The 57,671-nt window shown below is 46.4% G+C and carries 51 protein-coding genes, 1 tRNA gene, 4 rRNA genes, 1 other RNA gene and 1 other annotated feature (2 of these 58 cut by a window edge); of the genes, 29 read left to right on the forward strand and 28 right to left on the reverse strand.

Going from position 1 to position 57,671, the window contains the following annotated elements; translation table 11 throughout:
* The 8 genes from SB24_RS09590 to tadA all read right to left on the reverse strand — a co-directional run.
* Positions 1-1,447 (reverse strand): 16S ribosomal RNA (locus SB24_RS09590); it reaches 103 nt to the left of the window's first position.
* A 249-nt stretch (positions 1,448-1,696) separates the two neighbouring features.
* Positions 1,697-1,960 carry a pro-sigmaK processing inhibitor BofA family protein gene (locus SB24_RS09595; protein ID WP_003150686.1) on the reverse strand — a complete coding sequence of 88 codons (264 nt, stop codon included), beginning with the start codon at positions 1,958-1,960 and terminating at the stop codon, positions 1,697-1,699.
* Positions 1,961-2,020: 60 nt separating this feature from the next.
* Positions 2,021-2,245 (reverse strand): YaaL family protein, encoded by a 225-nt coding sequence (locus tag SB24_RS09600; RefSeq protein WP_007408755.1) that lies wholly within the window; start codon positions 2,243-2,245, stop codon positions 2,021-2,023.
* An 18-nt stretch (positions 2,246-2,263) separates the two neighbouring features.
* Positions 2,264-2,860: a recombination protein RecR gene (gene recR, locus SB24_RS09605; protein WP_007615147.1), complete on the reverse strand. Its 597-nt coding sequence runs from the start codon at positions 2,858-2,860 to the stop codon at positions 2,264-2,266.
* Positions 2,861-2,874: 14 nt separating this feature from the next.
* Complete coding sequence (locus SB24_RS09610) at positions 2,875-3,198, reverse strand: YbaB/EbfC family nucleoid-associated protein (protein ID WP_007408754.1); 324 nt, start codon at positions 3,196-3,198, stop codon at positions 2,875-2,877.
* A 24-nt stretch (positions 3,199-3,222) separates the two neighbouring features.
* Complete coding sequence (gene dnaX / locus SB24_RS09615) at positions 3,223-4,914, reverse strand: DNA polymerase III subunit gamma/tau (protein ID WP_011996162.1); 1,692 nt, start codon at positions 4,912-4,914, stop codon at positions 3,223-3,225.
* Between the two features lie 133 nt (positions 4,915-5,047).
* An RNA gene (gene ffs / locus SB24_RS19560) (signal recognition particle sRNA large type) lies at positions 5,048-5,312 on the reverse strand.
* A gap of 84 nt (positions 5,313-5,396) precedes the next feature.
* A complete protein-coding gene (gene tadA, locus SB24_RS09620; RefSeq protein WP_015416644.1) occupies positions 5,397-5,879 on the reverse strand; it encodes a tRNA adenosine(34) deaminase TadA in 483 nt (160 codons plus the stop codon).
* 121 nt (positions 5,880-6,000) lie between these two features.
* Between tadA and SB24_RS09625 the strand changes: the two genes are divergently transcribed.
* The 4 genes from SB24_RS09625 to dck all read left to right on the forward strand — a co-directional run bounded on the left by SB24_RS09625 (position 6,001) and on the right by dck (position 9,238).
* Complete coding sequence (locus tag SB24_RS09625; RefSeq protein WP_050515851.1) at positions 6,001-6,513, forward strand: cysteine hydrolase family protein; 513 nt, start codon at positions 6,001-6,003, stop codon at positions 6,511-6,513.
* A gap of 71 nt (positions 6,514-6,584) precedes the next feature.
* The gene (locus SB24_RS09630; protein ID WP_032863190.1) at positions 6,585-7,868 is read left to right on the forward strand and encodes a glycoside hydrolase family 18 protein; all 1,284 of its coding nucleotides are present in this window, start codon (positions 6,585-6,587) and stop codon (positions 7,866-7,868) included.
* 96 nt (positions 7,869-7,964) lie between these two features.
* The gene (locus SB24_RS09635; protein ID WP_039253063.1) at positions 7,965-8,588 is read left to right on the forward strand and encodes a deoxynucleoside kinase; all 624 of its coding nucleotides are present in this window, start codon (positions 7,965-7,967) and stop codon (positions 8,586-8,588) included.
* Positions 8,585-9,238, forward strand: a complete 654-nt coding sequence (dck, locus tag SB24_RS09640; RefSeq protein WP_039253065.1) for a deoxyadenosine/deoxycytidine kinase — start codon at positions 8,585-8,587, stop codon at positions 9,236-9,238. The genes SB24_RS09635 and dck overlap by 4 nt, the downstream gene beginning before the upstream one ends.
* 130 nt (positions 9,239-9,368) lie before the next feature.
* On the opposite strand, the gene SB24_RS09645 is transcribed toward dck, so the two are convergent.
* A tRNA-Ser gene (locus SB24_RS09645) sits at positions 9,369-9,461 on the reverse strand.
* A 215-nt stretch (positions 9,462-9,676) separates the two neighbouring features.
* Here SB24_RS09645 and SB24_RS09650 point away from each other — a divergent pair.
* On the forward strand, positions 9,677-10,822 hold the full coding sequence (locus SB24_RS09650) for a glycerate kinase (RefSeq protein WP_039253068.1): 1,146 nt from the start codon (positions 9,677-9,679) through the stop codon (positions 10,820-10,822).
* A 10-nt stretch (positions 10,823-10,832) separates the two neighbouring features.
* On the opposite strand, the gene serS is transcribed toward SB24_RS09650, so the two are convergent.
* The 5 genes from serS to guaB all read right to left on the reverse strand — a co-directional run bounded on the left by serS (position 10,833) and on the right by guaB (position 17,074).
* A complete protein-coding gene (gene serS, locus SB24_RS09655; protein ID WP_007408744.1) occupies positions 10,833-12,110 on the reverse strand; it encodes a serine--tRNA ligase in 1,278 nt (425 codons plus the stop codon).
* A 54-nt stretch (positions 12,111-12,164) separates the two neighbouring features.
* Positions 12,165-12,377 (reverse strand) — a binding site (T-box leader).
* Between the two features lie 52 nt (positions 12,378-12,429).
* Entirely contained in the window at positions 12,430-13,020 is a 591-nt protein-coding gene (gene pdxT, locus SB24_RS09660) for a pyridoxal 5'-phosphate synthase glutaminase subunit PdxT (protein WP_007615126.1), read from the reverse strand.
* 21 nt (positions 13,021-13,041) lie between these two features.
* Positions 13,042-13,926, reverse strand: coding sequence for a pyridoxal 5'-phosphate synthase lyase subunit PdxS (gene pdxS, locus SB24_RS09665; protein WP_003150714.1), 885 nt, complete (start codon positions 13,924-13,926; stop codon positions 13,042-13,044).
* Between the two features lie 197 nt (positions 13,927-14,123).
* Positions 14,124-15,455, reverse strand: coding sequence for a D-alanyl-D-alanine carboxypeptidase (gene dacA, locus SB24_RS09670; protein ID WP_039253075.1), 1,332 nt, complete (start codon positions 15,453-15,455; stop codon positions 14,124-14,126).
* A 152-nt stretch (positions 15,456-15,607) separates the two neighbouring features.
* Positions 15,608-17,074: an IMP dehydrogenase gene (guaB, locus tag SB24_RS09675; RefSeq protein WP_003150717.1), complete on the reverse strand. Its 1,467-nt coding sequence runs from the start codon at positions 17,072-17,074 to the stop codon at positions 15,608-15,610.
* 120 nt (positions 17,075-17,194) lie between these two features.
* On the opposite strand from guaB, the gene SB24_RS09680 reads away from it, so the two are divergent.
* A complete protein-coding gene (locus SB24_RS09680; RefSeq protein WP_039254995.1) occupies positions 17,195-18,145 on the forward strand; it encodes a YaaC family protein in 951 nt (316 codons plus the stop codon).
* A gap of 43 nt (positions 18,146-18,188) precedes the next feature.
* Here the strand turns inward: SB24_RS09680 and rrf are convergent.
* From rrf to dnaA, 10 genes are all read right to left on the reverse strand, one after another.
* A 5S ribosomal RNA gene (gene rrf / locus SB24_RS09685) occupies positions 18,189-18,304 on the reverse strand.
* Between the two features lie 50 nt (positions 18,305-18,354).
* Positions 18,355-21,284: ribosomal RNA gene (locus SB24_RS09690) — 23S ribosomal RNA — on the reverse strand.
* A 175-nt stretch (positions 21,285-21,459) separates the two neighbouring features.
* A 16S ribosomal RNA gene (locus SB24_RS09695) occupies positions 21,460-23,009 on the reverse strand.
* The 16S, 23S and 5S rRNA genes sit together here, the layout of an rRNA operon.
* A gap of 298 nt (positions 23,010-23,307) precedes the next feature.
* Positions 23,308-25,767, reverse strand: a complete 2,460-nt coding sequence (gene gyrA / locus SB24_RS09700; protein ID WP_039253079.1) for a DNA gyrase subunit A — start codon at positions 25,765-25,767, stop codon at positions 23,308-23,310.
* A 215-nt stretch (positions 25,768-25,982) separates the two neighbouring features.
* A complete protein-coding gene (gyrB, locus tag SB24_RS09705; RefSeq protein WP_014720600.1) occupies positions 25,983-27,899 on the reverse strand; it encodes a DNA topoisomerase (ATP-hydrolyzing) subunit B in 1,917 nt (638 codons plus the stop codon).
* A gap of 56 nt (positions 27,900-27,955) precedes the next feature.
* Positions 27,956-28,201 (reverse strand): extracellular matrix regulator RemB, encoded by a 246-nt coding sequence (remB, locus tag SB24_RS09710; protein ID WP_004392908.1) that lies wholly within the window; start codon positions 28,199-28,201, stop codon positions 27,956-27,958.
* Positions 28,202-28,218: 17 nt separating this feature from the next.
* On the reverse strand, positions 28,219-29,331 hold the full coding sequence (gene recF / locus SB24_RS09715; RefSeq protein WP_007409910.1) for a DNA replication/repair protein RecF: 1,113 nt from the start codon (positions 29,329-29,331) through the stop codon (positions 28,219-28,221).
* 15 nt (positions 29,332-29,346) lie between these two features.
* Positions 29,347-29,562 (reverse strand): ribosome maturation protein RlbA, encoded by a 216-nt coding sequence (rlbA, locus tag SB24_RS09720; RefSeq protein ID WP_004392910.1) that lies wholly within the window; start codon positions 29,560-29,562, stop codon positions 29,347-29,349.
* A gap of 134 nt (positions 29,563-29,696) precedes the next feature.
* Entirely contained in the window at positions 29,697-30,833 is a 1,137-nt protein-coding gene (gene dnaN / locus SB24_RS09725; RefSeq protein ID WP_007409909.1) for a DNA polymerase III subunit beta, read from the reverse strand.
* Positions 30,834-31,017: 184 nt separating this feature from the next.
* On the reverse strand, positions 31,018-32,358 hold the full coding sequence (gene dnaA, locus SB24_RS09730; protein WP_007409908.1) for a chromosomal replication initiator protein DnaA: 1,341 nt from the start codon (positions 32,356-32,358) through the stop codon (positions 31,018-31,020).
* 621 nt (positions 32,359-32,979) lie between these two features.
* Here dnaA and rpmH point away from each other — a divergent pair.
* The 10 genes from rpmH to SB24_RS09775 all read left to right on the forward strand — a co-directional run bounded on the left by rpmH (position 32,980) and on the right by SB24_RS09775 (position 42,348).
* Positions 32,980-33,114 (forward strand): 50S ribosomal protein L34, encoded by a 135-nt coding sequence (gene rpmH, locus SB24_RS19565; RefSeq protein WP_003178075.1) that lies wholly within the window; start codon positions 32,980-32,982, stop codon positions 33,112-33,114.
* Positions 33,115-33,267: 153 nt separating this feature from the next.
* Positions 33,268-33,618, forward strand: a complete 351-nt coding sequence (rnpA, locus tag SB24_RS09735; RefSeq protein WP_004392944.1) for a ribonuclease P protein component — start codon at positions 33,268-33,270, stop codon at positions 33,616-33,618.
* A gap of 160 nt (positions 33,619-33,778) precedes the next feature.
* Positions 33,779-34,528 carry a YidC family membrane integrase SpoIIIJ gene (gene spoIIIJ, locus SB24_RS09740; RefSeq protein WP_007409906.1) on the forward strand — a complete coding sequence of 250 codons (750 nt, stop codon included), beginning with the start codon at positions 33,779-33,781 and terminating at the stop codon, positions 34,526-34,528.
* The gene (gene jag, locus SB24_RS09745) at positions 34,525-35,166 is read left to right on the forward strand and encodes an RNA-binding cell elongation regulator Jag/EloR (protein ID WP_039253093.1); all 642 of its coding nucleotides are present in this window, start codon (positions 34,525-34,527) and stop codon (positions 35,164-35,166) included. The genes spoIIIJ and jag overlap by 4 nt, the downstream gene beginning before the upstream one ends.
* 289 nt (positions 35,167-35,455) lie before the next feature.
* Positions 35,456-36,835 carry a tRNA uridine-5-carboxymethylaminomethyl(34) synthesis GTPase MnmE gene (gene mnmE / locus SB24_RS09750; RefSeq protein ID WP_007409903.1) on the forward strand — a complete coding sequence of 460 codons (1,380 nt, stop codon included), beginning with the start codon at positions 35,456-35,458 and terminating at the stop codon, positions 36,833-36,835.
* A gap of 16 nt (positions 36,836-36,851) precedes the next feature.
* On the forward strand, positions 36,852-38,738 hold the full coding sequence (gene mnmG / locus SB24_RS09755) for a tRNA uridine-5-carboxymethylaminomethyl(34) synthesis enzyme MnmG (RefSeq protein ID WP_007615086.1): 1,887 nt from the start codon (positions 36,852-36,854) through the stop codon (positions 38,736-38,738).
* A 13-nt stretch (positions 38,739-38,751) separates the two neighbouring features.
* On the forward strand, positions 38,752-39,471 hold the full coding sequence (gene rsmG / locus SB24_RS09760) for a 16S rRNA (guanine(527)-N(7))-methyltransferase RsmG (RefSeq protein ID WP_007409901.1): 720 nt from the start codon (positions 38,752-38,754) through the stop codon (positions 39,469-39,471).
* Between the two features lie 121 nt (positions 39,472-39,592).
* Entirely contained in the window at positions 39,593-40,444 is an 852-nt protein-coding gene (noc, locus tag SB24_RS09765; protein ID WP_007409900.1) for a nucleoid occlusion protein, read from the forward strand.
* Between the two features lie 298 nt (positions 40,445-40,742).
* Positions 40,743-41,504 (forward strand): sporulation initiation inhibitor protein Soj, encoded by a 762-nt coding sequence (gene soj, locus SB24_RS09770; RefSeq protein ID WP_007409899.1) that lies wholly within the window; start codon positions 40,743-40,745, stop codon positions 41,502-41,504.
* On the forward strand, positions 41,497-42,348 hold the full coding sequence (locus SB24_RS09775) for a ParB/RepB/Spo0J family partition protein (protein WP_039253100.1): 852 nt from the start codon (positions 41,497-41,499) through the stop codon (positions 42,346-42,348). Before soj ends, SB24_RS09775 begins: the two co-directional genes overlap by 8 nt.
* Positions 42,349-42,377: 29 nt before the next feature.
* Here SB24_RS09775 and yyaC read toward each other — a convergent pair whose 3' ends face one another.
* On the reverse strand, positions 42,378-42,992 hold the full coding sequence (gene yyaC, locus SB24_RS09780; protein ID WP_004392969.1) for a spore protease YyaC: 615 nt from the start codon (positions 42,990-42,992) through the stop codon (positions 42,378-42,380).
* Positions 42,993-43,166: 174 nt separating this feature from the next.
* Positions 43,167-43,670, reverse strand: a complete 504-nt coding sequence (locus tag SB24_RS09785) for a GNAT family N-acetyltransferase (protein WP_039253102.1) — start codon at positions 43,668-43,670, stop codon at positions 43,167-43,169.
* A 143-nt stretch (positions 43,671-43,813) separates the two neighbouring features.
* Here SB24_RS09785 and SB24_RS09790 point away from each other — a divergent pair, with 143 nt between their 5' ends.
* The 12 genes from SB24_RS09790 (at position 43,814) to SB24_RS09845 (ending at position 53,169) form a co-directional block, all read left to right on the forward strand.
* On the forward strand, positions 43,814-44,839 hold the full coding sequence (locus SB24_RS09790) for a YkvI family membrane protein (protein WP_088005468.1): 1,026 nt from the start codon (positions 43,814-43,816) through the stop codon (positions 44,837-44,839).
* Between the two features lie 85 nt (positions 44,840-44,924).
* The gene (locus SB24_RS09795; RefSeq protein ID WP_004392973.1) at positions 44,925-45,131 is read left to right on the forward strand and encodes a DUF951 domain-containing protein; all 207 of its coding nucleotides are present in this window, start codon (positions 44,925-44,927) and stop codon (positions 45,129-45,131) included.
* A 46-nt stretch (positions 45,132-45,177) separates the two neighbouring features.
* A complete protein-coding gene (locus SB24_RS09800) occupies positions 45,178-47,181 on the forward strand; it encodes a molybdopterin-dependent oxidoreductase (protein ID WP_039253106.1) in 2,004 nt (667 codons plus the stop codon).
* 126 nt (positions 47,182-47,307) lie between these two features.
* The gene (ychF, locus tag SB24_RS09805; RefSeq protein ID WP_004392975.1) at positions 47,308-48,408 is read left to right on the forward strand and encodes a redox-regulated ATPase YchF; all 1,101 of its coding nucleotides are present in this window, start codon (positions 47,308-47,310) and stop codon (positions 48,406-48,408) included.
* A gap of 111 nt (positions 48,409-48,519) precedes the next feature.
* On the forward strand, positions 48,520-48,807 hold the full coding sequence (gene rpsF, locus SB24_RS09810; protein WP_004392977.1) for a 30S ribosomal protein S6: 288 nt from the start codon (positions 48,520-48,522) through the stop codon (positions 48,805-48,807).
* Between the two features lie 39 nt (positions 48,808-48,846).
* On the forward strand, positions 48,847-49,365 hold the full coding sequence (gene ssbA / locus SB24_RS09815) for a single-stranded DNA-binding protein SsbA (protein ID WP_004392979.1): 519 nt from the start codon (positions 48,847-48,849) through the stop codon (positions 49,363-49,365).
* 43 nt (positions 49,366-49,408) lie between these two features.
* Complete coding sequence (gene rpsR / locus SB24_RS09820; RefSeq protein ID WP_004392983.1) at positions 49,409-49,648, forward strand: 30S ribosomal protein S18; 240 nt, start codon at positions 49,409-49,411, stop codon at positions 49,646-49,648.
* Between the two features lie 192 nt (positions 49,649-49,840).
* A complete protein-coding gene (locus tag SB24_RS09825) occupies positions 49,841-50,422 on the forward strand; it encodes a bifunctional transcriptional activator/DNA repair enzyme AdaA (protein ID WP_039253109.1) in 582 nt (193 codons plus the stop codon).
* A complete protein-coding gene (locus SB24_RS09830) occupies positions 50,419-50,976 on the forward strand; it encodes a methylated-DNA--[protein]-cysteine S-methyltransferase (protein ID WP_039253113.1) in 558 nt (185 codons plus the stop codon). The genes SB24_RS09825 and SB24_RS09830 overlap by 4 nt, the downstream gene beginning before the upstream one ends.
* The gene (gene xth, locus SB24_RS09835; protein WP_039253116.1) at positions 50,973-51,731 is read left to right on the forward strand and encodes an exodeoxyribonuclease III; all 759 of its coding nucleotides are present in this window, start codon (positions 50,973-50,975) and stop codon (positions 51,729-51,731) included. The genes SB24_RS09830 and xth overlap by 4 nt, the downstream gene beginning before the upstream one ends.
* Positions 51,732-51,793: 62 nt before the next feature.
* Entirely contained in the window at positions 51,794-52,732 is a 939-nt protein-coding gene (locus SB24_RS09840) for a LacI family DNA-binding transcriptional regulator (protein ID WP_012118935.1), read from the forward strand.
* Between the two features lie 56 nt (positions 52,733-52,788).
* Positions 52,789-53,169 (forward strand): VOC family protein, encoded by a 381-nt coding sequence (locus tag SB24_RS09845; protein ID WP_039253120.1) that lies wholly within the window; start codon positions 52,789-52,791, stop codon positions 53,167-53,169.
* A 32-nt stretch (positions 53,170-53,201) separates the two neighbouring features.
* Here SB24_RS09845 and SB24_RS09850 read toward each other — a convergent pair whose 3' ends face one another.
* Complete coding sequence (locus SB24_RS09850) at positions 53,202-54,533, reverse strand: MFS transporter (protein ID WP_007615061.1); 1,332 nt, start codon at positions 54,531-54,533, stop codon at positions 53,202-53,204.
* A 214-nt stretch (positions 54,534-54,747) separates the two neighbouring features.
* Between SB24_RS09850 and SB24_RS09855 the strand changes: the two genes are divergently transcribed.
* Complete coding sequence (locus SB24_RS09855) at positions 54,748-55,644, forward strand: CPBP family intramembrane glutamic endopeptidase (RefSeq protein ID WP_039253125.1); 897 nt, start codon at positions 54,748-54,750, stop codon at positions 55,642-55,644.
* Here the strand turns inward: SB24_RS09855 and SB24_RS09860 are convergent.
* Positions 55,641-57,671, reverse strand: partial view of a thioredoxin domain-containing protein gene (locus SB24_RS09860; RefSeq protein ID WP_039253127.1) — the 3' portion only. Its footprint extends 39 nt past the window's final position; 2,031 of the gene's 2,070 nt are visible here — the last part of the coding sequence; its start codon lies beyond the right edge, outside the window; it ends in the stop codon at positions 55,641-55,643. The genes SB24_RS09855 and SB24_RS09860 overlap by 4 nt on opposite strands.

Here is a 57,671-nt window from a genome sequence, read left to right on the forward strand (position 1 = left end):
ACCGACTTCGGGTGTTACAAACTCTCGTGGTGTGACGGGCGGTGTGTACAAGGCCCGGGAACGTATTCACCGCGGCATGCTGATCCGCGATTACTAGCGATTCCAGCTTCACGCAGTCGAGTTGCAGACTGCGATCCGAACTGAGAACAGATTTGTGGGATTGGCTTAACCTCGCGGTTTCGCTGCCCTTTGTTCTGTCCATTGTAGCACGTGTGTAGCCCAGGTCATAAGGGGCATGATGATTTGACGTCATCCCCACCTTCCTCCGGTTTGTCACCGGCAGTCACCTTAGAGTGCCCAACTGAATGCTGGCAACTAAGATCAAGGGTTGCGCTCGTTGCGGGACTTAACCCAACATCTCACGACACGAGCTGACGACAACCATGCACCACCTGTCACTCTGCCCCCGAAGGGGACGTCCTATCTCTAGGATTGTCAGAGGATGTCAAGACCTGGTAAGGTTCTTCGCGTTGCTTCGAATTAAACCACATGCTCCACCGCTTGTGCGGGCCCCCGTCAATTCCTTTGAGTTTCAGTCTTGCGACCGTACTCCCCAGGCGGAGTGCTTAATGCGTTAGCTGCAGCACTAAGGGGCGGAAACCCCCTAACACTTAGCACTCATCGTTTACGGCGTGGACTACCAGGGTATCTAATCCTGTTCGCTCCCCACGCTTTCGCTCCTCAGCGTCAGTTACAGACCAGAGAGTCGCCTTCGCCACTGGTGTTCCTCCACATCTCTACGCATTTCACCGCTACACGTGGAATTCCACTCTCCTCTTCTGCACTCAAGTTCCCCAGTTTCCAATGACCCTCCCCGGTTGAGCCGGGGGCTTTCACATCAGACTTAAGAAACCGCCTGCGAGCCCTTTACGCCCAATAATTCCGGACAACGCTTGCCACCTACGTATTACCGCGGCTGCTGGCACGTAGTTAGCCGTGGCTTTCTGGTTAGGTACCGTCAAGGTGCCGCCCTATTTGAACGGCACTTGTTCTTCCCTAACAACAGAGCTTTACGATCCGAAAACCTTCATCACTCACGCGGCGTTGCTCCGTCAGACTTTCGTCCATTGCGGAAGATTCCCTACTGCTGCCTCCCGTAGGAGTCTGGGCCGTGTCTCAGTCCCAGTGTGGCCGATCACCCTCTCAGGTCGGCTACGCATCGTCGCCTTGGTGAGCCGTTACCTCACCAACTAGCTAATGCGCCGCGGGTCCATCTGTAAGTGGTAGCCGAAGCCACCTTTTATGTCTGAACCATGCGGTTCAAACAACCATCCGGTATTAGCCCCGGTTTCCCGGAGTTATCCCAGTCTTACAGGCAGGTTACCCACGTGTTACTCACCCGTCCGCCGCTAACATCAGGGAGCAAGCTCCCATCTGTCCGCTCGACTTGCATGTATTAGGCACGCCGCCAGCGTTCGTCCTGAGCCAGGATCAAACTCTCCGATAAAGTAGTTTGACTGACTACGCACATCGCTGTGCGATTTATTTAAAACTTTGAATTAACAGGTACGTTTTGTCTTGTTTAGTTTTCAAAGAACTTTGTCCATCGCTCTCGAAGCGACTTAATAATTGTAACATATCAACTTCAAAGTCGTCAATAACTTTTTAAAATTTCTTTTTTAAGAATTTGTTTCGTCATCAGCGACGTATATTAGAATACCACCCTTGATCCAACATGTCAACAATAATCGGCAAATTAAATGATGAAGCGTTTAATGACTATCAAAGCCGCGATGCCGGGAATCCCCAGAATCCCGCTGATGCCCGTTGTAATCAGGTTAACAGGGATATGAATACCGAGACTGCCTCCGAACAAGTTCACACCCACCAGCAGAATCGCACCGGCAATAAACTTAATCGCAGTCACACCAATCCATCTTAACGGTTTTGAAGATACTCCCCATAAAAAAAGCAAAGCAACCAGACCGACAATCAAACCGATAATGAAAAAAGGCTCCATGAATCTTCCCCCTCGCTTGTTTAGTACAAGCTTATGAGAAGATCCCGGAGAATAGACCTCTTACTTCCATCTGCTCATTTTCAAATTCCGCTGCTTTGCTTCTTTCAAATAAAAAAAGTACTTAGATTCAGCGACTTTCAGCTCAAACAATACCTCAGCGGAGGGCTCGAGACTTTTCTCGACCAGACTCTTCTGTCTGTTCCATTCTTCTTTTTGTTTAAAGAGCTGTTCTATCAGCTTCTCATCAAACTCTTTTCTTAATGTATTTCTGCGAAGAAAACCCATGCCTTGCCTTTTCCTCCCTTACAATTCACGTCTTCCTTCAAGAGCTTTTGAAAGAGTGACCTCATCAGCATATTCCAAATCACCGCCGACGGGCAGACCGTGGGCAATACGGGAGAGCTTGATGCCTGAGGGCTTTAACAGCCTTGATATATACATCGCTGTTGCTTCCCCTTCAATATTAGGGTTGGTTGCGAGAATAACTTCTGTCACTTGATCATCCTGAAGACGTTTCAGCAGCTCCGGAATCTTAATATCCTCCGGGCCGATGCCGTCCATTGGTGAAATCGCGCCGTGAAGAACATGATACTGGCCGTTATATTCCTTCATTTTCTCCATTGCGATCACATCCTTAGGGTCCTGCACGACACAAATAACAGACTTATCCCTTCTTGTGTCCTCACATATATAACAAGGGTCCTGATCTGTAATATGTCCGCAAATCGAACAATATGTCAGGTTGCGCTTCGCATTTACTAATGCTTTCGCGAAATCTAATACCACGTCTTCTTTCATACCTAGAACAAAAAAAGCCAGACGAACCGCTGTTTTCGGTCCGATCCCTGGCAATTTCATAAAGCTGTCAATCAGCTTTGATATTGGTTCAGGATACTGCATGTTTATTTATCCCCCTAGAATAAACCCGGTATGTTCATTCCTTTTGTAAATTGTCCCATTGTCTCATTCGTCATGTCATCCACTTTTTTGAGGGCGTCGTTTGTCGCAGCAAGAACCAGGTCCTGAAGCATTTCGATATCTTCCGGATCAACGACTTCTTCTTTAATGGCAATGTCTACAACTTCTTTTTGGCCGTTGACTTTTACAGTCACCATACCGCCGCCTGCTGTGCCTTCAAGCACTTTTTCAGCAAGCTCCTCCTGAGCCTTCGCCATATCCTTTTGCATTTTTTGCATTTGTTTCATCATTTTTTGCATGTTTCCCATTCCGCCACGCATATTCAATCACTCTCTTTCATCTTATTAGTCTTTTATTTCGATTAAATCCGCTCCGACAAGTTTTTTCGCCTCTGCAATCAGCGGATCTTCTTCAGCCGGTTCGTTTGATCCTTCACTTTCCTGCTGGTGATCATTTAAAAATTCTTCTCTTATTTTACCCCATTGTGCTTCCGGAACGCCAATCAAATCCATTCTTTTCCCGAGCATTGATTCGAGAATCTGTTCAAGATTCGTACGGACTCCGTTATTGTCTTCTGCAACCATTTTACAATGGATTTCGTATTTAAATTTAAGCACAAATGCCTTTTGAGCAGCAGCCACCGGTTCACTGTCATTCAACAGAGCCGCATGAGACACCTTATTCTGCTGTTTCAGGTGTGCCAGCAGCTTGCCCCAGCTGCTTTTAAGCTGTTCAAGTTCAGGTCTTGTGGCTTCCTTCAATATCTCATGAATTCTTCCGACCGGAGCTTTGTAATGGCTTTTTCCGCCTTTTTGAGGACGCGGAGCTTCTTTCGGAGCGCTTTCCATCTGAACCTTCACACCGGAGGTTTTCAGCCTTTCTACTTCCTGCTCAAGCTGCTGAATCTTATTCATCAGCATGCCGACCTCAGGGATGTCTCCGGCGGATTGCTGTGCCGTCTGGCATATTTTCACGACAGCCACTTCAAAAAAGATTCTTGGGTGGTTCGTCCACTTCATTTCCTGATGGCTTTTATTCAGGATATCAATCATCTCATATAAAGCGGGGGCCGGTATGTCACCGCTCAGATTCCGAAACGTTTCATCGACCTTCACCTTCTCCAGGACTCCTTCTAAACCGGGAGCGGCCTGGTACAAGAGCATATCCCTGAAATAGAAAATCATATCTTCAATCAGTTTGGCCGCATCTTTCCCTTGCTGGAGCAATTCATTCAGTGTTTCCAATGCCTCGGAAACCTGTTTGCGGTGAAGAGCAGATGCCAGTTTTCCAATATAGTGCTGAGAAACGGCTCCGGTAATGAGCAATGCATCATCCACCGACAGCTCCTCGCCGCTGAATGATACGGCTTGATCGAGCAGGCTCAGCGCGTCCCTCATTCCTCCGTCCGCAGCACTCGCTATGATATCAAGGGCTCCTTCTTCCACCTTCAGCTGCTCTGCATCGACGATTGTCTTCATTCGTCCGACAATTGCTTTGGATGTAATCCGTTTGAAGTCAAAACGCTGACATCTGGAGATAATGGTTAAAGGAATCTTATGAGGCTCAGTCGTAGCTAATATGAAAATGCAATGTGCCGGCGGTTCTTCCAGCGTTTTCAGAAGCGCATTGAATGCGCCGATAGAGAGCATATGCACCTCATCTATAATATATACTTTGTAGGTGACGGCCGACGGGGCGAATTTTACTTTGTCACGGATGTCGCGGATTTCGTCTACGCCGTTATTCGACGCCGCATCTATTTCAATCACATCTGATATAGAGCCGTTTGTGATCCCCTTGCACGCCGCACATTCATTGCACGGTTCTTCTACGGGGGCGTGCTCACAGTTGACTGCTTTCGCAAATATTTTAGCTGCACTGGTTTTTCCCGTTCCCCGCGGTCCAGAAAACAGATATGCATGAGAAAATTTCTTTTGCAAAAGGGCATTTTGCAGCGTTTTCGTAATGTGTTCCTGTCCGACCACATCTTCAAACTGCTGAGGCCTAAATACTCGATATAAAGCTTGGTAACCCACAGGATGCGCCCTCCTCTGTTATTCATCATGTTTATTATACATGAACGTGCTTTTAACGCCAAAACCCGTTTTTCATATACGAAAAAACTCACCTGCCATAAACAGGTGAGTCTGAAATTTGATGATTGATTTACCGTGCACCTTCTGTCGATTCGCTACCCTAAGCGTTACTTAAGCAGTTAGCTCAGCCCAGGCAACCCTGCGGCACATGAGAGGTTTCACTTAATGCTGCTTCCTTCCGGACCTGACATGGTTCATGAATTCCCATTGCGCAGGACCCAGACGTCAACGCCACTTACTTAAGGCAGACCTTACAGTAAACGAACCTCGAGAAGGGATTCGGCCCCGCTAGAGCGGATTGCGGGTACAGGGCACCGCTACCTCCCCGCTTAGCACGGCAAAATAAATATCAAATTTTTATATGCGCACCATTCATGATGCACACATAAGTATATCTGCTTCAGGCAGAAAATGCAACCGTACTACTCAGACAACTTTTTCCTCATGTCTTTCTTTTGCCGGCGCAACTTTCTGAAAAAAGCGCTGAGCATTTCTCCGCACTCTTCTCCGAGCACGCCGCTCACCACTTCCGCTTGGTGGTTGAACCGCTCTTCCTGCAAGAGGTTCATCAGCGTTCCTGTACAGCCCCCCTTGGGATCAAATGCGCCGAATACGACCTTATCGACTCTCGAAAGCACGACGGCTCCCGCGCACATCGGACACGGCTCCAAAGTGACATAAAGAACGGCATCCTCAAGTCTCCATGTCCCCAGCTTACAGCACGCTTCGTCTATCGCCAGCATTTCGGCGTGGGCAAGCGACCTCTGTTCAGTCTCCCGCAGGTTATGCGCCCGCGCCACGATCTCATCATGCAGAACAAGAACTGCTCCGATCGGCACTTCACCTTTCGCTTCGGCTTTCTTCGCTTCTTTTATGGCTTCTCTCATATAATATTCATCATTCATAGGTTCGAGCTCTCTTCTTAAGTTTTTTCATGTCTCATAAAGGTTAAAATAGGAATACCCCAGCAGAAAGGAGTTGCCGGTATTGTCTGAACCTAACAACACAGCCCTTCTGATTGTCGATATGATCAACAATTTTCAATTTGATATGGGCGAACGTCTTGCTGAAAAAACCAAACAAATTGTCCCCCGTATTTTATCATTAAAGAAGCATGCAAAACAAAGCAACTGGCCGATTATTTATATTAATGATCATTACGGGCTCTGGAAGGCTGATATTGATGCCATCAGGGAGGAATGCAGCAACAACAGAAGCGCCCCCATTATAAAAGATATTTCGCCTCAGCCGGATGATTATTTTCTCATTAAACCGAAGCATTCCGCTTTTTACGAAACGGCGCTTCACACCCTTCTGACCGAATTACAAGTGAACCGATTAATCATCACGGGGATTGCCGGGAACATTTGTGTGCTGTTCACGGCCAACGACGCCTATATGAGAGAATACAGCATTACCATTCCGAAAGACTGCACCGCTTCCAATAACGACGAGGACAATGATTTCGCTTTGACCATGATGGAGAATGTTCTCTTCGCAGAAATAACCACGGAAAAACAAATTACCGCCGAAAAATAAACATGATCAGCCTCCTTTTTTCATATATTTGATAGCGGATATGAAAGGAGGCGTTTTTCATTCAGATCTATATAGTGAAACGGGGCGACACGCTTTCCGCTATTGCGGCGCGCTACCGGACTGCCGCAAATGTCATTGCGGAAGCAAATAAACTGCCTAATCCAAATACATTGGTTGTCGGACAAACCCTTGTCATCCCGATTGAGGGTCAATATTACGAAGTGAAACAAGGTGATACTCTTGCGGCAATCGCTGGCCGTTTCCATATATCGGCCGCGGAGCTTGCGAGGGTTAACGGAATTCAGCCCGGCACCACATTGAGAGCCGGAACCCGCCTTTACATTCCGCAGCAGGCGAATAAGCCCGATATCGAATCAAACGCATATATAGAACCGCGGGGAACGAGCGTAAGCGCTAATCTGCAGCAGGCGGCAAGGGAGGCCTCTCCTTATTTAACATACCTTGGCGCATTCAGTTTTCAAGTGCAGCGGAACGGGACTTTAAAGGAACCGCCTCTGACCAATTTAAAAAGCATCAGTGACAGGCACAACACCACCCTGATGATGATCATCACCAACCTTGAAAATGACGCATTCAGCGATGAACTCGGGCGGCTCATCTTGAATGACAATACAGTGAAAACAAAACTCTTTCAGGAAATCGTCTCCACGGCTAAAAAGTACGGCTTTCGCGATATTCACTTTGATTTCGAATATTTACGTCCACAGGACAGAGAAGCCTACAATCGTTTTTTACGTGAAGCGAGGACGATTTTTCATCGGGAAGGCTGGAAAATTTCAACGGCGCTTGCTCCGAAAACGAGCGCGACCCAGGCCGGCAAATGGTACGAAGCACATGACTATAGGGCACATGGAGAAATCGTCGATTTTGTCGTGATCATGACATATGAGTGGGGGTACAGCGGAGGCCCGGCTCAGGCCGTATCACCTATCGGCCCTGTAAGAAATGTCATTGAGTACGCGCTGACGGAAATGCCTTCTTCAAAAATCGTCATGGGCCAGAATATGTACGGCTATGATTGGACACTGCCTTTCAAACAGGGAACGACAGCGAAAGCCGTCAGTCCTCAGCAGGCAATCGCTCTGGCAGCACGCCATAAAGTCGACATTCAATATGACGAAACCGCCCAGGCTCCATTCTTCCGATACACGGATGAAAATCAGAGACGGCATGAAGTATGGTTTGAAGACGCACGATCCATTCAAGCGAAATTCAATTTAATTAAAGAACTGCATTTAAGAGGGATCAGCTATTGGAAACTCGGCCTTTCTTTCCCGCAAAACTGGCTTTTGCTCAGCGATCAATTTCATATTGTGAAAGAGACGTTTCGTTAATTGGAAGCGTCTTTTTTTCATGGGCTTTTCTGAGAGTGTGATACAATATAAAGGCCGGCAGCTGACGGATGTTTGCAGAATTAAGGAGGATTTTCAATGAACAGAGCCCCTTTTATCGCGGTAGAAGGTCCTATCGGGGCAGGAAAAACGACACTCGCTACGATGCTTTCTGAAGAGCTCGGTTTTCATATGATTAATGAGATTGTGGAAGACAACCCTTATCTCGATAAGTTTTATGACAATATCGAGGAGTGGAGTTTCCAGCTTGAAATGTTTTTTCTATGTCACAGGTATAAACAGCTTGAGGACACCGACCGAGATTATTTAAAACAAGGACAGCCCGTTTTGTCCGATTATCATATTTATAAAAATGTTATTTTCGCAGAGCGTACATTGCACGGCCAAAAGCTTGAGAAGTATAAGCAGATTTATCAACTGCTCACTCACGACCTGCCGAAACCGAATATCATTGTATACATAAAGGCAAGCCTGCCGACATTGCTTCAACGCATTGAAAAACGCGGGCGCCCGTTTGAGAAAAATATCGAGCATCAATATCTGGAACGTCTCATTGCAGATTACGACACAGCCATCAGACAGCTTCAGGAAGAAGGTCCGGGTATATCTGTACTGACCATTGACGGTGATACCGAAGACTTTGTTTTGAATAAGACAGACTATGAAAGAATTGCCCGTCAGGTAAAGGAGCTTATTAAATGAAAGACATTCATATTCCAAACAACGCCATTATCACAGTAGCGGGAACGGTAGGAGTCGGAAAATCGACTTTGACCAAAGCTTTAGCAAAACGGCTCGGGTTTCATACCTCACTCGAAGAAGTGGATGAAAACCCTTATTTAGAGAAGTTTTATCACGATTTTGAACGCTGGAGCTTCCATTTGCAAATTTATTTTCTGGCTGAGCGGTTCAAAGAGCAGAAAAACATGTTTGAATCAGGCGGCGGATTCGTGCAGGACCGTTCGATTTATGAAGATACAGGCATATTCGCAAAAATGCATGCCGATAAAGGAACCATGTCGCTGACAGATTACACAACATACACAAGTCTATTTGAGGCGATGGTCATGACGCCGTACTTCCCGCATCCTGATGTTTTGATCTATTTAGAAGGCGACCTTGAAAACATTATAAACCGGATTGAAAAGCGGGGCCGCGAGATGGAGCTGCAGACAAACCGATCCTATTGGGAAGAGATGTATACACGGTACGAAGACTGGATCAGCGGTTTTAACGCCTGCCCTGTGCTGAAAGTACGCATTGAAGATTATGACCTTGAAGCTGATGAACAGTCACTGGAATCTTTGATCGAAAAAATCAGTCACGTGATCAACGAAAACAGAAATAAATAAAAATAACAAAGCGATTTTCCCCGAACAGAGAAAATCGCTTTTTTTGTATATAAAAAATCCGCTGCATCACATGCAGCGGACAAAACAATCTCCAATATATGCTCGAGTTTCATTAGGTTTAAAATCAATATGGCGGAGGAAGAGGGATTCGAACCCCCGCGGGCTTTGACACCCCTGTCGGTTTTCAAGACCGATCCCTTCAGCCAGACTTGGGTATTCCTCCGTATCGACATTTAATAATATACCACATGACCTAAATTTCAGTCAAGCGCTTTTTCATTTTTTTATTTCATTTCTTAAACGGCTTGTCCGTCAGCTTTACTATCATACAAAAGTCTTGCGTCCAATTCAACCTCAGTATGCCATACGGGCAGGAAAACACAGTAAAAATCAAGAATAGATTCAAACAGATACCTGCTCATAAAGGTGGAGAACATAATGAAAATCATCATTGCACCGGATTCTTTCAAAGAAAGCATGACATCAAAAGAAGCCGCTGACAGCATAGAAAAAGGATTCAAAGCGGTCTTCCCTGACGCGGAATATATCAAGATACCCGCGGCCGACGGCGGAGAAGGAACCGTTCAGGCTTTGACGGATGCCACTGGCGGAAGCATCATCCAAAAAACTGTGACCGGTCCGCTGGGAACGCCGGTAAACGCCGCATATGGACTTCTGGGAGACGGACGCACGGCAGTCATTGAAATGGCGGAAGCATCGGGACTTCATCTCGTTCCCCGCCATCTCAGAGATCCGTTGAACACAACGACAAGAGGAACTGGTGAACTGATAGCAGATGCAGCTTCCCGCGGGGCGGGTGAGATCATCATCGGACTTGGCGGGAGCGCAACCAATGACGGCGGAACAGGAATGGCGAGCGCGCTCGGTGTGCGTTTCTTAAATGAGGAAGGTCAGGAGATACCTGATGGCGGAGGCGCTCTGCACACCCTAGCTTCTATTGATATAAACGGTCTCTCTCCTGATCTGAAACATATCCGTATCCGTGCCGCATGTGATGTCGAAAATCCTCTCACCGGTAAAAACGGTGCGTCATATGTCTTCGGCCCGCAAAAAGGGGCGTCCGAGAAGACTAAAGTTGTATTGGATCGCAACTTACGCCATTTCGCTGACGTATTGAGACGTCAGCACGATATCGAAGCGGATACCGTAAAAGGCGCGGGCGCCGCGGGAGGTTTAGGCGCCGGACTGATCGCTTTCTTACAGGCAGAACTTCAAAGCGGGATTGACGTTGTATTAGATACACTGTCCTTCTCAGATCAGATAAGAGGCGCTGACCTTGTCATTACCGGAGAGGGCCAGATTGACGGACAAACGATATTCGGCAAAACCCCCGCCGGGATCGCCGAATGCGCAGCCGCTCAAGAAATTCCCGTTATCGCATTGGCGGGCTCCTTAGGCAAGAATTTCGAGCATGTTTACAGCGCAGGAATAACAGCTGTATTTTCTATCGTGTCCGGCGCTGTAAGTCTTGAAGACGCCATAGCATCCGGCCGTTTTAACCTTGAAAGCACAGCCCGGAATGCCGCCGCTCTATACCGGGCAGCAAAAAAGGCGCGCCTCTAGGGCGCACCTTTTATGGTTTGATGACTTCTTTATTTCCCATATAAGGACGAAGCACTTTCGGAATGATGACACTTCCGTCTTCCTGCTGATAGTTTTCTAAGATGGCAGCTACTGTTCTGCCGACTGCCAGCCCTGAACCGTTTAATGTATGCACATGCTCCGGCTTGCCTTTCGCTTCGCGTCTGAATCGAATGTTTGCGCGTCTCGCCTGGAAGGCCTCAAAGTTACTGCAAGAAGAAATTTCACGGTATGTGTCTTGGCTTGGAATCCATACCTCAATATCGTACTTTTTCGCGGCTGTAAAGCCGAGATCACCGGTACACATGCTCATGACACGATACGGCAGTTCAAGCAGCTGAAGCACCCGCTCAGCTTGATTTGTCAGTTTTTCAAGCTCTTCATAAGAATCTTCCGGCTTCACGAATTTCACAAGCTCAACCTTGTTGAACTGATGCTGGCGGATCAAACCGCGTGTATCACGACCGGCAGATCCCGCTTCTGAACGGAAGCAAGCGCTGAATGCGGCATAATTGATTGGCAGGTTCTCACCAGATAAGATTTCATCGCGGTGCATATTTGTAATCGGCACTTCCGCCGTCGGAATTAAGAAATAATCCTCTTCTCTGATTTTAAAAGCATCCTCTTCAAATTTAGGAAGCTGTCCCGTACCTGTCATGCTCGTACGGTTTACCATATAAGGAGGAATGACTTCCGTGTAATCATATTCATCAACGTGAAGATCCAGCATAAAGTTGTAGAGCGCTCGTTCGAGGCGGGCGCCTAATCCTTTATAAAACACAAACCGGCTGCCTGTTACTTTTGAGGCGCGTTCGAAATCAAGAATGTTTAAATGGTCTGCGATATCCCAATGCGGTTTCGGCTCATATGAAAATGCCGGCGCCTCTCCCCACTTGCGAATTTCAATGTTATCATCTTCCGTTTCCCCGACGGGCACTGAATCGTGCGGGATGTTCGGAATAGACAGAAGGATGGTTTCGAGCGTCGTTTCGACAGTACGAAGCTCTTCATCAAGCTTCTTAATTTCTTCGCCCACTTCGCGCATCTCTTTAATAATATGATCAGCGTCTTTTTTCTCCCGTTTCAAAACGGCGACCTGCTGAGACACTTCATTGCGTTTTCCCTTCAGTTCTTCTACTTTACCGATAAGCTCTCTTCTCTTTTCGTCCAGCTCTTCAAACTTGTCAAAGTCAGATAAGTCTTCGCCTTTTGGAATGAGCTTCGCTTTTACCTCTTGAAAATTGGCTCTCAGCACCTTCGTATCAATCATGCCTAACAACTCCTATCTGTTTTTATCGAAAATAAAAAAGAGCCCTCATCCCCTAAAAGGGACGAGAGCTCTCGCGTTGCCACCCTGATTGAAAACAAGCTCACACTTGCTTCCCGCTTTAACACATAACGGTTTTCCCGTAAATGCCTACTTGTTTTCAGCATTTCGCTCAAGGACGGATTCGGACAGCATCTTTCACCGATTCGCACCACCCATCGGCTCTCTTTGAAAGAGAGGCTTCCTACTGCTTCCTGTCAACGCTTTTCGATCTTTATTTGTGTTTATAATGTACTATAAGTATCAGCGGTTTTCAACTGTTTTATACAGCTGTTTCCTGCTTATGCTTTTCCGCCATCTTCACAAACAGCTCTGTCACCCGGTGATCATCTGTCAGTTCAGGATGGAACGAGCAGCCGAGGAAATTCCCCTGCTTTGCAGCCACGATGCGTCCGTTATGCTCACAAAGCACTTCAACATCTTCTCCGGCTTCTAAAATATGCGGCGCGCGAATAAATACACCCGTAAAAGGCTCATCAAGGCCTTTAATCGTCAGATCAGCTTCAAAGCTGTCGACCTGACGGCCAAAGGAGTTACGCTCGACGACAACGTTTAACAGCCCTAAATGAGCGTTATCCGTTCCCGCTATCTCTTTGGCTAAAATAATCAGACCGGCGCATGTGCCGAACATCGGCTTGCCTTGGGCGGCAAACTCGCGAAGCGGCTCCATAAAATGATACGTATCCATTAAACGCCGCATCGTCGTGCTTTCCCCGCCCGGCAGGATTAAGCCGTCGATGTCATTCAGCTGTTCAGGACGCTTAATGACGACACCTTTTGAACCACATGCTTCAATTGAACGAATATGTTCTCTTACTGCTCCTTGAAGTCCAAGTACACCAATTGTTAACATGCTTCCAGCTCTCCTATGGTTTTACCAGCCGCGTTCTTGCATACGCTGTTCCGGCAATAGATTTGAGATTTCGATTCCTTTCATCGCTGTGCCTAATTCTTTAGAAAGCTCAGCGATCAGTTTGTAGTCTGTGTAATGAGTCGTTGCTTCAACAATTGCTTTGGCGAATTTAGCAGGGTTGTCTGATTTGAAAATACCTGAACCGACAAATACGCCGTCAGCGCCAAGCTGCATCATCAATGCCGCATCAGCAGGCGTCGCTACTCCGCCGGCAGCAAAGTTCACTACAGGCAGTTTGCCGTCACGCTTGATTTGAAGAAGCAGTTCATAAGGAGCGCCGAGGTTTTTAGCTTCAGTCATCAGCTCATCATCGCTCATCGCAACAACTTTGCGCACTTGCGCGTTTACTTTTCTCATATGGCGGACAGCTTCCACAATGTTTCCTGTTCCCGGTTCGCCTTTTGTACGAAGCATGGAAGCTCCTTCGGCGATACGGCGCGTTGCTTCACCGAGATCACGGCAGCCGCATACGAACGGGACTGTATATTCGTTTTTATTTAAATGAAATTCTTCGTCAGCCGGAGTCAGAACTTCACTTTCATCGATGTAATCTACTCCCATTGCTTCAAGGACACGCGCTTCAACGATATGTCCGATACGCGCTTTTGCCATTACGGGAATGGATACAGCATTCATTACTTCTTCAACGATTGTCGGATCAGCCATGCGGGCAACACCGCCGGCAGCGCGAATATCAGCCGGAACGCGTTCTAACGCCATTACGGCAACAGCTCCCGCCTCTTCCGCAATCTTCGCTTGTTCAGCATTTACAACGTCCATGATGACGCCGCCTTTTTGCATTTCCGCCATGCCGCGTTTTACACGATCAGTACCTGTTTGAGCCATTATTTGGTCCCCCTAGTCAATGTATAGTTAGATAATTTCTATCTCTTATTGTATCCCAGAAATACAATATTTCATATGGGTATTCTTATTTTACAGCGAGATGAATAAGATAGATATCATTTTTTTACTAATAATTTGGTTTTTTCAGTATATTAAGCAAAAGAGCCCTAACTTTCATCAGAGCTCTTTCTTATTTCTTAAAACCAGCCTGTTACCGTGTCAACGGCGCTGTTCCAGATACCGGAGAAGAATCCGCCGATGCCGCGCATCATCTGAACAAACCAGTTTGCTTTATCTACATCATTTTTCGTTACAAGATTCACGCTGAACTCTTTGGATTTGAGGAAGCCATAGTCTTTGTCACTGCCTTTGTATGTAACTGTCAGCGTTCCGACTTTCGTTCCCTTTTTCACAGGAGCCGTGATTTCTTTTTTATCTAAAGTCACTTCGGCTTTATAGTTCTTTTCATCCCCGCTTTTCACAGGAATAGAAAGCGCCTTGTCAGTAACAATATCGACTTGCTTGTCTTTCCCTTTTTCAACGTCAATCGTTTTGTGCCCTTTTACTTGAGAGCCTTCAGGGTAAAGATCTTTCATTGAGAAATTGCCGTTAAATGCGTAATCGAGCATTTTTTTCGTTTCATCAAAACGTCCGGTATGCAGGTTGCCTTTTGCGTTTAATACAACGGTGATGACCCGCATTCCGTTCCGCTGTGCTGTGCTTGTAAAACAAGATCCCGCAGAATCAGTAGAACCCGTTTTTAAGCCGTCAACGCCAGGGTATTCAGAAACAAGACCTTTTAACATGAAGTTCCAGTTCGGCATGTCCATTTCATCATCAGTGCCGGCTCTGAATTTCGTCTTAGCGATGCTTGTTGTTTTGAGAACTTCCGGATAATCAGTGATCAGGCGGTCTGCAAGAAGCGCCATGTCTTTAGCAGAAACTTCACTCTCTTCTTTAACGCCTTCTCCTTGCGGCTGCTTGCCGTGAAGGTCTTCATTCACAAGCCCTGTGGCATTTTTAAAATCATAGTTTGTCATGCCTAATTCTTTGGCTTTCGCATTCATTTCAGCGACAAATTTCGTTTCAGTTCCGGCAAGAATTTCGGCAACTGCAATCGCGGCTCCGTTGGCAGAGTAAATCGCCATAGCCTGATACAGTTCTTTAACCGTGTATTTGCCGTCTTTTCGAAGGGGGACGTTTGATAAACTGTTGTCTTGAGAAATTTCATAGACATAATCATCAGGAGTATACGTTTGATCCCATTTCACTTTTCCTTCTTTAATGGCTTCCAGAAGCAGATATTCAGTCATCATTTTTGTCATGCTGGCAATCGGCAGTCTTTTGTCTGCATTTTTACTGTATAAAATTTTTCCCGATGAAGCCTCAATCATTATCGCAGCTGATGCGTTGACATCAATCGGGTCATTGCCGGCTGCCTCCGCTTTAGACATTGGAACAAAGCAAGTTGCGGCCAGTGCCAGTACCACTAATGACACCAACAGCTGTTTCCATTTCGTGATGTTCAATCTTACGACCTCCGTCATTCATTTTAAATCTATAATTAAGCCGTTAAGGACATATTCAAATTCAAAACACAACAGTATAAATTTTATCACACTCGATATAAAAAAAATAGACAGAGTCAGCGACCCTGTCAAATGTTTTTTATTTGTAACAATTATGAGATTGTATAGTTTGGTGATTCTTTCGTAATTTGGACATCATGCGGATGACTTTCGCGAAGTCCGGCACCTGTCATACGGATGAATTGAGCCTCTTCTCTTAAAGCGCGCAAGTCTTTTGAACCGCAATATCCCATCCCTGAACGAAGACCGCCGACAAGCTGATACACTGTTTCTTCTACAGGACCTTTGTACGGAGTCCGTCCTTCGATACCTTCAGGGACGAATTTCTTATTTTCTTCTTGGAAATATCGGTCTTTACTGCCTTTTTCCATGGCAGCGACAGAACCCATACCGCGATACACTTTAAATCTTCTGCCTTGATAGATTTCAGTCTCTCCCGGGCTTTCTGAAGTACCGGCAAGCAGGCTTCCGAGCATTACGGCATGTCCGCCTGAAGCCAACGCTTTCGTAATATCTCCGGAGAATTTAATACCGCCGTCTGCGATAATTGTCGCGCCGTGTTTTCTCGCTTCAGTGGCACAATCATAAATGGCAGTGATCTGCGGTACGCCTACACCTGCAACGACGCGTGTCGTACAGATAGAACCAGGTCCGATTCCCACTTTGACAATATTTGCTCCGGCTTCAATCAGAGCTTTTGTCGCTTCAGCCGTTGCAACATTTCCTGCGATAATGTTCAGTTCAGGATATGTTTCACGGATTTTCGCGACTGTGTTCAGTACGCCTCTGGAATGTCCGTGAGCCGTATCAACCACGATAACGTCGACATTCGCTTCAACAAGCTTGCTGACGCGTGTCATTGTATCGCCTGTCACGCCTACCGCAGCGCCGACAATAAGGCGTCCGTGTTCATCTTTAGATGAATTCGGGAATTCGATAACCTTTTCAATATCTTTGATCGTGATAAGACCTTTTAATTTGTTTTGGTCATCCACTAACGGAAGTTTTTCAATTTTATGTTTCTGTAAGATTTTTTCTGCTTCGTCTAATGTGGTTCCCACAGGAGCCGTAACCAGCTCTTCTTTTGTCATGACATCACTGATTTTCATTGAATAATCAGAGATAAAGCGAAGGTCACGGTTTGTAATGATACCGACAAGCTTTTGATCGTCTTTATTATCTACGATCGGAACACCGGAAATTCTGTATTTCCCCATCAAATGCTCCGCATCGAATACTTGATGATCAGGTGTTAAAAAGAAGGGATTTGTAATAACGCCCCGTTCAGAACGTTTGACTTTGTCAACATGTTCAGCCTGCTGCTCGATGGACATGTTTTTATGAATAATACCCAAGCCGCCCTGTCTGGCCATCGCAATCGCCATAGCTGATTCTGTTACTGTATCCATTCCCGCACTGATGACAGGAATGTTAAGCTTTAACGTCTTTGTCAGTTCAACAGATAAATCCACATCACGCGGAAGTACGTCTGATTGAGCCGGTACGAGCAGTACATCATCGAACGTTAAGCCTTCTTTTGAAAATTTACTTTCCCACATTAGTAAATCCCCCTCTTTTCGGCAAAATATTATATGTAGATTATCAACTAGAAAACAGCATGTCAAGGAAGCGAAAAAGAGTTGAAATATTTAGATAAAGGAAAGGGTTTAAAAATACATATGAGAGATCATGAGTGGAAAGAGTTATCATTATTTTATTCCGTAGAATCTTCCCAGAAATTTCTAAACAAAGTCTATACAGAAAGCGGCATGGAAGAACCAAAACGATATGCGTTTAAGAACAGTGAGCGCTTCATATTCTTTATCAAACACGCCGAGTCCTTTTATAAACAGGCATCTTTTTCCCCTTTAGAAATTAAGCCTATTCTGTTGTTTTACGGGATGTCACAATTGCTGAAAGCCTGCCTTCTGACCACAGATCCAAGCTATCCAAGCCACGCCTCAGTACTCGCGCATGGCGTGACTGCCCGGAAACGCAAAAAGCAAAATTACTCCTTTAGGGATGATGAAGTGAAGGTGCAGCGCAATGGCTTATGTATTCATGTAATGAAGCACTTATTCGGGATAGCTGGTCTTGAGGAAGAACGGTACACAATGAAGAAATTGCTGACAGCCATACCTGAATTGCATACTGTCTTTTACTTCCAAGAGAAAAAGAATTGGCTGACCCGAGTAGAGCTCAAAGATGACCTTATTTCAGTGCCTGAGCATGCGGTGATTCATTACAATATGTCTGATTCCCGATTTGCTGAATATATCAGCCATCATTTAAAGTGGTCTTTTCTGAGGAAAGACCATAACCACTTGGTTTTTGAGGCTGACCCGATAGACAGAGAATCTTGGTCTTCGCCAAATTTATTGTTTCACTTGGAGAAAAATCAATATTACATTCCCTCTCAGCGTGATCACTTCCTGCATCTTCCGGAAATGATTATTCATTATTTGGTCCTCTACAATATCGGGATGATTGCGAGATATGAAACGGAGTGGTGGTATGAACTGCTGACACAGCATGTCAGTGATGATTATGTGATGATCCGCCGGTTCTTAGATGTCACGGAACGCAAATTTCCGTATTACGTTTCTAATTTCCTGAAGCAATACTTATAAACAAAAAAGGCAGCTCATGATGAGCTGCCTTTACCATAATATAGCTTGGCGGCGTCCTACTCTCACAGGGGGAAACCCCCGACTACCATCGGCGCTGAAGAGCTTAACTTCCGTGTTCGGCATGGGAACGGGTGTGACCTCTTCGCTATCGCCACCAAACCATTGAGAGTGTTCTCTCAAAACTAGATAACAGTAAGCATACATTCAAATTGGTTAAGTCCTCGATCGATTAGTATCTGTCAGCTCCATGTGTCGCCACACTTCCACCTCAGACCTATCAACCTGATCATCTTTCAGGGATCTTACTTCCTTGCGGAATGGGAAATCTCATCTTGAGGGGGGCTTCATGCTTAGATGCTTTCAGCACTTATCCCGTCCGCACATAGCTACCCAGCGATGCCCTTGGCAGAACAACTGGTACACCAGCGGTGCGTCCATCCCGGTCCTCTCGTACTAAGGACAGCTCCTCTCAAATTTCCTGCGCCCGCGACGGATAGGGACCGAACTGTCTCACGACGTTCTGAACCCAGCTCGCGTACCGCTTTAATGGGCGAACAGCCCAACCCTTGGGACCGACTACAGCCCCAGGATGCGATGAGCCGACATCGAGGTGCCAAACCTCCCCGTCGATGTGGACTCTTGGGGGAGATAAGCCTGTTATCCCCGGGGTAGCTTTTATCCGTTGAGCGATGGCCCTTCCATGCGGAACCACCGGATCACTAAGCCCGACTTTCGTCCCTGCTCGACTTGTAGGTCTCGCAGTCAAGCTCCCTTGTGCCTTTACACTCTGCGAATGATTTCCAACCATTCTGAGGGAACCTTTGGGCGCCTCCGTTACCTTTTAGGAGGCGACCGCCCCAGTCAAACTGCCCACCTGACACTGTCTCCCCGCCCGATAAGGGCGGCGGGTTAGAAGGTCAATACAGCCAGGGTAGTATCCCACCGATGCCTCCACCGAAGCTGGCGCTCCGGTTTCCAAGGCTCCTACCTATCCTGTACAAGCTGTACCAACATTCAATATCAGGCTGCAGTAAAGCTCCACGGGGTCTTTCCGTCCTGTCGCGGGTAACCTGCATCTTCACAGGTACTATAATTTCACCGAGTCTCTCGTTGAGACAGTGCCCAGATCGTTGCGCCTTTCGTGCGGGTCGGAACTTACCCGACAAGGAATTTCGCTACCTTAGGACCGTTATAGTTACGGCCGCCGTTTACTGGGGCTTCAATTCGCACCTTCGCTTACGCTAAGCGCTCCTCTTAACCTTCCAGCACCGGGCAGGCGTCAGCCCCTATACTTCGCCTTACGGCTTCGCAGAGACCTGTGTTTTTGCTAAACAGTCGCCTGGGCCTATTCACTGCGGCTCTCTCGGGCTTGCACCCTAACAGAGCACCCCTTCTCCCGAAGTTACGGGGTCATTTTGCCGAGTTCCTTAACGAGAGTTCTCTCGATCACCTTAGGATTCTCTCCTCGCCTACCTGTGTCGGTTTGCGGTACGGGCACCTCTCACCTCGCTAGAGGCTTTTCTTGGCAGTGTGGAATCAGGAACTTCGCTACTATAATTCGCTCGCCATCACAGCTCAGCCTTCACGGGAAACGGATTTGCCTATTTCCCAGCCTAACTGCTTGGACGCGGATATCCAATACCGCGCTTACCCTATCCTCCTGCGTCCCCCCATTGCTCAAATGGTGAGGAGGTGGTACAGGAATATCAACCTGTTATCCATCGCCTACGCCTTTCGGCCTCGGCTTAGGTCCCGACTAACCCTGAGCGGACGAGCCTTCCTCAGGAAACCTTAGGCATTCGGTGGAGGGGATTCTCACCCCTCTTTCGCTACTCATACCGGCATTCTCACTTCTAAGCGCTCCACAAGTCCTTCCGGTCTTGCTTCACAGCCCTTAGAACGCTCTCCTACCACTGTTCGAAGAACAGTCCGCAGCTTCGGTGATACGTTTAGCCCCGGTACATTTTCGGCGCAGAGTCACTCGACCAGTGAGCTATTACGCACTCTTTAAATGGTGGCTGCTTCTAAGCCAACATCCTGGTTGTCTAAGCAACTCCACATCCTTTTCCACTTAACGTATACTTTGGGACCTTAGCTGGCGGTCTGGGCTGTTTCCCTTTCGACTACGGATCTTATCACTCGCAGTCTGACTCCCAAGGATAAGTCATCGGCATTCGGAGTTTGACTGAATTCGGTAACCCGGTAGGGGCCCCTAGTCCAATCAGTGCTCTACCTCCGAGACTCTTACCTTGAGGCTAGCCCTAAAGCTATTTCGGAGAGAACCAGCTATCTCCAGGTTCGATTGGCATTTCACCCCTACCCACACCTCATCCCCGCACTTTTCAACGTGCGTGGGTTCGGGCCTCCATTCAGTGTTACCTGAACTTCACCCTGGACATGGGTAGATCACCTGGTTTCGGGTCTACGACCACGTACTCAATTCGCCCTATTCAGACTCGCTTTCGCTGCGGCTCCGCATCTTCTGCTTAACCTTGCACGGGATCGTAACTCGCCGGTTCATTCTACAAAAGGCACGCCATCACCCGTTAACGGGCTCTGACTACTTGTAGGCACACGGTTTCAGGATCTCTTTCACTCCCCTTCCGGGGTGCTTTTCACCTTTCCCTCACGGTACTGGTTCACTATCGGTCACTAGGGAGTATTTAGCCTTGGGAGATGGTCCTCCCGGATTCCGACGGAATTTCACGTGTTCCGCCGTACTCAGGATCCACTCAGGAGAGAACGAAGTTTTGACTACAGGGCTGTTACCTCCTATGGCGGGCCTTTCCAGACCTCTTCATCTACCTCGTTCCTTTGTAACTCCGTACAGAGTGTCCTACAACCCCAAGAGGCAAGCCTCTTGGTTTGGGCTGGTCCCGTTTCGCTCGCCGCTACTCAGGGAATCGCATTTGCTTTCTCTTCCTCCGGGTACTTAGATGTTTCAGTTCCCCGGGTCTGCCTTCTCATATCCTATGTATTCAGATATGGATACCACTCCATTACGAGTGGTGGGTTTCCCCATTCGGAAATCTCCGGATCAAAGCTTGCTTACAGCTCCCCGAAGCATATCGGTGTTCGTCCCGTCCTTCATCGGCTCCTAGTGCCAAGGCATCCACCGTGCGCCCTTTCTAACTTAACCGTTAAAAAGAATCACTACGTGATATCTTGCATTACTAATTGAATGTGAATTACTTCTGTTATCTAGTTTTCAAAGAACAACATCTCGAAGAATCGAATGATCCTTCAAAACTAAACAAGACAGGGAACGTTCTGTTTATAAGACCCAAGGTCTTATATTCCGTTAAAATCCTTAGAAAGGAGGTGATCCAGCCGCACCTTCCGATACGGCTACCTTGTTACGACTTCACCCCAATCATCTGTCCCACCTTCGGCGGCTGGCTCCATAAAGGTTACCTCACCGACTTCGGGTGTTACAAACTCTCGTGGTGTGACGGGCGGTGTGTACAAGGCCCGGGAACGTATTCACCGCGGCATGCTGATCCGCGATTACTAGCGATTCCAGCTTCACGCAGTCGAGTTGCAGACTGCGATCCGAACTGAGAACAGATTTGTGGGATTGGCTTAACCTCGCGGTTTCGCTGCCCTTTGTTCTGTCCATTGTAGCACGTGTGTAGCCCAGGTCATAAGGGGCATGATGATTTGACGTCATCCCCACCTTCCTCCGGTTTGTCACCGGCAGTCACCTTAGAGTGCCCAACTGAATGCTGGCAACTAAGATCAAGGGTTGCGCTCGTTGCGGGACTTAACCCAACATCTCACGACACGAGCTGACGACAACCATGCACCACCTGTCACTCTGCCCCCGAAGGGGACGTCCTATCTCTAGGATTGTCAGAGGATGTCAAGACCTGGTAAGGTTCTTCGCGTTGCTTCGAATTAAACCACATGCTCCACCGCTTGTGCGGGCCCCCGTCAATTCCTTTGAGTTTCAGTCTTGCGACCGTACTCCCCAGGCGGAGTGCTTAATGCGTTAGCTGCAGCACTAAGGGGCGGAAACCCCCTAACACTTAGCACTCATCGTTTACGGCGTGGACTACCAGGGTATCTAATCCTGTTCGCTCCCCACGCTTTCGCTCCTCAGCGTCAGTTACAGACCAGAGAGTCGCCTTCGCCACTGGTGTTCCTCCACATCTCTACGCATTTCACCGCTACACGTGGAATTCCACTCTCCTCTTCTGCACTCAAGTTCCCCAGTTTCCAATGACCCTCCCCGGTTGAGCCGGGGGCTTTCACATCAGACTTAAGAAACCGCCTGCGAGCCCTTTACGCCCAATAATTCCGGACAACGCTTGCCACCTACGTATTACCGCGGCTGCTGGCACGTAGTTAGCCGTGGCTTTCTGGTTAGGTACCGTCAAGGTGCCGCCCTATTTGAACGGCACTTGTTCTTCCCTAACAACAGAGCTTTACGATCCGAAAACCTTCATCACTCACGCGGCGTTGCTCCGTCAGACTTTCGTCCATTGCGGAAGATTCCCTACTGCTGCCTCCCGTAGGAGTCTGGGCCGTGTCTCAGTCCCAGTGTGGCCGATCACCCTCTCAGGTCGGCTACGCATCGTCGCCTTGGTGAGCCGTTACCTCACCAACTAGCTAATGCGCCGCGGGTCCATCTGTAAGTGGTAGCCGAAGCCACCTTTTATGTCTGAACCATGCGGTTCAAACAACCATCCGGTATTAGCCCCGGTTTCCCGGAGTTATCCCAGTCTTACAGGCAGGTTACCCACGTGTTACTCACCCGTCCGCCGCTAACATCAGGGAGCAAGCTCCCATCTGTCCGCTCGACTTGCATGTATTAGGCACGCCGCCAGCGTTCGTCCTGAGCCAGGATCAAACTCTCCGATAAAGTAGTTTGACTGACTACGCACATCGCTGTGCGATTTATTTAAAACTTTGAATTAACAGGTACGTTTTGTCTTGTTTAGTTTTCAAAGAACTTTGTTGCTTCTCTCGAAGCGACCTCTTAATCATAACATTTTCAGTTTGCTAGGTCAATACTTTTTTAAAAAATATTTTCACTAGGCTTGCCTTTCTATTAAAAAGACAACAAAAAGAATTATATCAGTATCATCGCTATGTGTCAAAGCTTTTTTTCACTTCTTTATATAGTAAAAGCGCAGCCTGTTGCAGCTGCGCTTTTTCGTTTATACTTCTTCCGTTTCTTCCGGCTCTTCTTCATTCTTTTCCACAAGCGCCACAGTGGCTACATGCTCTTGATCAGACATGCGGATCAGACGGACGCCTTGTGTTACACGTCCCGTAGTGGAAATATCATTAATATCCATTCTGATTAACACGCCGCTTGCCGTAATAATCATTAAGTCCTCTTCGCCTTTTGTTGCTTTCACGGTTACTAACGGACCGTTGCTGTCAGTGATTTTACATGTTTTAAGGCCTTTTCCGCCCCGGCTTTGAACTCTGTATTCTGAAGCCGGTGTGCGTTTGCCGTAGCCGTTTTCTGTCACTATGAGGACATGGGAGTCTTCTTCAAGAATCTCCATGCCTACCACGACATCATCGTCTGTCAGCGTGATGCCTTTAACACCCGCAGCTGTGCGTCCCATTTGTCTTACATCTGCTTCAGGGAAACGGATCAGCAAACCGTTCTTCGTTCCGATGATGATTTGTTTCTTGCCGTCAGTCAGGCGGACGGCCATCAGTTCATCGTCTTCCCGGAGACCTAGGGCGATCAGCCCGTTATTCCGTATATTCGCAAACTGGGACAGTGCCGTACGTTTCGACACCCCTTGTTTGGTCGTAAAGAAGAGGTATTGCTCCTCATCAAACGTGCTGACCGGAATAATGGCATTAATCCATTCGCCTTTTTCAACCTCCAGAAGGTTAATAATCGGAATGCCTTTTGCCGTACGGCCGTATTCAGGGATTTCATATCCTTTAGAACGGTATACCTTCCCTTTATTAGAGAAGAACAGGATCGTATCGTGCGTTGATGTGGAAATTAAGTGTTCCACAAAGTCATCTTCATTCGTTCCCATTCCCTGTACGCCTTTTCCGCCCCGTTTTTGGCTGCGGTATGTGGACGCCGGGAGACGTTTAACATAGCCGTTATGGGTCAGTGTGATGACGATATTTTCTCTCTCGATAAGATCTTCATCTTCAATTGTTTCAAGACCGGACGTCACGATTTCAGTGCGTCTCTCATCATTGAAACGCTCTTTGATTTCATTGAGCTCTTCACGAATGATCTCAAGAACTCTTGCTTCATTGGCTAAAATATCTTTCAGCTCGGCGATAAGCGCAACAAGTGATTGATATTCCTCTTCAATCTTTTCGCGCTCCAGACCGGTTAATCGCTGAAGGCGCATATCCAGAATGGCTTGCGCTTGTTTTTCAGTCAGTGAGAATTGTTCGATCAAACCTGTTCTCGCAATTTCAGCCGTCTGGGAATTGCGGATAAGAGAAATAACGGCATCTAAATGATCGAGAGCAATTCTTAAACCTTCCAGAATGTGAGCTCTCGCTTCCGCTTTGCGGAGTTCGTAAGCCGTTCTGCGCCGGATCACAACCTTTTGGTGATCAAGATAATACTCCAGACATTGTTTCAGGCTTAGTACCTTCGGCTGTCCGTCAACGAGCGCCAGCAGGTTGATTCCGAAAGACGTCTGCAGGGCCGTTTGTTTGTACAGGTTATTCAAAATGACGTGAGCATTGGCGTCACGGCGGATCTCAATGACGATTCTCATTCCGTTACGGTCGGATTCGTCACGCAGATCCGTAATTCCTTCGATTTTTTTGTCTCGGACAAGATCTGCGATTTTTTCAATTAATCTCGCTTTGTTCACCTGATAAGGAAGTTCCGTGACAATAATTCTTTCTTTTCCCGATGATGTCTCTTCGATTTCAGCCTTAGCCCGGATCGTAATGGATCCCCGTCCGGATTCATATGCCTTGCGGATGCCGCTCCGGCCTAAAATCTGACCTGCAGTCGGAAAATCCGGGCCCGGGATGTATTCCATCAGCTCCTGGTTTGTAATCTCAGGATTCTCACTTACGGCAAGCACGCCTTCAATGACTTCCCCAAGCTGATGCGGAGGAATATTTGTCGCCATTCCGACCGCGATACCGGCAGCTCCGTTGACGAGCAGATTCGGAAATCTCGAAGGCATGACGACAGGTTCTCTTTCTGCGCCGTCATAGTTATCTTGATAATCAATCGTATCTTTCGTAATGTCCCGGAGGATTTCCATTGCGATTTTTGACATTCTCGCTTCTGTGTAACGCATCGCGGCCGCTGAGTCGCCGTCAACCGAACCGAAGTTGCCGTGTCCGTCAACAAGCATGTAGCGGTAGTTAAAATCCTGCGCCATTCTGACCATTGATTCGTAAACCGCTGAGTCACCGTGCGGGTGGTACTTACCGATAACTTCACCGACGATACGGGCAGATTTTTTATATGGTTTGTCACTGGTCATGCCTAAATCATTCATCGCGTACAAAATCCGTCTGTGAACCGGCTTCAGACCGTCACGCACATCCGGAAGCGCCCGGGATACGATAACGCTCATTGCATAGTCCAGGAAGGATGTCCGCATTTCCTGACTGATATTGACTTCACGTACTTGTGGTGTGTTTTGTTCACTCATTAAAAAAACCTCCCTGAAGTATCACATGAAATAATGTGGGAGTAGATTGTCCATTATGATCTTCAATACGATTTCACTATTCTCCATTATATCAATAAACTTGTGTTTATACACATTAATTTAGTAGAATATACGGGTTTTGCGGGTTTTCAGGGGCTTTAGAAGCCGCTTTGAGAAAAAAGCCTTATTTCTTAACGAAAATAAGGCTTTCTTGGTTAAATATCAAGATTTTTCACGTATCTGGCGTTTGCTTCTATGAAGTTTCTCCGCGGTTCTACTTTGTCACCCATCAGCATTTCAAAAGTCTCGTCAGCGTCCATTGCATCTTCAAGATTGACTTGCAGAAGCGTTCTGGTCGCAGGGTCCATTGTCGTTTCCCAAAGCTGAGTCGCGTTCATTTCTCCAAGACCTTTATAACGCTGGAGGCCGGGCTTAGGTGATTGCGGAAGCTCTTTTAACAGCTCATCAAGCTGCTTATCGTTATAAGCGTATTCCACCCGTTTTCCCTGCTGCACTTTATAAAGCGGCGGCTGGGCAATGTAGACATAGCCGTTTTCGATGATTTCCCGCATGTATCTGTAGAAGAACGTTAATAAAAGCGTTCTGATGTGGGCGCCGTCAACATCGGCATCCGTCATGATGACCACTTTATGATAACGCGCTTTTTCAAGATTAAAATCTTCTCCGATTCCTGTTCCGAGAGCCGTGATCATTGATCTGACCTCATTGTTTGAGAGGATCTTATCAAGTCTGGCTTTCTCAACGTTCAGAATCTTACCGCGCAGCGGCAGAATAGCTTGGAAATGACGGTCCCGTCCCTGTTTCGCTGATCCGCCCGCAGAGTCACCCTCTACGATATACAGCTCGGAAATGCTCGGATCTTTAGAAGAACAGTCCGCCAGTTTGCCCGGCAGATTGGAAATCTCAAGCGCACTTTTGCGCCGGGTCAATTCCCGTGCTTTTTTCGCTGCCATCCGCGCTCTTGCGGCCATTAAACCTTTTTCAACGATTTTGCGGGCTGAGTCCGGATTTTCAAGAAGGAATGTTTCCAGCGCAGAAGAAAACAGCGTATCAGTGATCGTTCTCGCTTCGGAGTTGCCGAGCTTCGTTTTCGTCTGCCCTTCGAATTGCGGATCAGGGTGCTTAATTGAAATAATGGCAGTCAGCCCTTCTCTCACATCATCCCCGCTTAAATTCGGATCATTTTCTTTGAAAATCCCTTTTCTTCTTGCATAGTCGTTTATGACACGGGTCAGACCGGTTTTAAATCCGGCCTCGTGCGTGCCGCCTTCGTATGTGTTGATATTATTCGTGAAAGAATAAATATTGCTTGTATAGCTGTCGTTGTATTGCAATGCAACTTCAACCGTTATGCCGTCTTTCTCGCCTTCGATATAAATCGGCTCTTCATGAACGACTTCTTTGGAACGGTTTAAGTACTCAACATAGCTTTTGATTCCGCCTTCGTAGTGGTACTCGTTTTTCCGTTCTTGTCCTTCACGTTTGTCTTCAATCGTGATGTTTACGCCTTTTGTCAGGAAGGCCAATTCCCGGACACGGTTTGAAAGCAGATCATAGTCGTATACGGTTGTTTCTTTGAAGATTTCCGGATCCGGAACGAAGTGCGTAATCGTTCCGGTCTTATCAGTATCACCGATCACTTCAAGATCGGCCACAGGTACACCGCGCTCGTACGCCTGATAGTGGATTTTTCCGTCACGATGAACCGTAACGTCAAGAGTAGTCGACAAGGCGTTTACGACAGACGCCCCTACACCGTGAAGACCGCCGGATACTTTATATCCGCTTCCGTCAAATTTACCGCCGGCGTGGAGAACGGTCATGATGACTTCAACCGCAGGGCGGCCCATCTTCTCCTGGATACCGACCGGAATTCCGCGCCCGTTGTCCTTAACGGTAATGCTGTTATCTTTTTCAATCTCGATGTTAATATCTGTACAATAACCGGCCAGGGCTTCGTCAATACTGTTGTCGACGATTTCCCACACCAAGTGGTGAAGGCCTTTGCTGTTAGTTGATCCGATGTACATCCCCGGTCTCTTTCGAACAGCTTCCAAACCTTCTAATACCTGTATCTGATTCTCATCATAACTATTTTGCTGCTGTTCCATAGCCATGCACATTCACCTACACTTTTCTTAAACGATATATTCATTGTAAAGATCCGCTAAGAATCTATTTCTAACATAAATTGCGCACGTTTCTTCAGTGTGCCGGAAGATAAGGGAGAGTAATATATATTCTCAGTCGTGACTACGATAGACTTTGGCGTGCCGTTTACGGACGGCACTACTTTTTCTTTCTGTCTGTCCAGAAATTCTTCAACGATCGGCGATACATTGACCTTGCAGTCAAAAATGCCGACGATATCGCGTGTTGAAACGACAAAGTCGTCACCTAAATGAATATACAATCGCTCACCTCATTTCTTCACTTCACTAACGTACCGTTTTCCACACGGAACATTCCTGCTTGATGTAAGGTATCGTGGTCAATGCCATCCACGCTTGTCGTGGTGACAAATGTCTGCACACGGCCTTGGATCGTATGAAGCAAATGGGACTGTCGGTAATCATCCAGCTCGCTTAGTACATCATCCAAAAGTAAAATGGGGTATTCTCCGATTTCTTCATGAATCAAATCTATTTCGGCCAGCTTCAAAGACAAAGCCGTCGTACGCTGCTGTCCCTGCGAACCGTACGTCTGCACATCGCGTCCGTTCACATAAAAAAGGACATCATCCCGATGCGGTCCGAATAATGTGACGCCTCGTTCTATTTCTTTTTCTTTTAATTTCGAAAAAGACTCCTGGTAGCTGTTACCTATTTTCGACAAATCTTTGGGATCTGATACATCAAGCGCCGTGTGGTACTTAAGCGTCAGTTCTTCAAGTCCCCGGGAAATGCCGGAATGGATCGGCTGCGCCCATTTTTCAAGCTGCGCCGTAAACTGCAGACGTTTGGCGACAACTTTTGCGGCTGCTTCAATCAGCTGATCAGTGAGAACGTCAAGCATGGTCCGGTCAGTCTGTTTCCGGCTTTGCAGCTGTTTCAGAAAATGATTCCGCTGTGAAAGGATTTTTTGATAAAGAGATAAATCATACAGATAAACGGCAGAAACCTGCCCGATCTCCATATCGAGAAATCTCCTCCTCACCTGAGGGCTTCCTTTGACGAGATTTAAATCCTCAGGGGCAAACATAATGGTGTTCAGCGCTCCGACATACTGACTGAGTTTTTGCTGCTCTATATGATTGACCTTGCCCTTTTTACCTTTTTTGGAGATGACAAGCTGCATCGGGATGTCCCCGTTTCGCTTCATCACTCTTCCTTCTATTTTAGCATAGTCTTCGTCCCACCGTATAAGTTCTTTGTCATTTGAGGTGCGGTGTGATTTTGCCATCGAAAGGACATAGATGGCTTCCATCAGATTGGTTTTGCCTTGGGCATTTTCCCCGATGATCACATTCACCTTGTTTTCGAATTGAAGCTCAGCGCGCTCATAATTACGGTAGGATGTTAATTCTAAATTTTGGATATACAACCGCTGTCACCCGCTTTAATTGACGACTTGAAATGAACCAAATCCTTCAATCGCGACCACGTCTCCAACGTAAAGCTTTCTGCCGCGGCGATTGTCAGGTTCATTGTTGACAGTCACCTCATGCTCGCTCAGAAACCACTTCGCCATGCCGCCGGACTGAATCACATCGGCTAATTTTAAAAACTGGCCAAGCGTAATCATTTCTGTATCAATCGAAATCGGATTTGCCATATTATCGACCTCTTTCAAATATCACTAATATCTAATTGTACTAAAAAATCCTGAAATAAGGAAAGGGAAAACTTGAGGGAGCGGCTGATGAATAGAAAAGCTGCCGAACTAAGCCGGCAGCACATTCTGTTTGATTAATACGTTCTGACCGGAAGGATGAGCTGAACGATGGTTTCATCATTCGGCGTACGGATAAGAAACGGTCTCATCGCTCCCGTAAAGCTGATACGGATGTCCGCTCCTTCAAGTACTTTCAGTGCGTCCATCATATATTTTGGACTGAATGAAATATTTAATTCCTCGCCGTCAATCTGGTCAGCCAGCACAGCTTCGACCACTTTCCCGATTTCCGGAGAATTTGATGAAATTTCCAGCGAATCCGCCGGTTTGGCAGAAAGCTTTACAACGTTGTTGCGGCCTTCTCTCGCCAATAAAGAAGCACGGTCTATCGCCTGTAAAAATTCCTTCGTGTTCACGACGATTTCCGTTTTGCTTTCCTGCGGAATTAAGCTGGTCGTGTCCGGATAGTTTCCGTCAAGCAATCTTGAGAAGAACAATACGTTTTTCGCTTTGAACAGAACCTGGGTTTCTGTAATCACGATATCAACCAGTTCTTGGTTGTCATCAAGAATTTTGCTCAGCTCGGTTAAGCTTTTCCCGGGAATGACCACGTTATAAGAGCTGTCTTCCGGAATATCAAGCTTCGCCTTTCTTAAAGCGAGCCGGTGGCTATCCGTGGCAGTGCATAATAATTCACCGTTTTCGACTTTCCAGTTTACACCTGTCAAGATAGGGCGTGTTTCTGAGGCGGACACAGCGAACACGGTTTGGCGGATGAGGTTTTTCAAAAGATCCGTCGGAATCTGAATGGCGTGATGCTCTTCGATTTGCGGTAGATGCGGATATTCATCTGCATCTAGGCCGTTTAAATTAAATTCGGCTTTTCCGGAACGGATAATCGTTAAATATTGATTTTGAACTTCGATTTCAACAGTCGCCATCGGCAGTTTTTTAACGATTTCGCTGAAGAAACGCGCTTGCAGCACGATACTTCCCGGCTGATCGATCGTCACGATTTCTTTATCATCATCTTCTTTCGGAATGAATGACTCGATTGAAATATCAGAGTCACTTCCTGTGAAAGATACTCCTTCATCTGAGGCGACGATCTTAATACCGGTGAGAATGGGAATTGTGGTTCTGGATGAAACGGCTTTTAGAACGTCTTGTACACTTTCGACTAAACGATCTTTTTGAATCGTAAATTTCATGTTTATCCTCCTAACGGATAATATAATTAATATATTTTAAAAATAGCAGTAGTAATAGTAGGGCCTGTGGATTTGTGGATAAGTTGTGAAAAAGACAGGAAACACAGCCTATCCACATGTGGACAGACTGTGTATGGCTATGAAAAAGTTATTCACACTTTCCCCGATTCATCCGAGGGCACTATTATTTAAGCAGTTCTTTTATTTCTTTCACCTGCTGCTGAAGCTGCTCGTCATCAATCAGCAGTTTTGAAATCTTTTCATGGGCGTGAATGACGGTTGTATGGTCTCTGCCGCCAAATTCTTCCCCGATTTTAGGCAAAGAAGAATCCGTCATTTCTCTTGAAAGATACATCGCAATTTGTCTTGGGAACGCCACGGATTTCGTGCGCTTTTTCGCTTTGAAATCTTCAAGCTTAATGTTGAACTGCTGTCCGACAATCCGCTGAATCTCTTTTATCGTAATGACCTTCGGCTTAGAAGACGGAATGATATCTTTCAATGCTTCTGCAGCCAGGTCTGCGTTAATGTCTTTATTGATTAAGGATGAATAGGCGACAACCCGGATTAATGCCCCTTCCAGTTCGCGGATGTTGCTGTCAATCTGATTCGCGATGTAAAGCATGACCTCGTTCGGAATATCAAGGCCTTCCGCCTTCGCTTTCTTTCTCAGGATGGCAATCCGCGTTTCCAGATCCGGCGGTGTGATATCCGTAATCAATCCCCATTCGAACCGCGAACGCAGGCGGTCTTCAAGGGTCGGGATCTCTTTCGGCGGTCTGTCGCTGGAAATCACGATTTGTTTGCTTTCTTCATGAAGCGTGTTGAATGTATGGAAAAACTCTTCCTGTGTTTGTTCTTTTCCGGCTAAAAATTGAATATCATCTATCAAAAGTACATCAACGTTCCGATAGCGGTTGCGGAAATCAACGGCTTTATTATCGCGGATTGAGTTGATGAATTCATTTGTGAATTTTTCAGAAGACAGGTACACCACTTTGGCTGAAGGATTATGATCAATGACATAATGGCCGATGGCGTGCATTAAGTGAGTTTTTCCTAAGCCGACTCCCCCGTATATAAATAAAGGGTTGTACGCTTTAGCGGGTGCTTCCGCCACAGCCAGTGATGCTGCATGGGCGAATCGGTTTCCCGATCCGATGACGAATGTGTCGAATGTATATTTCGGGTTGAGCATGCTTTGGGGAAAATCAGACGGTTCCTCTTTTGCCGCTTTTTTCACTTGCGGTTTCGGTAAAAAGTTTTCTTCGTCCTGATTTTGAGGAATGACAAATTTGACGCTCAATTCTTCCCCGGTTAATTCGTATATGGTATCTGCAATGAGATGTAAGTACCTGGACTCCAGCCAGTCTCTGGCAAATTCATTGGGAGCGGTGATGGTTAAGGTATCCCCTTGCAGCGAATGGGCTTTCGTCGACTTCATCCAAGTTTCGAAACTCGGTTTGCTTAGCTTTTTCTCAATTTGAGCTAGAGCTTGATTCCAAAGATCCAATATATTCTCCATTATCCGGCACAGCCCTCCTTTTCTTTAAAAATCAGCACCCTTTCCCTGTTATAGAACACAAAAAAAGAGCATATGGCTCTGACCATTCGTACACACGAAATGTTGAAAACATATAGTATAGTAGAAAAACAGCTTTTCGACAAATTCCACAAGTTGTGGACAACAATCTACACAAGCTGTGTGAAAACAATCCACAACTTATCCACAGTTTGTGGATAAAGAGAATGGACTGGATAAGTAATTAAGAGTTAAAACACAAATATAATATCAAATTAAGCGAGGACTTGCAATGGTTCTCGTAATCTTATCCACAAACCTGACAACTTGTTGAAAAATCTTTGTCCACAGGAGTTAGCAATGTGAAAATGTTGTCGATAACGACTGTGGATATTAAAAAAAGGCCAAAAAATTATCCACATGTCGTTTTTTCGGGGGAGCGCGGCTTTTTTTTTGCGTTAAAAAAAGGAATATGAAAAATAAGGTTTCTAAACTGGTTAAGGTATGTTATCCTATTATGGTTGTAAGAAATAAAAGCACTGCTGAAGTTGACAATGAATAGGCAGCACAAATATAATAAGTAAGACTGTCTTTAACAGCTATTCCTCGAGGGAGGTGTCATAAATGAAAAGAACATTCCAACCGAATAACCGTAAACGCAGTAAAGTTCATGGCTTCAGAAGCCGTATGAGTTCAAAAAACGGTCGTCTAGTATTAGCACGCCGTCGCCGCAAAGGCAGAAAAGTATTATCAGCTTAGGCCACTGAATAATGTCAGTGGTCTTTTTTCACATTAAGAGAGTGAGATGTCATGCGTCGCCCGGTACTGGAGAAATTTCTTCAGTATTCCGGCGGCCCGTTTTTTTTAGATAGTAATAAAAGTTTCTGCGAGTGAATATCGGAGTGAATTAAAGTGAAGAAGCGAAATCGGTTAAAGAAAAATGAAGATTTTCAAAAAGTGTTTAAACGCGGAACGTCTATGGCAAACCGCCAGTTCGTGCTGTATACGCTTGATCAGCCGAAACAGGAAGAGCTCCGGGTAGGGCTTTCTGTCAGTAAAAAAATCGGCAATGCCGTCGTGCGCAATCGGGTGAAGCGGTTAATCAGACAGGCTGTTCAGGAGGAAAAAGAGCTGCTCAAGCCGAAAGATTTTATTATTATCGCAAGAAAACCCGCCGGCGACCTCAGTTTTGAAGAAACGAAAAAGAGTCTGCAGCACTTATTCAGAAAAACCTCATTATATAAGAAATCTTCGTCAAAATAGCTCATATTTTGTTTTCTTCACGTTTTTAAAAGCGCTTCCTTTTATTTGGCGAAAAATGAACGCCATTTGAAACTGAAAGATGCTAAAATACATACAAGGTTCATAAAGATTGGTATAGGAGGAAACGTTCTTGAAAAGGAGAATATGGTTACTACTGAGTATGGTCGGTATGCTCGTGCTGCTGGCCGGGTGCTCGAGTGTGAAAGAGCCGATTACGGCGAATAGTCCGCATTTCTGGGACAAATATGTTGTGTATCCATTGTCAGAAGTCATTACGTACGTAGCGAAACTGACGGGCGATAACTATGGTTTATCGATCATCATCGTTACGATTTTAATTCGTCTGCTGATTCTGCCGCTGATGATCAAGCAGCTTCGAAGCTCAAAAGCGATGCAGGCGCTGCAGCCTGAAATGCAGAAGCTCAGAGAAAAATACAGCTCTAAAGATCAAAAAACGCAGCAGAAGCTTCAGCAGGAAACGATGGCCCTGTTTTCAAAGCACGGGGTAAACCCGCTGGCGGGATGTTTCCCGATCCTGATTCAAATGCCGATTTTGATCGGATTCTACCACGCCATTATGCGTACGCAAGCCATTTCACAGCACAGCTTTTTATGGTTTGACCTAGGAGAGAAGGATCCTTACTATATTCTTCCTATCGTTGCCGGTGTGGCCACTTTTGTCCAGCAGAAGCTGATGATGGCCGGAAATCCGACTCAGAATCCTCAAATGGCGATGATGGTATGGATTATGCCGATCATGATTATCGTATTTGCGATCAACTTCCCGAGCGCGCTTTCTCTGTATTGGGTAGTCGGAAACCTGTTTATGATTGCTCAGACATTCCTTATTAAAGGACCTGACATTAAACACGATCCGGAAACGCAGAAAGCGGGAGGAAAGAAAAAGTGAAGAAGGTGACTGCTGCGGGACGGAATGTCGAAGAAGCAGTTCAATCAGGCCTTCAGGAACTTCAACTGACGAAAGATCAAGTAGAAATAACGGTGGTGCAAGAAGAATACAAAGGGTTTTTGGGTATTTTCGGAAAAAAGAATGCGATCGTAGAACTGGAAGAGAAAAAAAATCCTGTTCATGAAGCGAAAGCGTATTTGGAAGAAATCATACATTCCATTGCCGGACCTTCTGAGATTGTTACGGAAGAAAACAAGAAAATAGTCTGTTTTCACATTAAAGGTGAAAAAGCGGCGCTGCTTATTGGCAAAAGAGGACAAACACTCAATGCCCTGGAAACATTGACGCAGCTTGTTTTGAACCGCGGCTCCGGCCAGTATCGCCAAGCCGTTGTCGACGCTGAGAATTATCGGCGGAAAAGAAGAGAAATTCTGGAGCAGCTGGCAAACAGGCTGGCCAAGCAAGTGTCGAAAACGAAAAAAGATGTGCATTTAGAACCGATGCCGTCAGGTGAAAGAAAAATTATCCATGACGCGCTGTCAAAGCATCCAAATATCAAAACGTTTTCTACCGGTGAAGGCCGGTACCGCCATCTCGTTATTTCCCATAAAGATAGCAGAAAACCGAAGTCCGGGTAAAATCGGAACTTCGGTTTTTTTATTGGTAAAAATGGCTCTATTCCTAAGGAGAATCGCATTTTTGGCGTTTAAGTTTTTTCTTTTTCGGTCTATGCTGTTGATAAAAAAGGTTTTAGGAAATAAAATTAATTGTTATTCACATGTGGATAAGTTAAAGTAATAAGGGATGAATTTCTGCCTTTGTGGATAACGTATCTTCCACTTCAAACCAAACTATGTTATCTTTTAATTTTGGCGTAAATAAAATTTTTTATATAGATGGAAACAGAGATAAAGAGAGGTGAACAGCATGGATACAATTGCAGCGATTTCAACTCCGATGGGTGAAGGCGCGATCGCGATCGTTCGGCTGAGCGGCCCGGAAGCCGTAAAGATCGCTGACAAAATGTACAAGGGTCCGAAAGGCAAAACGCTCAGTTCGGCAGAATCGCATACCATTCATTACGGGCATATCGCGGACAGCACGACGGGACGGATTATTGAGGAAGTCATGGTGTCTGTTTTAAGAGCGCCCAGAACATTCACAAGGGAAGATGTCATTGAAATCAACTGTCACGGGGGTATTGTGACGGTTAATCAGGTGCTCCAGCTTGCTTTAAGAGAAGGTGCGAGACTGGCAGAACCCGGTGAGTTTACGAAGCGCGCATTTTTAAACGGACGGATTGACCTATCACAGGCAGAAGCGGTGATGGATCTGATCAGGGCCAAAACAGACCGTGCCATGAATGTCGCCATGAACCAGATGGAAGGACGGCTTTCCGCGCTTGTCCGCCGTCTGCGTGATGAGTTGTTAGAAACACTTGCCCATGTTGAGGTTAATATAGATTATCCGGAATATGATGACGTCGAAGAAATGACGCATCAGCTTTTAGTGGAGAAGGCAAGCGGCGTGAAGAAAGAAATCGAGGCGCTGCTCCGTACGTCTGAGCAGGGGAAAATTTTGCGTGAGGGACTGTCTACCGTGATCATCGGCCGTCCGAACGTTGGAAAATCCTCTCTGCTTAACAGCCTTGTCCATGAAACGAAGGCGATCGTAACCGATATTCCGGGAACGACGCGTGATGTGATTGAGGAATATGTCAACGTGCGAGGCGTGCCGCTTCGGCTTGTCGATACCGCCGGAATCCGTGAGACAGAAGACATCGTCGAAAGAATCGGTGTGGAACGGTCACGGCAGGTTCTGAAGGAAGCAGATCTCATTTTGCTTGTGCTGAACCACAGCGAAGAGCTTTCTGAAGAAGATGTGAAATTGTTTGAAGCGGTTGAGGGAATGGACGTCATTGTCATTATGAATAAGACGGATCTTGAGGCTAAGATTGACGCTGAGCGCGTCAAGGAACTGGCGAAAGGCCGGCCTGTCGTCACGACCTCATTGCTGAAAGAAGAAGGCATTCAAGATTTAGAGGAAGCGATTCAGTCGCTATTTTATACAGGAGCGATCGAAAGCGGAGATCTCACCTATGTCAGCAACACCCGTCATATCTCGATTCTGCATCAGGCAAAGCAAGCGATTGATGATGCGCTGAACGGAATTGAACAGGATGTTCCGATTGATATGGTCCAAATTGATTTGACAAGGTGCTGGGAGCTGCTGGGCGAAATCATCGGTGATGCCGTCCACGAAAGCTTAATTGATCAGCTCTTTTCACAATTTTGTTTAGGTAAATAAAAGGGAGGAAAAAACCATGGGGTATGAAGCAGGCCAATACGACGTGATTGTCATCGGCGCCGGGCATGCCGGTGTTGAGGCTGCCCTCGCATCCGCGCGCCAGGGAGCCAAAACGCTTGTTTTGACGATTAATCTTGATATGGTTGCGTTTATGCCATGTAATCCGTCTGTCGGCGGCCCCGCGAAAGGGATTGTCGTCCGCGAAATTGACGCGCTCGGCGGAGAAATGGCTAGAAATATAGATAAAACTCATATTCAAATGAGAATGCTGAATACAGGAAAAGGTCCGGCCGTACGGGCGCTGCGTGCGCAGGCGGATAAATTCCAATATCAGCATGAAATGAAGCATACGCTGGAAAAAACACCGAATTTGACACTTCTTCAAGGGATTGCCGAGCGTTTAATCATTGAAGACGGGGAGTGCCGCGGTGTCATTACGCAAACCGGTGCTGAATACAAGGCAAAAACGGTCGTGCTGACAACCGGAACGTATTTAAGAGGGCGGATCATTCTCGGTGATCTGTCTTACTCAAGCGGTCCGAATAACCAGCAGCCGTCTATTAAACTTTCTGAGCACTTAGAGGAGCTCGGTTTTGATCTCGTCCGTTTTAAAACGGGCACGCCTCCTCGTGTCTCAAGCGATTCCATTGATTACAGCAAAACAGAAATCCAGCCGGGGGACCCGGTTCCGCGCGCTTTCTCATATGAAACGGTTGAATACATTACCGATCAGCTGCCTTGCTGGCTGACTTACACGAGTCCTGAGACTCATGAGATCATCGACAGCAACCTGCATCGTTCGCCAATGTATTCCGGTATGATTAAAGGAACGGGACCGAGATACTGCCCTTCGATTGAAGATAAAGTCGTGCGGTTTAATGATAAACCGCGTCATCAGATTTTCCTTGAGCCGGAAGGCAGAAATACGCAGGAAGTATACGTTCAAGGTTTATCCACGAGTCTTCCTGAGGACGTGCAGCAGCGGATGCTGGCGACCATTCCGGGACTGGAAAAGGTGCAGATGATGAGAGCCGGATACGCGATTGAGTATGACGCGATCGTACCGACGCAGCTCTGGCCTACACTGGAGACGAAAAAAATCCCTAACCTGTACACGGCCGGTCAAATTAACGGTACATCAGGTTATGAGGAAGCAGCCGGGCAAGGAATTATGGCAGGGATCAACGCAGGCCGCAAAGCACTTGGAAAAGAAGAAGTGATCCTCAGCCGTTCCGATGCTTATATCGGTGTATTGATTGATGATTTGGTAACGAAAGGAACCAATGAACCGTACCGTCTGCTGACTTCACGGGCGGAATACAGACTGCTGCTCCGTCACGACAACGCGGATCTTCGTCTGACGGAAATCGGCCACGATATCGGCTTAATTTCTGATGAGCGCTATGAAGCGTTTGAGAAGAAAAAAGCGGCGATCGAGGCGGAGAAAAAACGTCTCTGGTCTGTTATTATCAAGCCGTCTCCTGAGAATCAGGAATATATCCGTTCACTCGGCGGAAGCGAGCTGAAAGACGGAGTGCGCGGCACAGATTTAATGAAACGTCCGGAAATGAATTATGAAACAGTGACAAAACTTGCGCCTGCAGATTCTCCGGTGCCGCAAGATGTGGCGGAACAAGTGGAAATTCAGGTGAAATATGAAGGATATATCGAAAAATCCTTGCAGCAAGTGGAAAAGCTGAAGAAAATGGAAAATAAAAAAATCCCTGATCGGATTGATTATGACGCCATTAAAGGAATTGCTACTGAAGCCCGTCAAAAGCTGAAAGAAGTGCGTCCTTTATCAGTTGCTCAAGCGTCCCGTATTTCCGGCGTCAATCCGGCAGACATTTCAATCTTGCTGGTATACCTGGAGCAGGGCCGTATTGCCAAGGTAGCTGAATAGAAAGGATGACGGCATGAATATAGAGGAATTTACATCCAGTTTAGCGGAGAAAGGGATTTCCCTTTCTGACCGCCAGCTGGAGCAATTCGAGTTGTATTACCGGATGCTCGTGGAATGGAACGAAAAAATGAATCTGACATCCATCACTGAGAAAAAGGAAGTTTATCTCAAGCATTTTTATGATTCGATAACGGCGGCATTTTATATTGATTTTGAAAAGGTCACCACTCTTTGTGATGTCGGCGCCGGCGCCGGTTTTCCAAGCCTGCCCATCAAAATCTGCTTCCCGCATCTGCATGTCACCATCGTCGATTCACTGAATAAGCGGATTACGTTTTTGGAAACTCTCTCCGATGCTTTACAATTAGAGCATACGACATTTGTCCATGACAGAGCGGAGACATTCGGACAGCGGAAAGACGTACGGGAAAGCTTCGATCTCGTGACGGCCCGTGCGGTGGCGCGTCTGTCGGTCCTGAGTGAGCTTTGTCTGCCGCTGGCCAAGAAAAACGGCGTATTTGCGGCACTAAAAGCAGCAGCTGCTGATGAAGAGCTGAAAGCGGGGCAAAAGGCGATTAAAGTATTGGGAGGAGAGCTTGAACAAGTTCATTCCTTTACACTTCCTGTTGAAGAAAGTGAACGGAACATCATGATCATTCGCAAGACGAAAAGCACTCCGAAAAAATATCCGAGAAAACCGGGTACTCCAAATAAATCGCCAATTGAAGGGTAATTTAGACAGCCTGATGTGACAATTCCATCATATTTTCTGCAAAATTGATGAAGATACAGCAGGAAAAACCATGAGAAAATAGAATTATAAAAATGGCAGTTTTTAAAGGTGGTGTAGGTACATGAAGCATTCATTCTCTCGTTTCTTCGGGTTTGGTGAGAAGGAAGAGGAACCGGAGATAGCTGAGCATGATACAAACAAAGAAGAGATACTCGAAATACCGGTACATGCTATCGTTCCCAACCGTTTTCAGCCACGCACCATTTTCTCAGATGAAAAAATCAAAGAGTTAGCAATGACTATCCATACACACGGCATCATTCAGCCGATTGTTGTCAGACATACAGAAGATGAAGGACAATATGAGCTCATTGCGGGTGAAAGGCGCTGGAGAGCGGTACAGACGCTTGAATGGGAGAAGATTCCCGCAATTATTAAAGATTTTTCTGATACGGAAACAGCATCTGTCGCTTTGATTGAAAACCTGCAAAGGGAAGAATTGTCCTCCATTGAGGAAGCTCATGCGTACGCAAGGCTGTTAGAACTTCATGATTTAACACAGGAAGCCTTGGCGCAGCGCTTAGGAAAAGGCCAGTCAACGATTGCGAACAAGCTCCGATTGTTAAAGCTCCCGGAACCCGTCCAGGATGCGATTATGGAGAAAAAAATTACGGAACGTCATGCAAGAGCACTGATTCCGCTCAAACAGCCGGAGTTTCAGGTCACATTGCTTGCGGAAATCATTGAGAAAAGCTTAAACGTCAAGCAGACGGAAGACAGAGTGGTGAAAATGCTTGAACAGAATAAGCAGAAACCAAAGCCGAGACGCAAAGCGTTCAGCAGGGATACAAGAATTGCGATGAATACGATTCGTCAGTCACTGTCTATGGTAGAAGACAGCGGCGTCAGACTGAATACTGAAGAAGAAGAATTCGAAGAGTACATCCAGCTTACCATTCGGATACCTAAATAAAAACTCTCCTGATCAGCAGGGGAGTTTTTATTTTAATCAAAAAACTATTTTGAGATAATGATAGATTTATTGTGCACTATACATTATATATGTAAAATTTTATCTTTTTGTGTCGTGAATTGTCTTTTTACAGTCAAAAAAGTCGCTTCATCGGAGAACTTATATTAGAAAGTGTCTTTTTCGTTTACATTTTTTTCACTTGCTGATAAACAAATTATGAAAAAAATAAAACGCTTTACTCTTTTTTTGATAAGATAGAAACAAGACAGTACATGTTCATGTGAAGGTAGGTGACATCGTGGGAAAAATCATAGCAATTACGAACCAAAAAGGCGGAGTCGGGAAGACGACGACTTCTGTTAATCTGGGGGCTTGCTTGGCTTACATAGGTAAAAGGGTTCTTCTTGTTGATATTGATCCGCAGGGCAATGCAACGAGCGGATTAGGGATTGAAAAAGCCGATGTGGATCATTGTGTGTACGACATTTTAGTAGATGATGCAGATGTTACAGATATTATTAAACCGACTTCAGTAGAGAACTTAGATGTCATTCCGGCCACGATCCAGCTTGCGGGAGCGGAAATCGAATTGGTTCCGACGATCTCACGGGAGGTCAGGCTGAAAAGAGCATTAGAATCAGTGAAACAAAATTACGATTACATGATTATTGATTGTCCTCCGTCTCTCGGGTTATTAACGATTAATGCGCTTACCGCTTCAGATTCAGTCGTTATCCCGGTTCAGTGCGAATACTACGCTCTTGAAGGATTGAGTCAATTATTAAATACAGTTCGGCTTGTGCAAAAACATTTAAATACCGACTTAATGATAGAAGGAGTGCTTCTGACGATGCTTGATGCCAGAACGAATCTCGGCATTCAAGTGATAGAAGAGGTAAAGAAATACTTTAGAGATAAAGTGTATCAAACCATTATTCCTCGAAATGTCCGTTTAAGTGAGGCGCCGAGTCACGGCAAGCCGATCATATTATACGATCCGCGTTCGAGAGGTGCGGAAGTATATTTAGATTTAGCAAAGGAAGTGGCAGCGAATGGCTAAAGGCGGGCTCGGAAAAGGGATTAACGCGTTGTTTAATCAGGTTGATTTGTCTGAAGAGACAGTGGAAGAGATTAAAATCAGTGATTTACGTCCCAATCCTTATCAGCCAAGAAAACAATTTGACGATGAGTCATTAGCTGAACTGAAGGAATCCATCATTCAGCATGGCATTCTTCAGCCCATTATCGTGAGAAAATCATTGAAGGGCTATGATATTGTAGCCGGCGAACGCCGTTACCGCGCCGCAAAACTTGCCGGTAAAGAGACAGTGCCGGCCATCGTGCGGGAATTATCTGAATCGCTGATGCGGGAAATCGCTCTTTTGGAAAACCTTCAGCGTGAAGACTTATCACCGCTTGAAGAAGCTCTGGCATATGACTCACTGCTGAAGCATTTGGATTTAACCCAGGAACAGCTCGCTAAACGGCTCGGGAAAAGCAGGCCTCATATTGCCAACCATTTAAGACTGCTGACGCTGCCGGAAAGCATCCAGAACCTCATTGCAGAAGGTACGTTATCCATGGGACACGGCAGAACCTTGCTTGGTTTGAAAAATAAAAACAAGCTTGAACCGCTTGTGAAGAAAGTGGTTGAAGAACAGCTGAACGTCCGTCAGCTTGAGCAGCTGATTCAGCAGTTAAATAACAATGTTCCACGTGAAACAAAGAAAAAAGAACCTGTTCAAGATGTGGTGTTAAAAGAGCGGGAATCGTATTTGCAAAATTACTTCGGAACAACAGTAAATATTAAGAGACAAAAGAAAAAAGGGAAGATTGAGATTGAGTTTTTCTCAAATGAAGATCTTGAACGTATCCTAGAACTATTGTCTGAAAGAGAAGCGTAAAAACCATCTTTTTAAAAAAAGATGGTTTTTTATATACGTCTTGTCAGCTTATGAAACGGACTGAGCCGTTCCTGCCGGCCTTCTGATTTATCTGTCAGCTGTAACCCCTCTGCTAAAACATTTGCCATGCTCATAACAAGATGAAGCCTCGTATTCTGCAGGACAAAATACTCCATAAACCCGCTGACATTGACGATTCCATTGATATGGACGTCACCGATTTCAGGAAGATCTTTTTGAACACCTGCTCCGGGCTTCAGCGGCCCATCGCCGATTTGAAATGACCCTACGCTTTTGACGCGGCCTAAACAAGCATCAACCGCTATAATAAACGGATTTTTATGTAGATGTTGAATATCTTTCAGCTTGTCTTTCATATTGACGGCGTGAACAGGATCTGACAGCGTGCCGTAAACGTGCAATCTGCCTAAATTCATTTTTTCTAACTTTGTTCCTACGAGCGGACCTAATGAATCTCCGGTCGACCGATCTGTGCCGATACACACGGTGACTAACGGTCTGCCGGCTGCTTTACGTAAAGATGAAGTAAGGATCGCTTGTATTTGATTCGCAGCAGAAGAATCCGTATGAGATACATATTGTTTTGCCCGTTCTTGAGAAAAAAGCCCGCCTTTTCGATTCATAAGGTTCACTTCCTTGTCATGTCATACGAGTATTACATTGTTGTTTTTGGTGTTGTATGGTTGTTTACAGTATATCCAGCGCTTCCTTTTTTTATGCTTATGTCGTGATCAGCATGCCGGTTGTTTGAAAAGAGCGGGATAGAAAAAAGAACCCAGAGCGATTGTTCTCTAAGTTCATGAAAGAAATAAGACCATTTGATCTACATCGACATATCGCTGATGATCTAATTTCAGCGCTCTTTTTTCTGTAGAGAAGAGAATAAATCCTAACTGGGCGTAGAGTTTTTTTGCGGGTTCATTTGTTGAGGTAACAGAGAGATGAAGCTGTTCTGTGTCCTTCATCTTTTTTGCTCGGCTGATGGCTTCCGTCATTAAAGCTTTTCCCGCGCCTGACCCTCGGTGTTTGGGGGAAATATACATAGAACCGATAACCGCAATGTGTCTTAGTTTAAACAGCGGATGCTTGGAGATCTTGAGGATTCCTATCAGTCTGTCTTTTTCAAAGACGCCAAGCACGGTGGCATTGTCGGCTTCAAGCCTGGCTTTAAATTTTTCGGACGGCCATTCTTTCTCCTCATCATAGCTGACGGCAAATGCGTCCGGGTAATCTTTTAAAGCTTTGAGCCTGATATCGGAATAAGGCTGGGTATCATTTGCGGTTAAATGCCTGATGTACATGGTTTGAGCTCCTTGCATAAGTGAATTTTTCTGAATAGTCAATCTGTATTAACATACCATATTTGTCCCATTTGTATGAATGATTGCCGCTGTCACTCAATATAGTAGCAATATGCGGAGATGATCAGAAATTTTATGAGGTGATGAGGGTGTGGAGAGCCGGGATGAAGTGGATGCTGCTCATATTAAGCAGCCAGATTGGGGCTGGGTATGCAAGCGGGCAGGAAATATGGCAGTTTTTCGGTGTCGAAAGCGGACTGGCTATTGTATTGTTTACAGTCATGTTTACGATTTCGGCTTATATTGTGTTGAAGATCAGCTATCGGGTTCAATCAACGCACTTTTTACCTGTGCTTGAGCATCTGATGGGGCCGGCTCTTGCTAAAGTCTATGATGTGCTTATTATGTTTTATTTGTTTTCAATGACGATGGTTATGATTGCCGGCGGCGGTGTGACGCTGCAAATGTACAAACTGCCGTTTTGGATCGGTATTTTTCTTCTTTGCATTGTGACCGTCGGTTTATTCTTTTGGGATATAAAAGGAATATTATCTCTGAATAGTATTTTGATACCGATTCTTGTAGCGGGGCTGTTATATGCATTGGTCTTTTTTCAGACAACCCATCATTACACGTGGACGATAGATTTGACCCGCCAGTATAATTGGCCGGCAAGCATTACCTTCACGTCCTTAAACATCCTTTCTGTTGTCGCTGTTCTTTCTTCAATCGGAAAAGATATGAAGGGACTGGGAGAAGCGAAAATCGCAAGCGTTGCAAGCGGGCTGATTTTCGGTATGATTTCATTTGTTTACAATGAAACGCTTGTACAGCTTTCAGGCAGTCTTACACAATATGAGATTCCTCTTTTCGCCGTCCTTGAAGGCGCTCCTTATCCGTTATTTCTTTGTATGGCCGCCGTGCTTTTTTTAGCCATCTATACGACAACCGTGACCGGTCTGTTCGGGCTGTCCAGCCGCATGCTTGCATTTGTGAAATTGCCGAGATGGACGCTCGTATCTCTTCTGTTAGCTGTGATGGTGCCTTTTACGACAATCGGTTTTTCAGATTTGATCGCCATTTTATATCCTATTTACGGGCTTTTAAGTCTTTATTTGCTGGTATGTCTTCTTCTTTACCCTATTTTAGGGAGATGGAAAAAAGTATAATGCTCATTTTGAGTGCGGCCGTTGCTCTTATCCTGTTTTTTTTTGTACAATAAATAAAGCAGTCTATGGAGAGAGGTGAAGGGTCTTGGCGGATAAAGACTTTGGCCTGAATGATATTGTTGAAATGAAGAAACCGCATCCTTGCGGTGAAAACAGGTGGAAAATCATTCGGATGGGAATGGATATTCGGATTAAATGCACGGGTTGTTCCCACAGTGTCATGATTCCGAGAAGAGATTTTGAGAGAAAGTTGAAAAAAGTACTCGTCAAGCATGAGGAGCCTACATCATAAGGGCTGGCGCTCATGCTTTTTCATATAGAGGAGAGGAAGAGGCCCGATGAGCAAAGTGCATCAGTCAGCGTGCCCGCTGAATTGCTGGGACAGCTGCGGCTTTTTGGTGACAGTTGAGGATGGAAAGGTGACGAAAGTAGACGGAGACCCGAATCATCCCATTACGGAAGGGAAAATTTGCGGCCGTGGCAGAATGCTGGAGACGAAAACGAATGCGCCGGAACGGCTTCGTTTTCCTTTAAAAAAGAAAGACGGCGAATTTGTCCGCGTTTCCTGGGAGCAGGCGTTAGATGAAATTGCTGAAAAAATGGCGGTGATTAAGGAGACGTTGGGCACTGCCGCAGTGCTGCACAGTCATGATTACGCCAATAACGGTCTTTTGAAGGCGCTCGACCAGCGTTTTTTCAATGGATACGGCGGTGTGACGGAGATTGCGGGCAGCATTTGCTGGGGTTCCGGCATTGAAGCGCAGCGCTGGGATTTCGGGCGTTCTTACGGGCATGGACCGCTTGATATTTATCACAGCAAGCATGTGATCGTATGGGGCAGAAACGTGTCCCGGACGAATATGCACCTCTATCATCATCTGCAGCAGGTGAAGAAAAAAGGAGCGACACTGACGGTCATTGATCCTATTTTTAACCCGACTGCCAAGCTTGCCGATCGGTATATATCCGTCAAACCCGGCATGGATGGCTGGCTTGCGGCGGGTGTTTTAAAAATATTATGCCAAACCGGCAGAACCGATTCTGATTTTATTCAAAGGCATTCGGTCGGTTTTGAAGAAATAGAAAAGCTTCTGCAGACGATTTCTATTGAGGAGATCATTGAGAAAACAGAAACGTCTTTAGAAGTGATTGAATATCTTGCTGATTTATATGCTGACGGTCCCGCCTCCACTTTTATGGGTCTTGGGATGCAGAGATATAAAAACGGGGGCGGGACGATACGGTGGATTGACGCTTTAGCTGCGGCGAGCGGAAATGTCGGTATCAAAGGCGGCGGCGCAAACTTCGGAAATGTGCAAGTCGGTGAAAGCTTTGCAAAGGCCGAGCTCACCCGTCCTGATCTGAAGAAAAGTTCGAGAACGTTTTCGATGATGACTCAAGCCGAAGAGGCGCTGAATGCAGCCGATCCGCCGATTGAGATGATCATCGTGACGTGCGGCAATCCGCTGACACAGGTGCCGAATACAAAAAAAGTGAAGGAAGCATTTGAAAAAACACCGGTCACAGTGGCCATTGATTCGGTCATGACCGATACGGCGAAGCTCTGTGACTATGTGCTGCCGACAGCCGTTGTTTTCGAAGAGGAAGATATTTATTATTCCAGCATGTATCATCACTATGTTCAATATGGCAAGAAGCTTGCGGAACCGCAGGGAGAGGCAAAATCAGACCGCTGGATCTGGACGGAGCTCGCAAAGCGTCTCGGATTCGGGGAGCTGTTTGATTACAGTACGGAAGATTTCTTAAAAATGGGGCTCTCTTCTTTGGAGAAAGAAGGAATCACCCTTGAGCAATTAAAGGAAAAAGGACATATGCCGCTTCCGGTCAAACAGGTTCCGTGGAGTGATTTTCAATTTTTAACCCCGAGCGGAAAATTTGAATTCGTCTCGTCACTGGCAGAAGAGAAAGGATACAGCGGCCTCCCTCAATTGGAAGTGCCGGAGGAGTCTGTTTATCATGACGCCGGACTGGCCGGGAAATATCCGTATACGCTGCTGTCCATTCACCCGCAGCGCTCCAATCATTCACAGCACGTGCCGTTTATTGAAAAGCTTCAGCAGATTCAAGTGGACCTGTCGCCGGATATCGCCGAGGAGCTTTCACTTCAAGACGGAGATACGGCAGAGGTGTACAATGACCGCGGCAGTCTGCGCGGCAGGGTGAAAATCATGAAGCAGGCTCACCCGAAGACGGTGAATATAGATGAAGGCATGTGGGCGGCATTCGGAGGCTCCGTCAATATGCTCACAAAGGATTCAAATTCCGATAATGGAATGGGAAGTACGCTTTTTGACTGTCTGGTAGCGGTTAAAAAAGGATAATCTAAGGAGAGAGAGGGCGGGAAATGCTTTTTTCTCAGCTTGTCTTTTCCTATGAACCTCCTTATAATTGCTCTAGGTTTACAATACGTTTATACGATGATGGTTTGATATAGAGGAGATGAAAGAATGGCTTTAACTGCTGGAATTGTCGGTTTGCCGAATGTCGGAAAATCGACGTTATTTAATGCAATTACCCAGGCTGGTGCCGAATCAGCCAACTACCCGTTCTGTACAATTGATCCGAACGTGGGAATCGTGGAAGTGCCGGATGAACGTCTGCAAAAGCTGACTGAATTGGTGAACCCGAAAAAAACGGTGCCGACTGCGTTTGAATTCACTGATATCGCGGGGATCGTAAAAGGCGCATCAAAAGGTGAAGGACTCGGTAATAAGTTTCTTTCTCATATCCGTCAGGTTGATGCGATCTGCCACGTTGTACGCGCATTCGCTGATGACAATATTACGCACGTGTCAGGGAAAGTCGATCCGATTGACGATATTGAAACGATCAATCTTGAATTGATTCTTGCCGACATGGAGACAGTCGAAAAACGCATCACGCGTGTAAGCAAGCTTGCGAAGCAAAAAGACAAAGAAGCGGTTTTTGAATTTGACATTCTGTCTAAATTAAAAGAAGCTTTCGAACAAGAAAAGCCTGCCCGTTCCGTTGAATTTACGGAAGAACAGCAAAAGCTTGTGAAGCAGCTTCATTTGCTTACGTCAAAACCCGTGCTTTATGTAGCAAATGTAAGCGAGGATGAAGTGGCTGATCCTTCAGATAATGAATATGTTGCGAAAATCCGGGAGTACGCTGCGGGTGAAAACGCCGAAGTTATCGTCGTCTGTGCGAAAATTGAGTCTGAAATTGCTGAATTGGAAGGCGAAGAAAAGCAAATGTTCCTTGAGGAGCTCGGCATCGAAGAATCAGGTCTTGATCAGCTGATTAAAGCGTCATACTCTCTTCTCGGCCTTGCGACATACTTTACGGCGGGCGAACAGGAAGTGCGCGCATGGACATTCAGAAAAGGCATGAAAGCTCCTGAGTGTGCGGGTATCATCCACACTGACTTTGAACGCGGCTTTATCCGCGCTGAAACGGTTGCTTATGAAGACCTTTTGGCAGGCGGCGGAATGTCCGGAGCGAAAGAAGCCGGAAAAGTGCGTCTGGAAGGTAAAGAATATGTAGTCCAAGACGGAGATGTCATTCATTTCCGATTTAATGTATAGGACACAGTTGTAAAGGGACAAGAGCTTTGGTATAATATAAACTTGTGAGTAATAGAATTATTGCTCCTTGCCCATTATAGGGCCGCTTAGACCAAAAGGAGGTGCAAACAGATGAAAAAGTACGAAGTTATGTACATTATCCGTCCGAACATTGACGAAGAGTCAAAGAAGGCAGTTATCGAGCGTTTCAACAACGTATTGACTTCTAACGGAGCGGAGATCACTGGAACAAAAGATTGGGGTAAACGTCGTCTTGCTTACGAAATCAACGATTTCCGTGACGGTTTCTACCAAATCTTAAACGTTCAGTCTGAAGCTGCAGCGGTTGCTGAATTCGACCGTTTAGCTAAGATCAGTGACGATATCATTCGCCACATCGTTGTTAAAGAAGAAGAATAAGCAATTTGAAATATATAATGTTAAAAGGTGGTCTTTCATATGCTTAACCGAGTTGTATTAGTCGGAAGACTGACAAAAGACCCAGAGCTTCGTTATACGCCAAGCGGTGCGGCTGTCGCCACGTTCACTCTTGCTGTGAATCGTACATTCACGAACCAGTCCGGAGAACGTGAAGCCGATTTCATTAATTGTGTCACTTGGAGAAGACAAGCCGAAAACGTTGCAAACTTTCTTAAAAAAGGAAGCCTTGCCGGCGTAGACGGCCGACTCCAGACAAGAAATTATGAAAACCAGCAGGGACAGCGTGTCTTCGTGACAGAAGTCCAAGCTGAAAGTGTTCAATTTCTTGAGCCTAAAAACAGCGGCGGTTCTGGATCAGGCGGATACAACGAAGGAAACAGCGGCGGAGGCCAATACTTTGGCGGAGGCCAAAATGATAATCCGTTCGGCGGAAATCAGAACAACCAGAGACGAAATCAAGGGAACAGCTTTAATGATGATCCATTTGCCAACGACGGCAAGCCGATTGACATCTCGGATGATGATCTTCCGTTCTAATAGATTATCGCTATATTCATAACGAGAAAGGTGGGAAATGACAATGGCAGGAGGACGCAGAGGCGGTCGTGCGAAACGCCGTAAGGTTTGTTACTTCACTTCTAACGGCATTACGCACATCGATTACAAAGATGTAGATCTTCTTAGAAAGTTTGTTTCTGAGCGTGGTAAAATCTTACCTCGCCGTGTAACTGGAACAAACGCGAAATACCAACGTAAATTGACTATCGCGATCAAACGCGCACGTCAAATGGCTTTACTTCCATACGTAACTGGCGAGTAAGCCGAAAGAAAAGAGCAAGAGCCTGCGGGCTCCTGCTCTTTTTTTATATCAGTCCCTCTCCATCTTGCCGAAATGTTTCACATGAAACATGGAAGTGCTCCTGACACCTATCTTTGTTATCTTGCTCCTCTATTCAAAAACGCGTACTTATCCAATGAATTTGTTTATACTGAAAAACAGGGGGTGGCTGAGATGGAGACAGACAGAAATATCCTGACTGATGAAAAGTGGAGCGCAATCATACACAATGATGCTTCTTATGACGGGGCATTTTATTATGCAGTAAAAACGACAGGGATTTTCTGCCGGCCTTCTTGTAAATCGAGAGTTCCGAATAAAGAAAACGTGCTGGTGTTTGATACGGCTGATGCAGCGCTCGAGAAACAATTTCGACCCTGTAAAAGGTGCCGGCCGAACGGTCTTCGTCTTCCTGATGAAGAATGGATTGCTCAAATCATTGAATACATTGAACGCCATTATCACGAATCCCTGACTCTGAGTGTACTGGCCGAAATGTGTCACGGCAGCCCCTATCATTTACAGCGGACATTTAAAAAAATCAGGGGAATATCCCCGATTGCGTATATACAGAAAATAAGATTGTCGAAGGCGGAACACCTTTTAAAGCATACTGATATGACAGTCATGGAGATCGCTCTGACTGTCGGAATTCCAAACACAGCGCATTTCGCGACCCTTTTTAAAAAGGGAACCGGGAGTTCGCCCACAGAATACAGAAAAACGGCCAAAATGGGACAGGGAGGTTCAATATGAGTAAAGAGCCTATGATCTATTGGACACTCTTCACACGGAATGATTGGAGCCTGTATACAGCCGCCACATCTAAGGGGCTTTGCTTTATAGGCTCAAATTATGGAAGCTTTGAAGAGCTTGAGCAGTGGGCAAAAAAATCACTGCCGCAATACCGATTGGCACGTGATGATGAAAAGCTGGCTCCTTACACGGCAGAGCTGTCCGAGTACATTGACAATGGCAGATCAGCTTTTTCAGTGCCGGTGGATCTTTACGGGACAGAATTTCAGCTTGCTGTATGGAAAGCGCTTATGGACATACCGTACGGCGAGACATACTCCTATTCGGATATAGCAGAAATGATTCAGAAACCGGCAGCCGTAAGAGCCGTGGGCGCCGCGATTGGAAAAAATCCGGTACTGATTACGGTTCCGTGCCATCGCGTCATCGGAAAAAACGGGAAACTGACCGGATTCAGAGGCGGTTTAGAAATGAAAAAGCAGCTGCTGGCATTAGAGGGCGGAAACATTGAAACACTGGAATACCGGCTGAGCCGGACAGGAGGGATCACATGAAACTGATGTCTTGGAATGTAAACGGCTTGCGTGCCGTGATGAAAAAGATAGATATCAATACTTACGTTCAAGAAACGGAAGCCGATATTCTATGTCTGCAAGAAACAAAAGTACAGGACGGACAAGTATCATTACAACCTGAAGGATATCACGCCTATTGGAACTATGCGGTGAAAAAAGGCTACTCAGGCACGGCTGTTTTTTCGAAAGAAAAGCCGCTGCACGTGTTCTATGGACTGGGGATTGACGAACATGATCAAGAAGGACGGGTGATCACGCTTAAATTTGAGCATGTGTTTGTCGTCAACTGTTATACGCCGAATGCCAAACGCGGATTAGAGCGAATTGATTACCGTCTTCAATGGGAAGCCGATTTTAAGGATTATCTGCAGAAGCTTGACCGGAAGAAGCCTGTGATCTTATGCGGCGATCTGAATGTCGCACACAGGGAGATAGACTTAAAAAATCCGAAAGCCAACCGGAAGAACGCCGGTTTCTCGGAGCAGGAGCGGGAAGCGTTCAGCGCCCTGCTGAGCGCCGGATTTACCGACTCATTCCGCTATTTATACCCTGATCGGGAAGGCGCCTATTCCTGGTGGTCTTACAGGACGAACGCACGTGAGAAAAACATCGGCTGGCGGCTTGATTACGTCATTGTTTCAGACAGACTGAAGCAGCGGATCAGCCAAGCGGCCATTTGTGCCGATATCATGGGTTCTGACCATTGTCCTGTTGAAATGACAGTGGATTTATGATGAGATAGCAGTAAGAGAAATCCACTCTTGCTGCTTTTTTATCACCGAAAATGGAGGAGCACATGGCAAATATAAAAGAGATTGCGAAACTGGCGAATGTGTCGGTGGCCACCGTATCACGCGTATTAAACCGACATCCGTATGTATCTGAGGAGAAAAGGCGTCTTGTGAATCAAGTGATGAAGGAGCTGGATTATACCCCTAATCGAACCGCCATTGATCTGATTCGCGGAAAGACCAATACAATCGGTGTGATTTTGCCGTACAGCGACCATCCCTGCTTTGACAAAATTGTAAACGGTATCACGAAGGAAGCGTTTGCCCATGATTACGTGACAACCCTTCTCCCCACCAACTATGACCCCGCTATAGAGATGACATATTTCGAACTGCTGAAAATGAAAAAGATTGACGGACTGATTGTCACGTCCCGCGCGAATGAATGGGAGACCGCCGTGCCTTACCTGGAATACGGTCCCATTGTCGCTTGTGAATATACACAGCATCAAGAGATTCCCTGCGCTTATAATGACAGGCAGGCAGCATACAGAGAAAGCTTTTTGTATTTGAAAAACCGCGGGCATCAAGACGTTGCTTTTACATGTGTGCGGGAAGCGGAAAAAAGCCCGAGTACGGCCGACAAGGTAACCGCATATAAGGCGGTTTTCGGCTCTCTTGATGAAACCCGCATTCTGGTCGGATGCCATGATATGGACGACGGAAAGCGTGCGGGTGAGCACTTCTGGGGTTTCGACAAGGCGCCGACGGCCATCTATGCGCACAGTGATGACGTGGCTGCCGGCTTGTACCAGTTTGCGAAAGAACAGAAATGGGACGCGGAGATCATCGGCGAGGGAAATCTGAGCGTCAGCCGGGCATTGAATATTCCATCCCTGGAACTTCATTTGGAACGGGTCGGAAAGGAAGCATTTTTATTGTTTTTTCACGAAGAAACGGCTAAAAAACAAATTATGCATCAATTTCAGCGGAAAAAGTCTTGAGCTGAAATGGGTTTCATGCTTTATAAATAGATTGAGAAAAAAAGGGAGGCGGACATATGCGAATTGAACATGCAGCGATATGGGTGAAAGATTTAGAACGGATGAAAGAGTTTTATGAGACATACTTCGGCGCCAAGGCCAATGACCTTTATCATAATGAGAAAAAAGATTTCAAATCGTATTTTCTGACATTTGACTCCGGATGCAGGCTGGAACTTATGAAAAAAGGCGGCATTGATGAAGCTCCGGCACAGAATATGACCGGATGGGCGCATCTCGCATTTTCTACAGGCAGCAAGGAGCGGGTGAATGAATTGACGGAGACGTTTAAAAATGATGGATTTCAGGTTGTAAGCGGCCCGCGCGTGACGGGTGACGGATATTATGAGAGCGTGATAGAGGATGGGGAAGGCAATTTGATAGAAATCACAGTGTAACAGTGCGGAGTGGTTCCGCACTGTTTTATTGATTAAATTTGCTGTGCATTTGTTTTCGGACCGAAGAGGATTAACAAAACGGAACATAGAAGCCAGCAGCCGCCGATGAACAAAAAGACGCTGATGTAGCCGAGCTTAACGGCAATAAATCCGACGAGCAGGGAGCCGAATATATTGGAAAAACGGCCGAGCCCATACGCCAGCCCGCTCCCGGCCGAGCGATATTCCGTAGGATACGGCTCCGATGTGTAGGCGTATAAGTTTGAGGTGAAGATCCGTTCCGTGACGTTGACGACAAACCCAAACACAATAATCATGACGGGAATAAACGTCATGCCATATAACAGTCCGGCAATGGCGGTCAGAAAAGCGCTTGCGGCCAGAATCCATTTCCTTTGGAACGTCTCGGATATCATGGAACCGAGCAATGCGCCAAGCGGTGCGCCGACAGAGTGAAGCACATTGTACCACAGCGTTTTTTCCATGGTGATGCCGTTGCTTTTCAGCAGGCTGGGCACCCATGAAGCAAAGCCGTAAAAGCCAAAGGTTTCAAGAATCCATACCGCTGACAGGATGATGGTGATCTTTAAATTCCTGCCCTGAAACAGCCCTAAGTAGCCTGCGTGCTTCACTGTATGTACTTCTGCCGCCTCTTTTGGCGCGGGAAGCGGGCCTTTTTCTTTCTCTGCACGTGCTTCAAGACGGTTCATAATGGCGTTTGCCTGATCATATGCGCCCCGATTTTCGTGCCAGCGCGGCGATTCCTCAAGCCGGCGGATAAAAAAGAAATAAATGAGACCGGCCGCCCCCCATACGAATACGAGCCGCCACCCCCATGAGCCTAAAGGAATGACAAAAGCGGAAACAACGTTTGTGACGGGAACGCCGATCAGTCCGATCATGGCGCAAAGGGAGATGTATTTTCCTCGTACGGAGGATGGAAAAAATTCCGCCAAATAGCTGTTCGTCACAATCATGGCGGCCGCGACGCCGAGCCCGGTCAAGAAGCGGAAAATCATTAAGGACGGAATGTCCCATGCCAGCGCATTCAGAAAAGATGAGATCGAAAAGACAAGGACAAAACAATTCAGCGCTTTTTTCCTGCCGATCCGATCGGACAGCCTTCCGCCGATGGACGCGCCTAAAAACATGCCCAGGAAGGATGCGGCCGTGATGTCGGCAATGGTGGACAGCTTCACGCCCCAATGCTCAATCAGCGCCGGAGCCACGTTGCTGAGTGTAAACAGATCAGCGAGATCAAAAAAATAGATGATTCCGAGAGCGGTTAATACTTGATAATGCACACGCGAAATGGGGAGACGGTCTAATCGATTCGCTACATTTGAGAATGTCTGATGTTTCATAAAAAACCCCCTGACTTAGCAATTGTAATCAGAAAATACTGTAAATTTATCTGACGAATACATTATAAAGGTCTTTTTTTGGCAAAAACAGAGTGTAAATAACCAGAGCCAAAGGAAACGGCATAGCGCTTTCTTCTTAAAATATATAACATTTCCTATATCTGTTTCTGTTTATATTGTAAAATGTTGAAGGAAAGGAAGTTGATGCATAAATATGAATACGTTTGTACGCCCAGCAGAGGGAAGAAATAGTGTATCGAGATATCTTCTTTCTCTGTTGGTCATTGTGGGTTTGTTCTTTTTCGGAAGCATACTGACCGTGTTTTATATGTTTCTCACGTCCGCTTTCAATCCTTCACTGACGATAAATTGGGATGAGGGGGCATTAAGTGACCCGCTGACGGATATTTATTTACAGCATATCGTCTATTTCATAGCGATTCCGGGCATTTGGATAGCGGTTCGTTTCATTATGAAACGGCGGTTTTTATCCATCATCACACCGAATCAGTCGCTGAACTGGAAGAGGATTTTCTTTGGATTCGGCACATATGTTGTGCTGATGTTTGTCGCGGGGCTGATTGATTTTACAATTCATCCGGATCGTTTCATGCTTCAGGAATTCCATGCTTCACGTTTTCTGCTGCTGTTAGCGGCGGCCGTCTTGTTGGTGCCGATTCAAACCTCTGCGGAGGAATTTCTCTTTCGCGGTTTTCTGCTTCAGTTCGCCGGAAAATTGACGGCAAACGCGGTGGTTCTGACAGTCATTATCGGCGGATTATTCGGCGCACTTCATTTCGGAAATCCGGAAATGGAAAATGGAGCTTTCTGGGCGGGAATCGGATATGTCACCATTGGCATGATCTGGACCTTTATCACGATTAAAACGGGCAGTCTGGAGATGTCTCTTGGCGGTCACGCTGCCAATAATATGTTTTTATTTATCTTTCTCACAGAGGATCATTCGGTGTACGGCGGCATTCCGTCGATATTTACAACAGCAGCCGGCGGCTATGAAATATATGATTGCATATCGACTCTGGTGATCAATATCATCTTCGCATGGCTCGCATTCCGTTTTGTGAAAAAAGAAAAGCAGCAGGCCGCCTAGGCTCTGCTGCTGATTTGTAAGGTGTTCATCGCTTCATCAATATCCGTCGTCGGCCTCCGGCAGGCGAAATTCTCGCAAATGTAGACCGTTGTCTTCCCGTCGATCATTTGATAACCCGCGGCAAAGTCAGAAATGCCGGCAAGCTCATCCGGATGTTCTGCGGCGAGAATCGTATAGGCGGGAGTGAAATGCTCCTGAAGCGCCTCAATGAAACGTTTTCTGTCCGGGTCATCTTTCCTTCCGAAAACAACGATTTCTTTTTGGGGCATTGTATGTGCCAGTACGCTTTGCATGAAGAAAGCGTTGCTGCTCGGATAGGCCTCTATTTCCCGTTTGAACACGGAAAACATCGCTTCGGCTTTTTCAATCAGTGATATATCACCCGTCAGGCGGCCGAGACGAAGCAGCTGTACGGCAGCCGCGCTGTTTCCGGAAGGCACGGCCCCGTCATAAACCTCTTTTTCCCTGACAAGGAGGGTCTCGGCATCATTCCCCGTAAAGAAGAAACCTCCGTGCCGTTCATCCCAGAACAGCTCCAGCATGCTTGTACATAACGTTTTCGCTTTCTGCAGATAAGACGGATTAAAACCCGCTTCATACAGTTCAAGGTAAGCCCAGATGAGAAAAGCGTAATCATCGATAAACCCTTTATTTTTCACTTCGCCCTCGCGATAGCGGACCATGACGCGCCCGTCCGGCATGAGGTGTCGTTCGAGAAAGCGGATCGCTGTTTCCGCCATGCTGAGAAAGTCAGGCTCGTGAAATACCTTTGCGGCTTTTGCCAGCCCGGCAATCATGAGCGCGTTCCATGAGGTCAGCACTTTGTCATCTGTATGCGGATAGCTTCTGTTTTCACGGGCCTCCAGCAATTTTGTTCTTGCCTCTTCAAGGCGTTCGGCCAGCTCATGTCCGGTGAGGCCGGTCTCTTCGAGGATGGCCTCACGCCGCGTGAAAATGAGGTGCGGGATGTTTTCGCCTTCAAAATTGCCTTGATCTGTGATGTTATACACCTTGCAGTAAAGCGGGCCGAGTTCATCACCGAGAAGGTTCATGATTTCTTTTTTAGACCATATGTAATATTTCCCCTCACGGCCTTCGGTATCAGCGTCTAAAGCTGAGAAAAAGCTGCCGTCTTCATGCATCATTTCCCGCTGAATAAACGTTACGATCTGCATCGCAATCTGTTTGTAGCGCTCATTACCCGTGACTTGGCAGGCTTCTGTATATGCGGTCAGGAGAAGGGCGTTGTCATACAGCATTTTCTCAAAATGCGGCACGAGCCATTCATTATCAGTCGAGTAGCGGGCAAAACCGAACCCGATGTGGTCAAAAATTCCGCCGTTCGCCATGCCATCGAGTGTCTTTGTTACGCCGGCCAAAGCCTGTTCCTTGCCCGTATAGCTGTAGTAGCGAAGCAGAAACATGAGCATATGCGGCATCGGAAATTTCGGAGCCTGGCCGAACCCGCCGTACACTGTGTCAAACCCGCCGGCCAGCTGGCGATACGTGTCATGAACCGCCTGTTCGCCAAGCATGCCCTCGGCCGGGTGAACCTTGACTTCAAGATGAGCGGCGGCGTTTTCGGCGATATCCTCGACATGCTGCCGGTCATTCGCAAACGTTTTGGACAGATGTTCAAGCACATCGATAAAGCCCGGGCGGTTAAATTTGCTCGTCTTCGGAAAATACGTCCCCGCATAAAACGGCTTCTGATCTGGTGTGACGAACACGTTCAGCGGCCACCCGCCCTGCCCCGTCATCAGCTGGCAGATTCTCATATACACGGAATCCACATCAGGCCGCTCCTCACGATCAACCTTGATGGCTATGAATTTATCGTTTAACATACCGGCGATCTCTTCGTCCTCAAAGGACTCGTGAGCCATTACGTGGCACCAGTGACACGTCGAATAGCCGATGCTGATAAGAACCGGCTTGTTTTCGCGTTTCGCTTTTTCGAAGGCTTCTTCTCCCCAAGGATACCAGTTTACGGGGTTGTGGGCGTGTTGGAGCAGATAGGGGGACTT

Origin of the sequence: Bacillus sp. Pc3, assembly GCF_000815145.1 — a bacterium.
Taxonomy (GTDB): domain Bacteria; phylum Bacillota; class Bacilli; order Bacillales; family Bacillaceae; genus Bacillus; species Bacillus velezensis.

Excerpts from the sequence above, each read along its gene's own strand:
- mnmG (WP_007615086.1), top strand. The coding sequence starts at position 36,852 with ATGGGGTATGAAGCAGGCCAATACGACGTGATTGTCATCGGCGCCGGG.
- rsmG (WP_007409901.1), top strand. The coding sequence starts at position 38,752 with ATGAATATAGAGGAATTTACATCCAGTTTAGCGGAGAAAGGGATTTCC.
- SB24_RS09635 (WP_039253063.1), top strand. The coding sequence starts at position 7,965 with ATGAACAGAGCCCCTTTTATCGCGGTAGAAGGTCCTATCGGGGCAGGA.
- SB24_RS09790 (WP_088005468.1), top strand. The coding sequence starts at position 43,814 with ATGAGGGTGTGGAGAGCCGGGATGAAGTGGATGCTGCTCATATTAAGC.
- rpsF (WP_004392977.1), top strand. The coding sequence starts at position 48,520 with ATGAAAAAGTACGAAGTTATGTACATTATCCGTCCGAACATTGACGAA.
- xth (WP_039253116.1), top strand. The coding sequence starts at position 50,973 with ATGAAACTGATGTCTTGGAATGTAAACGGCTTGCGTGCCGTGATGAAA.
- rpsR (WP_004392983.1), top strand. The coding sequence starts at position 49,409 with ATGGCAGGAGGACGCAGAGGCGGTCGTGCGAAACGCCGTAAGGTTTGT.
- SB24_RS09785 (WP_039253102.1), bottom strand. The coding sequence starts at position 43,670 with ATGTACATCAGGCATTTAACCGCAAATGATACCCAGCCTTATTCCGAT.
- mnmE (WP_007409903.1), top strand. The coding sequence starts at position 35,456 with ATGGATACAATTGCAGCGATTTCAACTCCGATGGGTGAAGGCGCGATC.
- SB24_RS09800 (WP_039253106.1), top strand. The coding sequence starts at position 45,178 with ATGAGCAAAGTGCATCAGTCAGCGTGCCCGCTGAATTGCTGGGACAGC.
- rpmH (WP_003178075.1), top strand. The coding sequence starts at position 32,980 with ATGAAAAGAACATTCCAACCGAATAACCGTAAACGCAGTAAAGTTCAT.
- noc (WP_007409900.1), top strand. The coding sequence starts at position 39,593 with ATGAAGCATTCATTCTCTCGTTTCTTCGGGTTTGGTGAGAAGGAAGAG.
- SB24_RS09850 (WP_007615061.1), bottom strand. The coding sequence starts at position 54,533 with ATGAAACATCAGACATTCTCAAATGTAGCGAATCGATTAGACCGTCTC.
- SB24_RS09680 (WP_039254995.1), top strand. The coding sequence starts at position 17,195 with ATGAGAGATCATGAGTGGAAAGAGTTATCATTATTTTATTCCGTAGAA.
- spoIIIJ (WP_007409906.1), top strand. The coding sequence starts at position 33,779 with ATGGTCGGTATGCTCGTGCTGCTGGCCGGGTGCTCGAGTGTGAAAGAG.
- SB24_RS09855 (WP_039253125.1), top strand. The coding sequence starts at position 54,748 with ATGAATACGTTTGTACGCCCAGCAGAGGGAAGAAATAGTGTATCGAGA.
- ssbA (WP_004392979.1), top strand. The coding sequence starts at position 48,847 with ATGCTTAACCGAGTTGTATTAGTCGGAAGACTGACAAAAGACCCAGAG.
- SB24_RS09600 (WP_007408755.1), bottom strand. The coding sequence starts at position 2,245 with ATGGGTTTTCTTCGCAGAAATACATTAAGAAAAGAGTTTGATGAGAAG.
- pdxS (WP_003150714.1), bottom strand. The coding sequence starts at position 13,926 with ATGGCTCAAACAGGTACTGATCGTGTAAAACGCGGCATGGCGGAAATG.
- rlbA (WP_004392910.1), bottom strand. The coding sequence starts at position 29,562 with ATGGCAAATCCGATTTCGATTGATACAGAAATGATTACGCTTGGCCAG.
- pdxT (WP_007615126.1), bottom strand. The coding sequence starts at position 13,020 with ATGTTAACAATTGGTGTACTTGGACTTCAAGGAGCAGTAAGAGAACAT.
- dnaA (WP_007409908.1), bottom strand. The coding sequence starts at position 32,358 with ATGGAGAATATATTGGATCTTTGGAATCAAGCTCTAGCTCAAATTGAG.
- yyaC (WP_004392969.1), bottom strand. The coding sequence starts at position 42,992 with ATGAATCGAAAAGGCGGGCTTTTTTCTCAAGAACGGGCAAAACAATAT.
- ychF (WP_004392975.1), top strand. The coding sequence starts at position 47,308 with ATGGCTTTAACTGCTGGAATTGTCGGTTTGCCGAATGTCGGAAAATCG.
- dnaN (WP_007409909.1), bottom strand. The coding sequence starts at position 30,833 with ATGAAATTTACGATTCAAAAAGATCGTTTAGTCGAAAGTGTACAAGAC.
- SB24_RS09840 (WP_012118935.1), top strand. The coding sequence starts at position 51,794 with ATGGCAAATATAAAAGAGATTGCGAAACTGGCGAATGTGTCGGTGGCC.
- SB24_RS09650 (WP_039253068.1), top strand. The coding sequence starts at position 9,677 with ATGAAAATCATCATTGCACCGGATTCTTTCAAAGAAAGCATGACATCA.
- recR (WP_007615147.1), bottom strand. The coding sequence starts at position 2,860 with ATGCAGTATCCTGAACCAATATCAAAGCTGATTGACAGCTTTATGAAA.
- SB24_RS09775 (WP_039253100.1), top strand. The coding sequence starts at position 41,497 with ATGGCTAAAGGCGGGCTCGGAAAAGGGATTAACGCGTTGTTTAATCAG.
- gyrA (WP_039253079.1), bottom strand. The coding sequence starts at position 25,767 with ATGAGTGAACAAAACACACCACAAGTACGTGAAGTCAATATCAGTCAG.
- gyrB (WP_014720600.1), bottom strand. The coding sequence starts at position 27,899 with ATGGAACAGCAGCAAAATAGTTATGATGAGAATCAGATACAGGTATTA.
- serS (WP_007408744.1), bottom strand. The coding sequence starts at position 12,110 with ATGATTGATACGAAGGTGCTGAGAGCCAATTTTCAAGAGGTAAAAGCG.
- tadA (WP_015416644.1), bottom strand. The coding sequence starts at position 5,879 with ATGAATGATGAATATTATATGAGAGAAGCCATAAAAGAAGCGAAGAAA.
- guaB (WP_003150717.1), bottom strand. The coding sequence starts at position 17,074 with ATGTGGGAAAGTAAATTTTCAAAAGAAGGCTTAACGTTCGATGATGTA.
- dck (WP_039253065.1), top strand. The coding sequence starts at position 8,585 with ATGAAAGACATTCATATTCCAAACAACGCCATTATCACAGTAGCGGGA.
- SB24_RS09610 (WP_007408754.1), bottom strand. The coding sequence starts at position 3,198 with ATGCGTGGCGGAATGGGAAACATGCAAAAAATGATGAAACAAATGCAA.
- SB24_RS09595 (WP_003150686.1), bottom strand. The coding sequence starts at position 1,960 with ATGGAGCCTTTTTTCATTATCGGTTTGATTGTCGGTCTGGTTGCTTTG.
- SB24_RS09830 (WP_039253113.1), top strand. The coding sequence starts at position 50,419 with ATGAGTAAAGAGCCTATGATCTATTGGACACTCTTCACACGGAATGAT.
- SB24_RS09625 (WP_050515851.1), top strand. The coding sequence starts at position 6,001 with ATGATCAACAATTTTCAATTTGATATGGGCGAACGTCTTGCTGAAAAA.
- SB24_RS09845 (WP_039253120.1), top strand. The coding sequence starts at position 52,789 with ATGCGAATTGAACATGCAGCGATATGGGTGAAAGATTTAGAACGGATG.
- SB24_RS09825 (WP_039253109.1), top strand. The coding sequence starts at position 49,841 with ATGGAGACAGACAGAAATATCCTGACTGATGAAAAGTGGAGCGCAATC.